The organism is Flexivirga sp. G2, assembly GCF_055397625.1.
The window spans coordinates 2,545,385-2,599,516 of the sequence record NZ_AP039675.1; the positions used below are offsets into that span (position 1 = coordinate 2,545,385).

The 54,132-nt window shown below is 67.2% G+C and carries 59 protein-coding genes (2 of these 59 only partly in view); 30 read left to right on the top strand and 29 right to left on the bottom strand.

Annotation, left to right across the window (positions count from 1 at the left end):
• From ACZ50J_RS12370 to ACZ50J_RS12380, 3 genes are all read left to right on the top strand, one after another.
• Positions 1-511, top strand: partial view of a TOTE conflict system archaeo-eukaryotic primase domain-containing protein gene (locus ACZ50J_RS12370; protein ID WP_464297450.1) — the 3' end only. 1,877 nt of this gene lie to the left of the window's left edge; the window shows 511 of its 2,388 coding nt (coding positions 1,878-2,388); its start codon lies beyond the left edge, outside the window; the stop codon is at positions 509-511.
• Positions 512-664: 153 nt separating this feature from the next.
• Positions 665-973, top strand: coding sequence for a hypothetical protein (locus ACZ50J_RS12375; protein WP_464297451.1), 309 nt, complete (start codon positions 665-667; stop codon positions 971-973).
• A 23-nt stretch (positions 974-996) separates the two neighbouring features.
• A complete protein-coding gene (locus tag ACZ50J_RS12380; protein ID WP_464297452.1) occupies positions 997-1,290 on the top strand; it encodes a type II toxin-antitoxin system PemK/MazF family toxin in 294 nt (97 codons plus the stop codon).
• A gap of 277 nt (positions 1,291-1,567) precedes the next feature.
• Here ACZ50J_RS12380 and ACZ50J_RS12385 read toward each other — a convergent pair whose 3' ends face one another.
• On the bottom strand, positions 1,568-2,530 hold the full coding sequence (locus ACZ50J_RS12385; RefSeq protein WP_464297453.1) for an ArsR/SmtB family transcription factor: 963 nt from the start codon (positions 2,528-2,530) through the stop codon (positions 1,568-1,570).
• A 48-nt stretch (positions 2,531-2,578) separates the two neighbouring features.
• On the opposite strand from ACZ50J_RS12385, the gene ACZ50J_RS12390 reads away from it, so the two are divergent.
• On the top strand, positions 2,579-3,832 hold the full coding sequence (locus tag ACZ50J_RS12390; RefSeq protein WP_464297454.1) for an MDR family MFS transporter: 1,254 nt from the start codon (positions 2,579-2,581) through the stop codon (positions 3,830-3,832).
• Here the strand turns inward: ACZ50J_RS12390 and ACZ50J_RS12395 are convergent.
• Together ACZ50J_RS12395 and ACZ50J_RS12400 are read right to left on the bottom strand one after the other, a co-directional pair.
• Positions 3,813-4,361, bottom strand: coding sequence for an RNA 2'-phosphotransferase (locus ACZ50J_RS12395; RefSeq protein WP_464297455.1), 549 nt, complete (start codon positions 4,359-4,361; stop codon positions 3,813-3,815). The two genes, ACZ50J_RS12390 and ACZ50J_RS12395, sit on opposite strands and share 20 nt — an antisense overlap.
• An 85-nt stretch (positions 4,362-4,446) precedes the next feature.
• Positions 4,447-4,809, bottom strand: coding sequence for a YciI family protein (locus ACZ50J_RS12400; protein ID WP_464297456.1), 363 nt, complete (start codon positions 4,807-4,809; stop codon positions 4,447-4,449).
• A gap of 118 nt (positions 4,810-4,927) precedes the next feature.
• On the opposite strand from ACZ50J_RS12400, the gene ACZ50J_RS12405 reads away from it, so the two are divergent.
• The 3 genes from ACZ50J_RS12405 to ACZ50J_RS12415 all read left to right on the top strand — a co-directional run bounded on the left by ACZ50J_RS12405 (position 4,928) and on the right by ACZ50J_RS12415 (position 8,867).
• The gene (locus ACZ50J_RS12405) at positions 4,928-5,869 is read left to right on the top strand and encodes a Dyp-type peroxidase (RefSeq protein ID WP_464297457.1); all 942 of its coding nucleotides are present in this window, start codon (positions 4,928-4,930) and stop codon (positions 5,867-5,869) included.
• A gap of 119 nt (positions 5,870-5,988) precedes the next feature.
• Positions 5,989-7,305, top strand: coding sequence for a lipase family protein (locus tag ACZ50J_RS12410; protein WP_464297458.1), 1,317 nt, complete (start codon positions 5,989-5,991; stop codon positions 7,303-7,305).
• Between the two features lie 881 nt (positions 7,306-8,186).
• On the top strand, positions 8,187-8,867 hold the full coding sequence (locus ACZ50J_RS12415; protein ID WP_464297459.1) for a GAF and ANTAR domain-containing protein: 681 nt from the start codon (positions 8,187-8,189) through the stop codon (positions 8,865-8,867).
• Positions 8,868-8,948: 81 nt separating this feature from the next.
• Here ACZ50J_RS12415 and ACZ50J_RS12420 read toward each other — a convergent pair whose 3' ends face one another.
• The 4 genes from ACZ50J_RS12420 to ACZ50J_RS12435 form a co-directional block, all read right to left on the bottom strand.
• Complete coding sequence (locus ACZ50J_RS12420) at positions 8,949-9,662, bottom strand: hypothetical protein (RefSeq protein WP_464297460.1); 714 nt, start codon at positions 9,660-9,662, stop codon at positions 8,949-8,951.
• Positions 9,663-9,695: 33 nt separating this feature from the next.
• Positions 9,696-10,445, bottom strand: coding sequence for a class I SAM-dependent methyltransferase (locus ACZ50J_RS12425; RefSeq protein WP_464297461.1), 750 nt, complete (start codon positions 10,443-10,445; stop codon positions 9,696-9,698).
• A 151-nt stretch (positions 10,446-10,596) separates the two neighbouring features.
• Positions 10,597-10,776 (bottom strand): hypothetical protein, encoded by a 180-nt coding sequence (locus ACZ50J_RS12430; RefSeq protein ID WP_464297462.1) that lies wholly within the window; start codon positions 10,774-10,776, stop codon positions 10,597-10,599.
• 66 nt (positions 10,777-10,842) lie between these two features.
• Positions 10,843-11,667, bottom strand: a complete 825-nt coding sequence (locus tag ACZ50J_RS12435) for a sigma-70 family RNA polymerase sigma factor (protein ID WP_464297463.1) — start codon at positions 11,665-11,667, stop codon at positions 10,843-10,845.
• A 257-nt stretch (positions 11,668-11,924) separates the two neighbouring features.
• Here ACZ50J_RS12435 and ACZ50J_RS12440 point away from each other — a divergent pair, with 257 nt between their 5' ends.
• Positions 11,925-12,194: a DUF7218 family protein gene (locus ACZ50J_RS12440; RefSeq protein WP_464297464.1), complete on the top strand. Its 270-nt coding sequence runs from the start codon at positions 11,925-11,927 to the stop codon at positions 12,192-12,194.
• Positions 12,195-12,206: 12 nt separating this feature from the next.
• On the opposite strand, the gene ACZ50J_RS12445 is transcribed toward ACZ50J_RS12440, so the two are convergent.
• From ACZ50J_RS12445 to ACZ50J_RS12455, 3 genes are all read right to left on the bottom strand, one after another.
• A complete protein-coding gene (locus tag ACZ50J_RS12445; RefSeq protein WP_464297465.1) occupies positions 12,207-12,923 on the bottom strand; it encodes an aromatic acid exporter family protein in 717 nt (238 codons plus the stop codon).
• A 153-nt stretch (positions 12,924-13,076) separates the two neighbouring features.
• Positions 13,077-13,256, bottom strand: a complete 180-nt coding sequence (locus tag ACZ50J_RS12450; protein ID WP_464297466.1) for a hypothetical protein — start codon at positions 13,254-13,256, stop codon at positions 13,077-13,079.
• A gap of 95 nt (positions 13,257-13,351) precedes the next feature.
• Positions 13,352-13,909 (bottom strand): type 1 glutamine amidotransferase domain-containing protein, encoded by a 558-nt coding sequence (locus tag ACZ50J_RS12455; protein ID WP_464297467.1) that lies wholly within the window; start codon positions 13,907-13,909, stop codon positions 13,352-13,354.
• Positions 13,910-14,037: 128 nt separating this feature from the next.
• Here ACZ50J_RS12455 and ACZ50J_RS12460 point away from each other — a divergent pair, with 128 nt between their 5' ends.
• The 6 genes from ACZ50J_RS12460 to ACZ50J_RS12485 all read left to right on the top strand — a co-directional run bounded on the left by ACZ50J_RS12460 (position 14,038) and on the right by ACZ50J_RS12485 (position 19,406).
• Positions 14,038-14,388 carry a hypothetical protein gene (locus tag ACZ50J_RS12460; protein ID WP_464297468.1) on the top strand — a complete coding sequence of 117 codons (351 nt, stop codon included), beginning with the start codon at positions 14,038-14,040 and terminating at the stop codon, positions 14,386-14,388.
• Positions 14,389-14,570: 182 nt separating this feature from the next.
• Positions 14,571-16,385, top strand: coding sequence for a thiamine pyrophosphate-requiring protein (locus tag ACZ50J_RS12465; protein ID WP_464297469.1), 1,815 nt, complete (start codon positions 14,571-14,573; stop codon positions 16,383-16,385).
• Between the two features lie 70 nt (positions 16,386-16,455).
• Positions 16,456-16,605: a GPGG-motif small membrane protein gene (locus ACZ50J_RS12470; protein WP_464297470.1), complete on the top strand. Its 150-nt coding sequence runs from the start codon at positions 16,456-16,458 to the stop codon at positions 16,603-16,605.
• A gap of 54 nt (positions 16,606-16,659) precedes the next feature.
• Positions 16,660-16,860: a hypothetical protein gene (locus ACZ50J_RS12475; RefSeq protein ID WP_464297471.1), complete on the top strand. Its 201-nt coding sequence runs from the start codon at positions 16,660-16,662 to the stop codon at positions 16,858-16,860.
• Positions 16,861-16,991: 131 nt separating this feature from the next.
• Positions 16,992-17,894, top strand: a complete 903-nt coding sequence (locus ACZ50J_RS12480; protein WP_464297472.1) for an SDR family oxidoreductase — start codon at positions 16,992-16,994, stop codon at positions 17,892-17,894.
• Positions 17,895-17,939: 45 nt separating this feature from the next.
• Positions 17,940-19,406 (top strand): catalase, encoded by a 1,467-nt coding sequence (locus ACZ50J_RS12485; RefSeq protein WP_464297473.1) that lies wholly within the window; start codon positions 17,940-17,942, stop codon positions 19,404-19,406.
• 2 nt (positions 19,407-19,408) lie between these two features.
• Here ACZ50J_RS12485 and ACZ50J_RS12490 read toward each other — a convergent pair whose 3' ends face one another.
• Complete coding sequence (locus ACZ50J_RS12490; protein WP_464297474.1) at positions 19,409-20,470, bottom strand: lipase family protein; 1,062 nt, start codon at positions 20,468-20,470, stop codon at positions 19,409-19,411.
• A gap of 762 nt (positions 20,471-21,232) precedes the next feature.
• Here ACZ50J_RS12490 and ACZ50J_RS12495 point away from each other — a divergent pair.
• Entirely contained in the window at positions 21,233-22,114 is an 882-nt protein-coding gene (locus tag ACZ50J_RS12495; RefSeq protein ID WP_464297475.1) for a crotonase/enoyl-CoA hydratase family protein, read from the top strand.
• A gap of 17 nt (positions 22,115-22,131) precedes the next feature.
• Complete coding sequence (locus ACZ50J_RS12500) at positions 22,132-22,731, top strand: peroxidase-related enzyme (protein WP_464297476.1); 600 nt, start codon at positions 22,132-22,134, stop codon at positions 22,729-22,731.
• 8 nt (positions 22,732-22,739) lie between these two features.
• On the opposite strand, the gene ACZ50J_RS12505 is transcribed toward ACZ50J_RS12500, so the two are convergent.
• Complete coding sequence (locus ACZ50J_RS12505; protein ID WP_464297477.1) at positions 22,740-23,513, bottom strand: helix-turn-helix domain-containing protein; 774 nt, start codon at positions 23,511-23,513, stop codon at positions 22,740-22,742.
• A gap of 119 nt (positions 23,514-23,632) precedes the next feature.
• On the opposite strand from ACZ50J_RS12505, the gene ACZ50J_RS12510 reads away from it, so the two are divergent.
• The 3 genes from ACZ50J_RS12510 to ACZ50J_RS12520 all read left to right on the top strand — a co-directional run bounded on the left by ACZ50J_RS12510 (position 23,633) and on the right by ACZ50J_RS12520 (position 25,064).
• A complete protein-coding gene (locus ACZ50J_RS12510; RefSeq protein WP_464297478.1) occupies positions 23,633-23,983 on the top strand; it encodes a nuclear transport factor 2 family protein in 351 nt (116 codons plus the stop codon).
• Complete coding sequence (locus ACZ50J_RS12515; protein ID WP_464297479.1) at positions 23,980-24,339, top strand: DUF1330 domain-containing protein; 360 nt, start codon at positions 23,980-23,982, stop codon at positions 24,337-24,339. Before ACZ50J_RS12510 ends, ACZ50J_RS12515 begins: the two co-directional genes overlap by 4 nt.
• Before the next feature lie 98 nt (positions 24,340-24,437).
• On the top strand, positions 24,438-25,064 hold the full coding sequence (locus ACZ50J_RS12520; protein ID WP_464297480.1) for a superoxide dismutase: 627 nt from the start codon (positions 24,438-24,440) through the stop codon (positions 25,062-25,064).
• On the opposite strand, the gene ACZ50J_RS12525 is transcribed toward ACZ50J_RS12520, so the two are convergent.
• A complete protein-coding gene (locus ACZ50J_RS12525; RefSeq protein WP_464297481.1) occupies positions 25,061-26,188 on the bottom strand; it encodes a pyridoxal-phosphate-dependent aminotransferase family protein in 1,128 nt (375 codons plus the stop codon). The genes ACZ50J_RS12520 and ACZ50J_RS12525 overlap by 4 nt on opposite strands.
• 102 nt (positions 26,189-26,290) lie before the next feature.
• Between ACZ50J_RS12525 and ACZ50J_RS12530 the strand changes: the two genes are divergently transcribed.
• Entirely contained in the window at positions 26,291-26,962 is a 672-nt protein-coding gene (locus ACZ50J_RS12530) for a Dph6-related ATP pyrophosphatase (RefSeq protein ID WP_464297482.1), read from the top strand.
• Positions 26,963-26,967: 5 nt separating this feature from the next.
• Here ACZ50J_RS12530 and ACZ50J_RS12535 read toward each other — a convergent pair whose 3' ends face one another.
• On the bottom strand, positions 26,968-27,798 hold the full coding sequence (locus ACZ50J_RS12535) for a uracil-DNA glycosylase (protein WP_464297483.1): 831 nt from the start codon (positions 27,796-27,798) through the stop codon (positions 26,968-26,970).
• A 46-nt stretch (positions 27,799-27,844) separates the two neighbouring features.
• Between ACZ50J_RS12535 and ACZ50J_RS12540 the strand changes: the two genes are divergently transcribed.
• Positions 27,845-28,645, top strand: coding sequence for a PIG-L deacetylase family protein (locus tag ACZ50J_RS12540; RefSeq protein WP_464297484.1), 801 nt, complete (start codon positions 27,845-27,847; stop codon positions 28,643-28,645).
• Positions 28,646-28,651: 6 nt separating this feature from the next.
• Here the strand turns inward: ACZ50J_RS12540 and ACZ50J_RS12545 are convergent, their stop codons facing one another.
• The 5 genes from ACZ50J_RS12545 to ACZ50J_RS12565 form a co-directional block, all read right to left on the bottom strand.
• The gene (locus tag ACZ50J_RS12545) at positions 28,652-29,410 is read right to left on the bottom strand and encodes a methyltransferase domain-containing protein (protein ID WP_464297485.1); all 759 of its coding nucleotides are present in this window, start codon (positions 29,408-29,410) and stop codon (positions 28,652-28,654) included.
• A 40-nt stretch (positions 29,411-29,450) separates the two neighbouring features.
• Positions 29,451-30,854 (bottom strand): DNA polymerase IV, encoded by a 1,404-nt coding sequence (locus ACZ50J_RS12550; protein WP_464297486.1) that lies wholly within the window; start codon positions 30,852-30,854, stop codon positions 29,451-29,453.
• Between the two features lie 105 nt (positions 30,855-30,959).
• Positions 30,960-32,006, bottom strand: a complete 1,047-nt coding sequence (locus ACZ50J_RS12555) for a glucose 1-dehydrogenase (protein ID WP_464297487.1) — start codon at positions 32,004-32,006, stop codon at positions 30,960-30,962.
• Positions 32,007-32,068: 62 nt separating this feature from the next.
• Positions 32,069-34,156, bottom strand: a complete 2,088-nt coding sequence (locus ACZ50J_RS12560; RefSeq protein ID WP_464297488.1) for a RecQ family ATP-dependent DNA helicase — start codon at positions 34,154-34,156, stop codon at positions 32,069-32,071.
• A gap of 40 nt (positions 34,157-34,196) precedes the next feature.
• Positions 34,197-34,955, bottom strand: coding sequence for a lysophospholipid acyltransferase family protein (locus tag ACZ50J_RS12565; protein ID WP_464297489.1), 759 nt, complete (start codon positions 34,953-34,955; stop codon positions 34,197-34,199).
• Between the two features lie 77 nt (positions 34,956-35,032).
• Here ACZ50J_RS12565 and ACZ50J_RS12570 point away from each other — a divergent pair, with 77 nt between their 5' ends.
• The gene (locus ACZ50J_RS12570) at positions 35,033-36,058 is read left to right on the top strand and encodes an LLM class flavin-dependent oxidoreductase (protein ID WP_464297490.1); all 1,026 of its coding nucleotides are present in this window, start codon (positions 35,033-35,035) and stop codon (positions 36,056-36,058) included.
• Between the two features lie 6 nt (positions 36,059-36,064).
• On the opposite strand, the gene ACZ50J_RS12575 is transcribed toward ACZ50J_RS12570, so the two are convergent.
• Genes ACZ50J_RS12575 through ACZ50J_RS12590 form a run of 4 tightly spaced genes read right to left on the bottom strand, consistent with a single transcriptional unit; the run spans position 36,065 to position 39,257 of the window.
• On the bottom strand, positions 36,065-36,715 hold the full coding sequence (locus tag ACZ50J_RS12575; RefSeq protein ID WP_464297491.1) for a hypothetical protein: 651 nt from the start codon (positions 36,713-36,715) through the stop codon (positions 36,065-36,067).
• 51 nt (positions 36,716-36,766) lie between these two features.
• Positions 36,767-37,606: a TrmH family RNA methyltransferase gene (locus ACZ50J_RS12580; protein ID WP_464297492.1), complete on the bottom strand. Its 840-nt coding sequence runs from the start codon at positions 37,604-37,606 to the stop codon at positions 36,767-36,769.
• Between the two features lie 31 nt (positions 37,607-37,637).
• Positions 37,638-38,405 (bottom strand): sulfite exporter TauE/SafE family protein, encoded by a 768-nt coding sequence (locus tag ACZ50J_RS12585; protein ID WP_464297493.1) that lies wholly within the window; start codon positions 38,403-38,405, stop codon positions 37,638-37,640.
• Positions 38,406-38,444: 39 nt separating this feature from the next.
• The gene (locus ACZ50J_RS12590) at positions 38,445-39,257 is read right to left on the bottom strand and encodes an ABC transporter ATP-binding protein (protein ID WP_464297494.1); all 813 of its coding nucleotides are present in this window, start codon (positions 39,255-39,257) and stop codon (positions 38,445-38,447) included.
• 84 nt (positions 39,258-39,341) lie between these two features.
• On the opposite strand from ACZ50J_RS12590, the gene ACZ50J_RS12595 reads away from it, so the two are divergent.
• On the top strand, positions 39,342-40,094 hold the full coding sequence (locus tag ACZ50J_RS12595) for a hypothetical protein (RefSeq protein WP_464297495.1): 753 nt from the start codon (positions 39,342-39,344) through the stop codon (positions 40,092-40,094).
• Between the two features lie 45 nt (positions 40,095-40,139).
• On the opposite strand, the gene glgA is transcribed toward ACZ50J_RS12595, so the two are convergent.
• The gene (gene glgA / locus ACZ50J_RS12600; protein WP_464297496.1) at positions 40,140-41,381 is read right to left on the bottom strand and encodes a glycogen synthase; all 1,242 of its coding nucleotides are present in this window, start codon (positions 41,379-41,381) and stop codon (positions 40,140-40,142) included.
• A gap of 42 nt (positions 41,382-41,423) precedes the next feature.
• Between glgA and glgC the strand changes: the two genes are divergently transcribed.
• From glgC to ACZ50J_RS12625, 5 genes are read left to right on the top strand one after another with little or no spacing between them, the layout of a single operon-like run.
• The gene (gene glgC, locus ACZ50J_RS12605; protein ID WP_464297497.1) at positions 41,424-42,674 is read left to right on the top strand and encodes a glucose-1-phosphate adenylyltransferase; all 1,251 of its coding nucleotides are present in this window, start codon (positions 41,424-41,426) and stop codon (positions 42,672-42,674) included.
• Positions 42,675-42,703: 29 nt separating this feature from the next.
• A complete protein-coding gene (serB, locus tag ACZ50J_RS12610) occupies positions 42,704-43,933 on the top strand; it encodes a phosphoserine phosphatase SerB (protein WP_464297498.1) in 1,230 nt (409 codons plus the stop codon).
• Complete coding sequence (locus tag ACZ50J_RS12615) at positions 43,926-44,810, top strand: cyanophycinase (RefSeq protein ID WP_464297499.1); 885 nt, start codon at positions 43,926-43,928, stop codon at positions 44,808-44,810. The genes serB and ACZ50J_RS12615 overlap by 8 nt, the downstream gene beginning before the upstream one ends.
• A gap of 59 nt (positions 44,811-44,869) precedes the next feature.
• Positions 44,870-47,701, top strand: coding sequence for a cyanophycin synthetase (gene cphA, locus ACZ50J_RS12620; RefSeq protein ID WP_464297500.1), 2,832 nt, complete (start codon positions 44,870-44,872; stop codon positions 47,699-47,701).
• Positions 47,674-48,600 (top strand): DAPG hydrolase family protein, encoded by a 927-nt coding sequence (locus ACZ50J_RS12625; RefSeq protein ID WP_464297501.1) that lies wholly within the window; start codon positions 47,674-47,676, stop codon positions 48,598-48,600. The genes cphA and ACZ50J_RS12625 overlap by 28 nt, the downstream gene beginning before the upstream one ends.
• 113 nt (positions 48,601-48,713) lie before the next feature.
• Here the strand turns inward: ACZ50J_RS12625 and ACZ50J_RS12630 are convergent, their stop codons facing one another.
• A complete protein-coding gene (locus ACZ50J_RS12630; RefSeq protein ID WP_464297502.1) occupies positions 48,714-48,839 on the bottom strand; it encodes a hypothetical protein in 126 nt (41 codons plus the stop codon).
• 154 nt (positions 48,840-48,993) lie between these two features.
• Here ACZ50J_RS12630 and ACZ50J_RS12635 point away from each other — a divergent pair, with 154 nt between their 5' ends.
• Positions 48,994-49,470 (top strand): GNAT family N-acetyltransferase, encoded by a 477-nt coding sequence (locus tag ACZ50J_RS12635; RefSeq protein WP_464297503.1) that lies wholly within the window; start codon positions 48,994-48,996, stop codon positions 49,468-49,470.
• Between the two features lie 35 nt (positions 49,471-49,505).
• On the opposite strand, the gene ACZ50J_RS12640 is transcribed toward ACZ50J_RS12635, so the two are convergent.
• Both ACZ50J_RS12640 and ACZ50J_RS12645 read right to left on the bottom strand, forming a co-directional pair.
• Positions 49,506-51,242 carry an HNH endonuclease signature motif containing protein gene (locus ACZ50J_RS12640; protein ID WP_464297504.1) on the bottom strand — a complete coding sequence of 579 codons (1,737 nt, stop codon included), beginning with the start codon at positions 51,240-51,242 and terminating at the stop codon, positions 49,506-49,508.
• 157 nt (positions 51,243-51,399) lie between these two features.
• Complete coding sequence (locus ACZ50J_RS12645) at positions 51,400-51,603, bottom strand: hypothetical protein (protein WP_464297505.1); 204 nt, start codon at positions 51,601-51,603, stop codon at positions 51,400-51,402.
• Between the two features lie 87 nt (positions 51,604-51,690).
• On the opposite strand from ACZ50J_RS12645, the gene ACZ50J_RS12650 reads away from it, so the two are divergent.
• A complete protein-coding gene (locus ACZ50J_RS12650; protein ID WP_464297506.1) occupies positions 51,691-51,882 on the top strand; it encodes a hypothetical protein in 192 nt (63 codons plus the stop codon).
• On the opposite strand, the gene ACZ50J_RS12655 is transcribed toward ACZ50J_RS12650, so the two are convergent.
• The gene (locus ACZ50J_RS12655; protein ID WP_464297507.1) at positions 51,876-54,068 is read right to left on the bottom strand and encodes a tetratricopeptide repeat protein; all 2,193 of its coding nucleotides are present in this window, start codon (positions 54,066-54,068) and stop codon (positions 51,876-51,878) included. The genes ACZ50J_RS12650 and ACZ50J_RS12655 overlap by 7 nt on opposite strands.
• A 21-nt stretch (positions 54,069-54,089) precedes the next feature.
• Positions 54,090-54,132 carry the final stretch of an enoyl-ACP reductase FabI gene (gene fabI, locus ACZ50J_RS12660; RefSeq protein WP_464297508.1) on the bottom strand. The gene runs 725 nt beyond the window's last position, so the window shows 43 of its 768 coding nt (coding positions 726-768); its start codon lies beyond the right edge, outside the window — the gene reads right to left on this strand; the stop codon is at positions 54,090-54,092.

The window sequence follows — 54,132 nt, forward strand, 5'->3', positions numbered from 1 at the left end:
ACACCGTTCATTGGCGGCCGACCCAGCCCGTAACGCCCAGATCGTCGACGACGTTGTTACCGCCGCATCTCAAGGACGCAACTGCCTCGTGCTCACCCGCCGCGTGGCGCACGTCGAAAACATCGTCGACCTCCTTGCGAAGCGCGGGCGTGACGCAATCGTTCTCCAAGGCGGCATGAACATCGCACAGCGCCGCGAGGCAGTTCGCCGATTGTCGGAAGCGAGTTCGGACGACGGCATAGTGGTCGTCGGGACAACACCATTCATCGGTGAAGGCTTCGACGCCCCCGCCCTGGACACACTCTTCCTGGCTGCGCCCGTGTCATTCGACGGGCTACTTGTCCAATGCGCAGGACGAGTTGTGCGAGCCGCACCCGGCAAGCAGCTCGTCGAAGCGCACGACTATCACGACCACCAGGTGCCCGTCCTCGCTGCCTCTCTCAAGCGCCGGATGCCCGGGTACCGCGCACTCGGCTTCACCGAGCCATCCGGCAATCAGTGCCACGGCTGATCGCACACCCGGACGCCATGTTCGCGACGAACTCACCAGCTACCTCCGTCCCCACTCTCGCGGACTCGCCAGGCGGGTCTCGAGGTCCGTCGCCAGCACCGCAGCATTCGAAGGATGTTGGTATGCAGCACCCGATGCTGCATAATATAATGCATGAATGAAGTGCGTGACACGGTGCGCAAGTCGCTGCCTCTGACAGCCGCCGACGTGAGAGACTTGGCGTTCATGCGCCGGTCACGTGAGTACCGGCTGGCACTGCAGGAAATGACCGGGACCGATATCGATCCGGACGCCAGCGAGGCGTCCTACCTGCACGCCGTACTGGAGGCAGGATTGAAGGCACTGCGGGAACGGGCCGAGGAAGCCGGTTACGCCGCGATGGCGGCGGCACAGCAGGAGGACACCACTGCAAGACGGCAGCGCGTGGCCCGTCGCCGTGTCCCCGACTGGGCGAACGAGTGACCTGGCCACTGTCCAGGGGTCAGGTGGTTCGCGCGGACATCGGGCTGGCCGAGCCGAAGCTGTTCGTGGTCGTCTCCAACAACCGCCGCAACAAAACCCTGGGCCAGGTCCTGGCCGCGCGCCTAACCACCACCGCCAAGCCACCGATCCCCAGCATCGTGACGCTCTCCCACGACGATCACCTGGTTGGCAGCGTCGTCTGCGACGACATCGTGGAGATCTACGAGGACGAGGTCCAGGGCATCGTCGGCGCCCTTAGTCCTGCTTCCATGCGAGCCATGAACGACGGATTGAAAGCCGCGCTCGACCTGCCCTGACAGGGCACCTGCCACACAACCCATCGGGTGCCGCCGAAAGCTACCTGCGACGATCCTCACCACTTGTGGGCACCGGCAATCGATCATCACAACGACACCAGGATCAGGAATACTCACCCAGCAAGCCTGAAACTGCTGGTAATCCGCGGGATCGCAGCCTTCGGAGTGGTCGGGATAACGGATAAGTCCCCCTCCGGACACCGATGAAAACAGACGCCCTGCGGGCGCGAGCGACTCGATCGTTCGGCCCGTGGGGCGTTCTGCATGCGCTGCGGAATCACGCCGACAGGGCATCGCCGATCGCCGTGCGGTCGTAGTACACCTCGCGGCCGACCCGGCGCCGGACGAGCAGACCGTTGGCGGTGAGCACCTTCAGGTGCTGGCTGACAGCACCCGGCCGGAGATCGAGCCGGCGAGCCAGCACCGTCGTGGTCGTCGGCTCGTCCAGCGTCACCAGGATCCGGGCTCGCGTCCGGCCGATCAGGTCGTCCAGTGCGTCCGGTGTCGGGATGACGTCGTGTGACCAGACGGTGCCCACACCCGGTGCCGGGTAGCCGATCTTCGGCTCATACGGTTCGGCCATGACCGTTGTGCTCGGCCAGCGAAACACACTGGGCACCAACAGGATCCCATCACCGACGAGCGGACCGCGCCGCTCCCATGCATCGGTCCGGACACGCAGCGTGCCGTCCTGCCAGGTGATCCGCTCATGCAGGTCGTTGAACATCACCGCCGCGCCGTCACGGGCGAGCTGACGCGATCGGCGCAGCACTTCGGCGTCCAGCAGACCGCGAATCTGCGGCCAGTACGGCGCCACGGCGACCTCCCAGTACGCGCTGAGGTCGTCGGCCGCACGCCGCGCCCCTGCGATCGGGTCATGCAGAACCGGTTGCAGGACAGGCGTGTTCGGCAGCTTCGCCACCTCCGCGACCACCTTCTCCGGGTTGGTTGATGCGATCTGTTCGAACTCGGCCTCGACGGACGGCAGGGGCCCGCTCGGCGGCGGCGTCAGGAAGTCGGCGTAATAGGGGCCGAGTGGGACCAGCGCGAGCAGCAGACTGAGGTCCAGGCCGGCGAGCCGTGGCCGCACCGCGCGCAGCCACGGCAGGTGCACGGCATACCGACTCGGTTCCTGCAGCACCCGCAGACTCGCGACCGCCTCGGACGCGGGCGAGAAGGCGAACCGCACGCGGGCGAGATCCGATGGCGTCAGTTCGAACTCTGCACAGGTTTCAGCCACCACTGAATCATTACCGCACGGCGGCGGGGTCCGCCGAATCTGGGTCGCATGAGTTCGCTGACACCTACGCAGGACCGACCAGTCACCACTGATGCAACGACCCGCAGCACGCCGCTGCCCAGTGCGTTCTGGGGCCTGTGGGCGGGCACCGTGATCAATCGCACGGGTGCCATGGTCCAACCCTTCCTCGCCGTGTATCTCGTGTCGGCACAGGGGTTCTCGGTCTCCCAGGTGGGAGTGGTGATGAGTGCATTCGGCCTCGGCTCGCTGGGTTCCCAGGCGATCGCGGGCTGGCTCGCCGATCGGATCGGGCGGCGTACGACGCTCGTCGGCGGCATGCTCGCGACGTCGGTCACCATGCTTGCGCTGGGTGCCGTGTCATCGCCTCCAGCTGTCGCGGGTTGCGCGGCCCTGCTCGGTCTTACGATCGACTCGTACCGACCCGCATCACAGGCGATCGTCGCCGACCTGGTTCCGCGACGGGACCGACCTCGCGCGTACGGCGTGCTGTCCTGGGGAATGAATCTCGGCTATTCGTTCGCCATGGTCGGTGGTGGGTGGTTCGCCCAGCACGGCCCGCGGATGATGTTCGGCGTGAACGCGGCCGTGGCCGTGGGGTTCGCCGTCCTGGTATGGCGTTGCGTGCCGGAGACGAGGACGACGCGCCATACTTCCGAGGGTGCCATCGGCGTCGCGTTGCGCGACCGGCTGCTGCTGGCGATGTGTGCGGTGACGTTCACCTATGGGCTGGTCTATGCGCAGGTCTTCACGACGCTGCCGCTCGCCATGTCACGTGAGGGCATCAGCCGCGCACCCTTCGGACTGGCGATGGCCCTGAACGGCGCTCTCATCGTGGCGCTGCAACCGTTCGCCGCCAGGTGGACCCGACGGCAATCCCCCGGCCGTGCGCTCGCCGTCGGAACTGCCGTGCTGTCAGCGGGATTCGCCGCCACCGCGCTGGTACACGACGCTCGCGGCCTCGCCGCGACGGTGGCCGTGTGGACGAGCGGCGAGATCCTGGCCGCGGGCGCCGGGCAAACCATCGTGTCGAACCTTGCGACCGCCGACACTCAAGGAACGTATGCCGGGCTCAGCGGGATGAGCTGGGGTGCCGGGGCAGCGCTCGCGCCGTTGTTCGGAACACTGCTCATGCCGATGGGGAGCATTGCTCTGTGGGGCGGCGTCGCGGTGATCGGGATGCTGTCAGCCGCAGGCGGTCTGGCAACCGGCGCCGCAGCCGAACGTCACTGCGTGCGTCGTCGGACGCGCGCAGACCGGCTGGCTATTCCACGCGTGCGATGAATTGTGGCGGCACGGAGTCAGCCAGCCACACCAACTCATTGCCCCGATAGAACTCCGTCCCGGCCGCCGCTGCCGCAGAAGCGTCGATCGTGAGCATGATCGGGCGAGTGCTCTTGCGCCTGCCGACCGATGTAGCGGTCTCGCGGTCAGCCGACAGGTGCACGAACTGGCGGCCCATCGGCAGCAGCCCTTGCGCCCGGATCACCGCCCAGGTGGCGGGCGCCGTCCCATGGAAGAGCGTCGCCGGTGGAGTCGCCGACCGGCGTTCGATGCGGCCGGGCACTGAGTGCCCGTAAAGGGCCCGAATCCGTTCACCGTCGAGCTCGTGCCGCCGCTTCGTACCGGACGCGATCATCCGCTCCAGTGTCGCGCGGTCGACCGAATCCGGTTCACCAACCTTCTGGTTCAACGCGCCGAGCAACTGGTCGACCGGCACCCACCCCTCCTCGTCCAGCTCGAGTTCGTACAGCCACGGCTCGTGACGAAGGGCGTGCGACACCGTCCGGCTCAACTCGGCATCAGTCGTCATACTCCATTAGACCCTCCGCGGCCCGCCGACGGTGAGCTGCGCGGCTGGTCCCTGTCACGAGATTCCGGCACGACGGGACCGACGCCTACCCGCCCGACGGCCCGGACGGCGCCTGGAAGCGCCGCACCTCCTGCGGCCAGCCACAGGCGACGGCCGCTTTGCCGGCCCACACTCGCGCCGCGGCCTCATCCGGCACATCGACGATGACGAATCCCCCGAGATGTTCCTTGGTCTCGGCATACGGCCCATCGGTGAAGAGCGGAGTGCCGTCCTCGGCGTCGACGCTGAACACCGGTGCCGAGTCGTCCACGCCGCCGAGGAAGACGTAGACACCCGCCGCCTGCATCTCCGCCCGCAGCGCCTTGACGGCAGCCGACTTCTGCGCCATCTCCTCATCGGTGAACTCGGGCACCCACCCGCCGTTGAACGAAATCAGGTACTCCGCCATGGCAACTCCTTCGTGTGACGAGGCAGCCGAACAACCACCTTCACCCATCCAACGAACGAAGATGGTCGAATCCGACAGAACCTTCGCATCGGGTGGGTAGCCGCCTACGCTCGTGCGCATGGACCAGGATCAACCGCAGCCGCAGGACGTCACCACACCACTGACCAGAGCCGCCGCGTTCCTGGTCCTGACGATCCACGACGACGACACGGCGATGGGGATCGCACGGTCCGTTGTCGCCGGCATCGACGATCTGGTCAAGAACGTGCGGGTCCGGTCCGCCGCGGATCTGTTCAGCTGCAATGTCGGCATCGGGCATCGTGTCTGGGCCCGCCTCACCGGCAAGCCCGCACCCAAGGAACTACGACCGTTCGCCGAGATCAAAGGAGCCGAGCACACCGCTGTTGCGACGCCCGGGGATCTGCTGTTCCACCTGCGGGCGGACAGCATGGACCTCATCGTCGAGTTCGAGAAGTTGCTGCTGGAGGCGTTCGCGGGCGCTGTCACCGCCGTCGACGACGTCGCAGGGTTCCGATACTTCGACGGCCGCGATCTGCTCGAATTCGTCGACGGCACAGCAAATCCCAGCGGACCGGACGCGGTGGGCGCGACACTCGTCGGCGACGAGGATCCGGCATACGCCGGCGGCAGTTACGTGGTCACCCAGAAGTATCTGCACGACCTCGAGGTATGGCGCAGCCAGTCGACCGAGACCCAGCAGACCGTCATCGGCCGGACGAAGTTCGACAACGTCGAGCTCCCCGATGCCGCCGACGACGCGCAGAAGGCACACAAGACGCTGTGCACGATCACCGACGAGGACGGCGAGCACGACATCCTGCGCGACAACATGCCGTTCGCGAGTCCGGGCAGCGGCGTCTACGGCACGTACTTCATCGGCTACTCGCGCCACCTGTGGGTCATCGAGAAGATGCTGGAGCGCATGTTCGTCGGCGCCCCGCCTCCCCTGCACGATCGGATCCTGGACTTCTCCACCGCTGTCACCGGTACGACGTTCTTCGTGCCGTCCCGGCAGTTCCTCGCGAGCCTTGACGACTGAGCCCGTGATGACGGCCGAGACGTTCGCACTGAACCGCCTCCGCCTGGTTACGTTCAAGTAACCTACAGCTGTAGGAGCCGTGAGCCAGATCACATCCACTCGCCTTGGAGGCACACCACATGGTTCGTTCAGCTGCTCGTATCGCCGCCGCAACCCTCGTCACGGCGGCCGCCGTGTCCGGCTCGATCGTCACCGCAACCCATGCGAACGCGGGCACGACCGATCCCTTCTACACCTACACCGGCAGCAAGCCGTTGGCGTCATACGCTCCCGGAGCCGTGCTCAAGACACGCACCCTCAACTACCACGTCCTCGGGATACCGACTCCGGTCAAGGCAGTGCAGTTGCTCTACCGCAGCACCGATGCGCAGGGCCGCCCCGCGGCCAACGTGACGTCGGTGCTCACGCCGCTCGGCAGCGGCAACGGGAAGGCCGTGTCCTACCAGTCGTTCTACGACTCGCTGAATCCCGCTGACAGTCCCTCCCGCACGATCGCCGGCGACCTGACCTTCGGCGGCATCGAGATGAACGTCGAGGGGATCTTCGTCGCACCGTTGCTCGCCCAGGGTTACACGGTCGTGGTCCCCGACACCGAGGGTCAGCAGGCAGACTTCGTTGCGGGGCCCGAATACGCCACCAACACACTGGATTCGATCCGCGCCGCATCGGCGTCGTCGGACACCGGGATGAGCACGTCGACAAAAGTGGGGCTCCTCGGCTACTCCGGCGGCGCGATCGCGACGAACTGGGCGGCCTCGCTCGCACCGAAGTACGCACCGGACGTCAACAAGCGCCTGGTCGGGTATGCCGAGGGCGGCCTGCTCGTCGATCCGCTCCACAACCTGTCGTATGTCGCCGGCAGCATCGGCTGGGCCGGCATCGCCCCGATGGCGGTCGTGGGTGCGGCTCGCGCCTACGGTCTCGACATGAGCCCCTACCTGAGCGACTACGGCAAGCAGGTCGCGGCGAAGATGCAGAACGCCTCGATCAACAACGTGCTCTTCCAGTACCCCGGCCTGAACTGGCAGAAGCTGGTGAAGCCGCAGTATGCCGACCCGACCTCGATCCCGGTGTTCGTCGACACCGTGAACAAGCTGAACCTCGGCTCGCAGCCGACGCCGACGATTCCGGGATTCATCGGACAGGGGGCCAACGGAATTCTCGAGGGCACCACTGGCAACAAGCCCGGGATCGGCGCGGGCGACGGCGTGATGATCGCCGGCGACGTGCGCACTCTCGCGCGGCAGTACTGCTCGACCGGCGCGCCCGCGGTGAAGTACACGCAGTACAACCTGACCAGCCATGTGCCGACGGTTCCGCTCTGGGCACCCACCGCGCTCGGGTACCTCAACGACCGCTTCGCGGGGAAGACTGCACCGTCCGATTGCGGGCACATTCCGGCCGGCAATCCGCTCACCCCGGCGACGGTCAGCTGAGCGTTCGTTTCATCAGTGTGGCATCGAGTCACTCGGTGTGATCCGGGCATGCACCCGCGTCCGTGGTGCATGCCCGTTTCCACGTGTCTCGGGCGATATCGGCAGCATGCCTCGCCGTGAGGGGCTGACCGGACCGAGGAGACAGTCTTGATCCTCAGGTCACGTACAGGTTAACCACAACCGTAGTGCGATGGGAAGCGTGGATATTTTCCGCAGCTGCGGATGGTTCGCGTTGTGGTCCGAAACGCGTCAGGCGATGCGCATCACGGTGTACCGGGTTCCGTCATGATCCACGGTTCCGGCTGACGTTCGGTTGCTAAGTGCCTCGGCGAATCTCGGGTCACTCCTCGCCGCGATTCGCGCCACTTCCTGCCAGGCAGCTGCGGCTTCTGACATCGGCACCTCGAGCCCACCGGTTTGCCACCCGTGCGGAGCTGCCGGTCCGACCACTTCGTACGCGAACTTCGCCATCTGACGACCTCTCGCTCGGCAGCGCGCCTCGTCCGACAGGAACCACCGATTGGTTTCTAGGGGCGGCGCCCGGCCAGGACCCCGGGCGCCTCAACGCGCCGTGTCTGTCCGGATGCGTTACTCGGTCTATACCCGCACGCGGACGGCCCAAACAACTGTCCCCTGCAGCCTGACGGCCTATCCGCGGGTTGACGGCCTCGCGCTCCTGTGCGCCGAGCGAGCCGGCCAGCACGTGGCTCGACTGGCCGGCTCTCGGCGACGGTGTCGTCCCGGGCCATCACGTCGCCTACGCCGGGGCTACCCTGCACTGCACCGGTTCACACGTGGCTCGTGCTTGTCGACTTCGGTCACATCACTTGCGAGAAGACTTCGGTCACATCACTTGCGAGAAGAGGGTCATGATGGGACGTATGGATCCTGGGGAGTTCGCCGACCTTGCTCAACGGTTGGACCGCGCTGATACCACTCAGCACACAGCTGAACAGGTTGTCGAGCACGCTCGTGCCGCCCTCGGTGCCGACCACGGCGGCATCACGTTGATCCGAGGTGGAGGACGCCTCGAAACCATCGCTCCCTCCGACGGGCTCGTCGTCAAGGCTGACCTGCTTCAGTACGACCTCGACGAAGGACCGTGTCGTGACGCTTCCTGGAACGGCGACAACGCATTGGCCAGTCAAGATCTCGCCGCCGATCCACGCTGGCCGCAGTGGGCACCACAGGCACATCACTTGGGCATCGCCAGCGTCCTGGCCGCTGAGTTGAGCGCTGCAGACACGAGCAAGCGCCTCGGCGCACTCAACCTCTATTGGACCGAACCGGCCCGCTTCACCAGCGATGACCTCGCCTACATCAGTATCTTTGCCGTGCACGCCGCGGTGGCATTGGCAGCATCGATGCAGAATGCCCAGCTCAACACCGCACTCGACGCCCGAAAGGTCATCGGACAGGCGCAAGGCATCCTGATGGAGCGCCACAACCTGTCGGCCGAACAAGCCTTCGAGGTGCTCCGCAGGTACTCCCAGGACCACAACCTCAAGCTGCGCAAGGTCGCCGAGCAACTGGTCGCCACCCGGCAGTTGCCCCGGCACTGACGCCGTCGACAGACCGCGCCGCCTCGATACCAGCGGTCCTGGTCGGAATGCTCGGCACCGCGTCCTGCCAAGGCCCCGATCTCACCCGCTGCCCAGCGCTCCCACAGCGCGCGCGATGACGAGGAGTGAGGTCAGCAGCGCGGCGGTGGCCTCCACGCCCATCAGCATCTTGGCCCTGCTGGACAGCGGCATCGTGTCCGTCGGGCTGAACGCGCTCGAGTTGGTGAGCGACAGGTACAAATAGTCGACGAAGACCGGCACCCACCCGGATGCGCGGCTCGCCGTGACCGATACCTCGCTCACTGCGTCGTCATTCTCGTCCTGGGAGAATCGCCAATCTGCCGGAGGAAAGTCCTGCCGGGGAAGCTTCCGCCGGGCGACCGGTCCGCCGCGGTCCAGTTCCCAGAACAGCAGCGCGAACCCGATCACATTCGTCAGCCACACCTGCATTGCCGCTACCAGAAGCGGTCCGCCCTGGGGCGAGGCCGACGCGAGTTGGTGAACCAGTACACACAACGCGGCAAGATTCGTCACGATGACGACAGTCGCCAACGCGACCGAGACCTTCCGGGACCATCGGGTCTCCCGAGTCATACGCAGCGGATTGGTCGCGACGAGAGCTGCCAACAGCAGGGTTTCGATCCCCGGGACAACGAAGCGCGAGCCGACCTGCAGCGACCCGGGCAACAGCGCATACACCGCCGCCGCACCCAGGACAGCAATGGCAGGGGGGAGCCGATGCTCGCCTTCGGCGATGCGCCGGCGCTGTGACTCTTCATCCAAGGAGTCGGGCATCCGCCTGCTCCTGCCTCGTCTGCGGCGTCAGCATCAGGTACCGCGCGGATCGACCTGGATGGGTTGTCGTGCGAGGAACGTCACGAGCTTCGAATGGAGCGTGTAACGCTCGCCATCTCGCCGCTCCTCGACCTGGGACCGGTCGGTTCGCAGATAGTCGATTTCCAAGCCTCTGAAGACTTCGGCGAGCAGTTCATGCGTTTCGACAACCGACAGACCGCTCTCGAGCAGTGCAGGACGCCGTCTGCCGTCGCTGCCGACCTCGAATCGGTCCGCAACGATCCCAACGGCCACAACTGCTCCGGGCTTGATCGCCTCCCGAATCCGTTTGAGCAGAACTCGAATCGGTTCCTTGCCGGGCAGATGCTCGATTGCGGAGAAGACGATGACGAGATCAGCCGGGGCGGGAAAAGCGAACTCGGCGAGGTCGGCCTGCACCGTGTGCAGGACACAGCCGTTCCCGGACGTGGAAGCCTTACTGATCCGATCGAGTGCCGACTGCAGAAGATCAACGGCATACACATCGGACCCGGTCGGAAGTCGGCGCAGCATCGGGAGCGTATGGCGACCGATCCCGGCCCCGAGGTCGTACGCGGTGATGGCACTGCCTTGCGGCAGTCGTCGCAGGGCATCGAACAGCATCGGGTGGGGCTGAGCCAACCAGGTCCCGGCCTGTCCCACCGAGGAAGTCGCGTAGAACTCCTCGTGGTAGCGGATTGTCTCCTGGCGCGCGCGGTCGAAGTCGTCTGAGCGCATCGGCGTGGTCGCGTCGATTGGTCCCATCGCGGTCCTCCTCTCAACGCCGACCCGTACCGCAAGCGGCAGGACAAAGCTCGAAACGTCTTCTCGGACCTTGTGATACCCGGCTGCGATTCGTTCACACGTCGCGGTGTGGCAAAGGCCGGACGTCAGCGTCGTCCCAGATCGCCGGCGGTCACAGCGGCGCGCGCAACTGCCGGATCTGCTCCACGATCAGGCGCTCCTCGTCGATGACGCGTTGTAGATCAGGATTGACCGCGGCGGTCGGATCGCCAGGTGCCACGGCGGGCACGGTTCGCGCCGCCTCCTCGAGGGCCGCGAGCCGTGCGATCAGCGAACGAAGACTCTCAGGCATCGGACACCTCCGAGTGGTGCCCGGCTCGTTGAACGACGGCGGCCGGACGAAGGCCTCTGGTCGTCGTCATGACGCCGCACTGAATTCGTCCACCGGCATCGCTTGTCGCAAGCGGCGCAGGATGTCGGAGAGCAGCCGCGAGACCTGCATCTGGCTGACGCCGATCCGCTCCCCGATCTGTCGCTGGGTCAGGTTCTCCACGAACCGCAGTCGCACGATGAGTCGCTCACGTGCCTCGAGCCTGCTGAGCAGTGGCCGGAGTGTTGCAAAAGCTTCCACGCGGTCCAGGTCGACGGCCGGCGCACCCAAGGTCTCCCCCAATGACATGCCGCTGTCGCGATCCACCGGCGCATCCACGGATCGGGCGACGTACTGTCCGTCGACGGCTTGGGCACGTTTGACTTCATGCGCAGTGACGCCCAAGGAGTCGGCGACCTCCTCACAGGTAGGTTCGCGGCCGAAGTCCTGCGCCAGTCTCTCGAAGCGAGATCGGACCGCAAGGCTCTGCTCCTGCAGCTGCCGCGGTGGACGCACGGCCCAGCCGTGATCACGGAAGTGTCGCTTCAGTTCGCCGGTGATGGTAGGCACGGCGAACGCCACAAAGCCCGAGCCGTGGTCGGGAAGGTAACGATGCGCTGCCTGGACGAGGCCCAGCAGCGCGACCTGTTCCAGGTCCTGCCGCTCCAGACCACGGTGGTCATAACGACGCGCGATGGACGTCGCCAGGGCGAGGTGGTCGAACACCACTTCTTGTCGAAGGCGTGCCGCCGCTCCACGGCTCGCGTGACGCGCCCGGCGGAGCAGATCATCGGCCCGCTGAGCCTGATCCCGAGATGATTCAGTGGCACTTGCTGAGTGCGGCATGGTTCTTCTCTTCCAACGAGAGACCACGCCGACCACACTTCTTGAGCCGGCACGTTCCTCCCACCTTGGCACCCTCGGCCGCGGACGGCAAGCGGCGCGAGCAGCTCGAATATCCGGCGCTGTTGAAGCTGCGTCGAAGTGCTGTGCTGAGTTGCTCTGTCTCATCTCGATGTCCACTCGCGGGCTCTCGGATGACATGTCCGGCTGACGACGGGCGTGTGAGTTCCGAATGACCGGGTATGGGCGAAGCGCAGAGCCCGAACAAACAGGAGGAGGCGACGCCCATGCCTGGCAAGAAGCCCGGACCGTCCGTCAAGGACGATGAGCTCTATGAAGAGCTGCGCGACGAAGGCAACAGCAAGGAGAAGTCGGCACGAATAGCCAACGCGGCTGCCAATTCATCGCGGACCAAGGTGGGACGGACGGGAGGCAAGCATCCGTCGTACGAGGAATGGACCAAGAAGGATCTCCAGAAGCGCGCCGCGGAGCTGGGCATCGACGGCCGTTCGTCCATGAGCAAGGACGAGCTCGTCAAGGCACTCCGGAACCACTAGCAGTCCGTGTCCTCACTCGGTCCAGCCCGTCGCAATCCGCATGCATCGCCGCAGGCCCGCCACTGCTCGCTGCACAACGAACGGCGCACCCTCGATCGCGGCATCGTCGAGCAGGTCTTCGGTCCTCCGCACCAGGTCCTGGTCCGGGACACCCTCCCGCGACTGCGCAAGCACGTCCCGCAACGATCGGGCTGCGGACGCGACCGCTGAAGTCTCCGGACGCCGTAAGGGGGCGCGATCCTCGAGCATCTCCCGAGCGAGATCTTCCACCACGCTCACCGCGCTCTCGCTGGCAGCGGCGAGCGCCAGAACATCCGCGTGTGATCCCTGCCACCGCTTCCTCCGTGCATTCCCGTGCTGTGCCCGCTGCGCCTGGGCTGTCGCCCGTCCAAGCCTCTGTCGGGTATCCGGCAGGGTGCCGAGGGCTGTTCTCACCTCGGCGGCGCGTTCGTCGGTCGAGCCCTCGTCTGCCTGTAACAGCTCCACCACGGTGTCGAGCACTCCGATGATGTCGCGTCGGACGGCTCGCGTCGATCGTTCGACCTCGTGCAGCGCCAGCGGGGGGAAGACGACACTGTTCACGATGAGGCCGACCATGGCACCCAACGCGAGCTGCGACAGATAGCCGACGACGTACTGAAGCGTGTTCGCTCGGCCGGCGGTGAAGACGAAGAGTGCTGCAATTGGGGCCCAAGTGCCCTGATCGCCGAGCCGGCGCAGGTTGCCCACCCACGACACCTACACCGAGAGCTATCGCGACCGTGAACGCGTTCGGGCCTTCGATCATGTGCAATAGCACGGAAACCGCAACACCGGTGGTCACCGCGGTGAAGGCCCGCAGGCCCTCCACCGCCGAGTCCCAGAGCGATGAGTACATCACCGTCAGCGCGCCCAGGGCGCGTAGAAGGAGTAGGCGGGCAGGTATGACGGCAGTATCACTCCGAGTTGCCACGCGACACCGGCCGCCAGCGCGGTCTTCAGGGTGAGTCCCACCAGCCGGTGGTGGGCGCGTCGTCCTGCACGCGCCACGCCGGAGGCGCGTTCGTTGATCCGGTCCGACATACCCGTCAGCTACCCGCCCTCTGGCGTGGGCCGTCGAGCAGTTCGTGCGCCACGCACTTCGAGAAGTTGCGGGATCTCCACCGCGTAATGCCGACTCAGACCACCGCGAATGCCGCGGTCAACTCACGGATGAACGCCGGGAGATCGCCCGGGTTGCGGCTGGTGACCAGCGTCCAGCCATCCCGCCGGCAGACGACGACCTCGCTGTCCTGCCACTCCCCGCCTGCGTTTCGAATGTCTGTCTGCAGGCTCGGCCAGCTGGTGAGTTGCTTCCCGCGCACCACATCGGCCTCCACCAAGGTCCACGGTCCGTGACAGATCGCAGCCACTGGCTTTTCATGCCTGCGGAACGACGCGGCGAAATCGACGGCGTCGCGGATAGTGCGCAGCTTGTCCGGGTTCGTCGTACCTCCGGGAAGCACCAGTCCGGCATAGTCCGCCGATTCGGCGGCACGGAGCTCGACCCCGACAGGGAACGTGTCTCCCTTCTCCACGTCGCCGTTGAAGGCTTGGACGTGGCCGTCCTCCGGACTCACCAGCACCGGCGTCCCGCCCGCGTTCCGGACCGCGTCCCACGGCCCGGTCAATTCGATCTGTTCGACACCAGAGGCGACGAGGAACGCGATCTTCCGACCTTGCAGTTCATCAGTCATTGCCGGTCCTTACCCGTAGTCGGCTCGCTCACACCCGCTCGCACCGGAGATACGGTCACCGACCAGCCGGCTCGGGTTCACCCAGGTGCCGACGGTTCACCCGAGCGCGATCTGGGTAGGGCAATGGCATGCCTGAAGATCCCATGGGAAAGATCCGACTTCCCGCGGCACAGATATCCCTCGCCAGTGATCTCGTCGACAAGCTGGGGGCTCACGCCACGGCCTACGCGAAGGCACTGTGGTCCGTTGCGCAGCGGCGCGATGCAGATGCGGACGAGATGGCGGTGCTGATCAGATGCGTCAATCAACACTTCGGGGTCAGCCTGCCGGAGGTAGTGGTGGACAGGTGGCGAGAAATCTTTCGCAACTGTGGCGGCCTGGTCACGATCATCAGTGAAGAGCACCTGCTGGCGGGAGCTCCGTCGGATGCCGATGCACTCGAACCACCACCTGGGTTCGGTGACCCGAACGGAAATTGATCGACCGCCACGGCGGACGTCAGCAGTGCCCGCGAACCAGCGGGCCTGTGCAAAGCCCGAGCTCTTACTCGCCGACGGATCCGTTTGTCCCACACAGGGTTCGGTCACTCCGGCCCGCCGCTGATCGTCGGACCGACGCGCCACCGAGACCCCGTATCGCACTGATAGACAGGGAGATTCATATGAGCGATACAGTCAGCGACTTCGTGATCGACCGACTCATCGAGTGGGACCTGCACCAGTTCTACGGTTTCCCGGGTGACGGGATCGGCGGTTTCGACGGCGCACTGGGGCGAGGTGAACGGGACGGCAAGTCGTTCAGCTACATCCGCCCGACCCACGAGGAGATCGCTGCATTCATGGCGGTCGCCCATGCGAAATTCACCGGTGGCGTGGGTGTCTGCATCGCAACCTCCGGGCCAGGTGCAGTGCACCTGCTGAACGGGCTTTACGACGCCAAGATGGACAACCAGCCGGTGGTGGCGATCGTAGGTCAGCAGGGCCGGGCAGCCTTCGGCAGCGACACGCAGCAACAAGTGGATTTGGAGCGCGTCTTCCAGGACGTCGCCGGATACGCGCAGACAGTGGTGACTCCGATGCAGGCGCAGCTCGTGGTCGACAGGGCGGTGCGCATCGCCGCCGCACAGCGGTGCCCCACTGTGGTGATCCTGCCGGCCGACGTGCAGAACCTGCCGATGGAGGAGCCGGCCCTGGAGCACTGGGTCGCCCGTACCGGCGTCGGCTACGCGTCCACCGTGCTCTCTCCGCCGCAGGACGAGCTGCAACGAGCCGCGGACGTGCTCAATGCCGGAGGCAAGGTGGCCATGATCGTCGGTCAGGGCGCGCGAGGCGCGACCGACGAAGTGATCGCGGTCGCGGAGTGCTTGGGTGCCGGTGTCATCACGGCATTGCTCGGAAAGGACGTCGTGCCAGGCGATCTGCCGTACCACACACAGCAACTCGGCTTGCTCGGCTCGAAGCCGAGTTACGACATGATGCAGGACTGCGACACCCTGCTGATGATCGGTAGCAACTATCCGTATGCCGAGTTCCTGCCCGCGACCGGCCAGGCGCGCGGAGTGCAGATCGACCTGACGGCCGGGCACCTGAGCCTGCGCTATCCGATGGAGGTCAACCTGGCCGGCGACGCGAAGGCGACGCTGACTGCCCTGCTCCCGCTGCTGCAGCGCCAGCAAGACCGGTCCTGGCAGGAGAACGTCGTCGAAGGTATGCAGGAATGGGACCACGTCCTGTCCGAGGAGGCTGCGACCAGGGCCGACCCGGTCAATCCGCGCCTCGTCTATCACGAGCTCAACAAACGGCTGCCGGGCAATGTGATCGTCACCGCGGATGCCGGTTCGACAGCGGATTGGTACGGCCACCACATCAGGCTCGGTCGCGACGCCGGCGGCAACCTTTCCGGGATGCTCGCTTCGATGATCGCGGCAATGCCGTATGCCGTTGCCGCCAAGTTCGCACACCCGGACCGGCCGGTCGTCTGCACGATCGGCGATGGCGCGTTCCAGATGCTCGGCATGAACGAGCTGATCACCGTCAAACGACACTGGAAGGCGTGGGACAACCCGACGTTCATCGTGCTGGTGCTGAACAACGGTGATCTCAACCAGGTTTCGTGGGAGATGCGAGAAGCAGGTGATCCGCGCTATGACACCTCCCAGCTGGTCGAGCGCATGGATTACGCGGGGTATGCCGAACTGCTCGGAATGAAGGGAATCAGGGTCGAGCGACCGGAGGACGTTGCCGATGCGTGGGACGCGGCGTTCGCGGCGGATCGCCCGGTCCTGCTGGACGTGCACACCGACCCCAACGTTCCGCCCCTGCCGGCACACGTATCCCTCACGGAGGCGAAGGGCTTCCTGGCCGCCATGCGTAAGGGCGATCCGGCGGAGGCGTCGGTCATCCGTGACTCGGTGAAGGCTGTCGGTGCCGAACTCAAGGCGGGTGTCAAGAGCGCGCTCGGCCGCGAGAGCCATTGACCCTGCTGGAAATACGCCGATCACCACCGTCAGACGTTTCCGCTGCAGGACGGTGGGTAGTCATGCCGTCATGACATTCCTTTTGTGGATCGCGGCAGTCATCCTGGTGATTGCCGGAATTGTGACCCTGATCAACGGCAGCGTGCTTCTCGGCATCGTGCTGATCGTTGTCGGCCTGGCGGTAGGACCCGGCGGTTGGAGCGTGATCAAGCGCCGCTGAGAGTCCGGCGAGTGTGCCGAGGACGTGAACGAAACGCAACGAAGGAGTGATTCGATGGGCGTCTCGAATGGGACCCACCGCGCGAAGGTGGACCAGAAGGACGGCGGACCGGCGTCGCACACCGAGGGTGAAAGCGGCGGAACAGAGGACGATGTCGCAAGCGGTGGCATCAGCGGACCCCCGCACGGCGACGACTCGTCCTCGGATGACGGCACTGAACGCGATGTGCATGGCGACCCGGACACCACGACATGAGCGGCACATCATAGGTACCGGTCCGATCGACGACCGACAACTCGGACACGTCCTGATCCACCTCTTCGGCGACAGCCCGGTTGGCGGACCCGGCGCAGGTTCGAAGTGGCGTTTCCGGGTACGGCACCTCCATGAGTAGCCGAACACCGGACGCGGTTGCGTCCCAGAAACCGAGTCGTCCGAACGGTGGTTTCCCGGCCCAGCAGCAAGAGCTACCGGGCAGCACCGAGCCGATGGACCCCCGGCCCGACCATGGTGAGGAGACGTACGTCGGTCACGGCCGGCTCAGCGGACTGCGTTGCGTGATCACCGGTGGCGACTCGGGCATCGGCCGCGCCACGGCGATCGCCTTCGCACGCGAAGGCGCGGACGTGGCGCTGTCCTACCTGCCCGATGAGGAAGTCGACGCGCAGGAGAGCGCGCGGTGGGTCACACAGGCCGGCCGCCGCGCGGTGCTGTGCCCGGGCGATCTGACCGAGCGGGCAACCTGCGAGGCCGTGGTGGCCCGGGCCGTCGACGAGCTGGGCGGCTTGGATGTGCTGGTGAACGTGGCCGGTGTGCAGATGGCCCGCGACGACGGCATCGCCGACATGAGCCCCGAGCGTATCGATCGCGTGCTGAAGACCAACCTCTATGCACTGTTCTGGTTGATCCAAGCTGCATTGCCGCACCTGCAGTCCGGAAGCAGCATCATCAACACGACCTCGATTCAGGCATACCAACCATCGACCTCGTTGTTGGACTACGCCGCGACCAAGGCCGCGATCAACAACCTCACGGTCAACCTCGCCGCTGAACTCGGCACGCGCGGCATTCGAGTAAATGCGGTCGCACCCGGACCGATCTGGACACCGCTGCAACCGGCGACACAACTGCCGGAGAAGATCGAGAACTTCGGCACCGACACCCCGCTCGGACGTGCCGGCCAACCGGCCGAATGTGCGGGAGCCTATGTCTTCCTCGCGTCACCCCGCGAGGCGGGCTATGTGTCCGGCACCGTCGTCGGCGTGACCGGCGGCAAACCAGTCTTCTGACCAGCCAGCAACCAAAGGTGCGGTAGACACCACGAGGAGTAGACGATGACCGAACAGCACCGCCCGCACACCACGACCGATGCAGGCATTCCGGTCGCCAGTGACGAGAAGGCACTGTCCATCGGACCGGACGGTCCCCTGGTGCTCAACGACCACTATCTGATCGAGCAGATGGCTATGTTCAACCGGGAGCGCATCCCGGAGCGGCAACCACACGCCAAGGGCGGCGGAGCGTTCGGCACCTTCGAGGTCACCCACGACGTCAGTGCCTACACGCGCGCGGCCGTCTTCCAACCGGGGGCCAAGACCGAGATGGTCGCTCGATTCTCGACGGTCGCCGGTGAACGCGGCAGTCCCGATACCTGGCGTGACCCGCGAGGCTTCGCGCTGCGGTTCTATACCTCCGAGGGCAACTTCGACATGGTCGGGAACAACACTCCCGTCTTCTTCATGCGTGACCCGATGAAATTCCAGCACTTCATCCGCTCGCAGAAGCGGCGCTCGGCGAACAACCTGCGCGACCACGACATGCAGTGGGACTTCTGGACCCTCTCCCCCGAGTCGGCACATCAGGTCACCTGGCTGATGGGCGACCGCGGCATACCGAAGACGTGGCGGCACATGAACGGCTACTCCAGCCACACCTACATGTGGATCAATGCCGAGGGCGAGCGATTCTGGGTGAAATACCACTTCAAGACCGACCAGGGCGTCGAGTTCCTGACCCAGGCGGACGCGGACCGGTTGGCCGGCGAGAACGGTGACTACCACCAGCAGGACCTGTTCGAGCACATCGAGGACGGCGACTTCCCGAGCTGGACGTTGAAGATGCAGATCATGCCGTTCGAGGAGGCGAAGACCTACCGATTCAACCCATTCGACCTGACCAAGGTCTGGCCGCACGCCGATTACCCGCTGCAGGAGGTCGGTCGAATGACGTTGAACCGCAACGTCACCGACTATCACACCGAGATCGAACAGGCCGCCTTCGAACCCAACAACCTGGTACCCGGCACCGGTCTGTCCCCGGACAAGATGCTGCTGGCGCGCGGGTTCAGCTACTCCGACGCGCACCGCGCTCGACTGGGACCGAACTATCGGCAGATCCCCGTCAACCAGCCGCGTGTGGAGGTGCACAGCTACTCCAAGGACGGTGTCGGACGACACCAGAACGTCACCGACCCGGTCTACGCGCCCAACTCGTATGGCGGGCCGACAGCGGATCCGTCGCTGACGGACGACGGCGGCCGGTGGCACGCCGACGGCGAGATGGTGCGCTCGGCGTACACCCTCCGTGCGGACGACGACGATTTCGGCCAGGCCGGCACGATGGTCCGCGAAGTGCTGGACGACGCCGCACGGGACCGGCTGGTCGACAACATCGTCGGGCATCTCTCGGCGGGTGTCAGTGACCAGGTGCTGGCCCGCGCGTTCGAGTACTGGCGCAACGTCGACAACGATCTCGGCGATCGTGTCGAGTCGGGTGTCCGCGAGAAGCCCTCAGCACACTGAGGTCAGCTGCGGGTCGCGCCCATGAGCGGCGCGCCCCGCAGCACCCGGCCACATACCCGCAACATCCGAACTCCGTTGCGCAACCTGCGCATCGGCGTCAGCACGGTGCGCACCGTAGTGGTCGAGGAGCCCGACTCCGGCACGCCGGCGAGACGGTCCGTGAGCCACTGCAGCACCAACGGAGCCGACACGATGTGCAGCAGGAAGTGCTCGCTCAGCCGATCTCGGACATAGGTCACCCGGGTGCCGCGCGCAGCGAGGTGCTCGACCATGCGATCGGTTCCCGAGATCGGCACGATCTGGTCATGCACCGCCTGGGTGATCAACAACGGCATCGCGGGTGCGCCGCGGCCGGGCCGGATGTCCTCGAACACCTCGCGCATGACGGGCGACGCCAAGAACGTCTCGATCGAGACGTCCAGATGCTTGCCGAAGTCCCTGAACGCCAGCCGTGTGATCGCCTGCCGGGTCGGCCAGTCGACAGCCCTCTCGAGCAACGCTCGTCCGGCCACGTCGGTGTGTTGGTCCACCAACTCCCGCATCGCGGGATAGCTGCGAATGAGGCCGGCGATGGCCAAGCCCGCGAGCCCGGAGAAGAAGTGCCCGTTGGCACGGCGGAAGACGAGCTCAGGATCGGAGACCGGCGAACCCAGCACGGCTCCCACGGCATGCAATTCGGGCGCGTAGTCGGCGGCCAACTCTGCCGCCCAGGACGTCGCCCAGCCGCCACCCGAATAGCCCCAGAACGACACCCTCGATCGTTCGCTGACGTCGAAACCACCGTGCCGGATCGTTGCCCGAACACCTTCCAACGCGCAGTGGCCGGCCTCTCGCGGTGCGCCCCAATTGCCTTCTGCTCCCTCGTGATCGGGCACCGACACGACCCATCCTTGCGCGAGGGCATTCGCGATCAGCAGGAGCTCGAGCTGCACCACCTCGCCTGTCATCGGGGCACGATGCCGAAAGGTGTATGACGGGAACGCTTCCGGCGCCAGCGAGTCGATGGCGCACTGGAACGACAGGATCGGCCGTTCCCGGCCGGGCTTCGCATCAGACGCAACCAAAACCGTGGTGCACGTGGTGGCGGGCGCTCAGTGCATGTCAGCGGTTCGGTAGAGCAGTTGAACGGCTCTGGCTTGCAACGGAATCCGCCCCAAGAACGCGACTGTCACATCCCGACTGCGCAACGGTGTGCCTGGTGCTGCAGCCTCCCATCCGGGCGGCGGCACGCAGAACGGGTCCACCGCGGGGCGCAACGGACCGACGTGCAGCTCATCGGTGTGCGGCACCGGTTCTGGCCACCCGGACCATTCGGCAACGTTCGCCACGCTGCACTCTCCTCTCAAGATGCGTTCGCCTTCGGCCGGGCTCCCGCCTGCGCGACCCGACCCCGGAAGCTTAGTTACTCGCAGGTAGGTAGGTCTTGCGGTCTCGACAGCCGGTGTCAGGTTGCGCCCGCGAGGAACGCCGCGGTGGTCGGCGGACGTCGCACCAGGACAAGAACGCCGATATCAGCACGAAGTCGAACTCGTATCGCATTGCGCGACATTCGGCCGTGCGGCGACGTTCGCCGGAGAGGGAGAGTCATGGACGACATCACACACAACTGCCAACGCTGCCATGAGATAGCGCGGGACCCGGAGCACCACACGTGCGGCCTCAATGCCGCCGGTGGGCTGCCGGCCAACCAGCCACACTCGCCTCAGGTCGATGCTCCCGTGGGTGACCGCACGGTGGACGACACTTCGTTGGATCGGGCCCGCCGCGCCGCGTGACCGTCGGGTTAGGGTCGGAACGACGAGATCTTCACCCGCGGAAGGAACCCGATGAGTTTCGAGACCCTGGAGCGGCAGATCGAGGACGGCATACTCACGATCACTCTCCGGCGGCCGGAGCAGCTGAACGCTTTCACGGTGACCATGGCCGACGAGCTCGAGTCGATGTTCCGTGCGGTGAACGCCGACGACACGGTCCGTGCGGTCATCGTGACCGGCGCCGGCCGCGCCTTCTGCGCCGGTATGGCGCTCTCCCCGGAAGGCAATGTCTTCGGGTTGGACGAGAGCCGCGAGCCCACACTCGCCGATATGCAGGACCTGTCGGATCCGGCGCTGGCACGGATCCGCGACACCGGTGGCCGGGTCGCACTGGCGATCCACGACTGCACGAAGCCGGTCATCGCGGCCATCAACGGTCCCGCTGTCGGGATCGGCGCGACGATGACGCTGGCGATGGACGCCCGACTGGTCTCCACGAAAGCCCGGTTCGGCCTCGTCTTCGGTCGACTCGGCATCGTGCCGGAAGCAGCGTCGTCGTGGTTCCTCCCCCGCATCGTCGGAATGCCACGCGCACTGGACCTCGTGCTGTCCGCCGAGATCCTCGACGCGGCCGCGACGGTCGAATCTGGTTTGGCGACAGCGTCATACGAGCCGGACGAGCTTCTGCCCGCAGCGCGTGAGCTCGCCGACCGGTGGACGAAGGGCCGTTCTCCCGTTGCCGTCGCGCTCGCCCGCCACATGCTGCGTCGGAACCCGGCATACGACCACCCGGCCGACGCACATCGGATCGACTCGCTGGCGATGTTCTGGACCAGCGTCGGCGACGGCAAGGAAGGCGTTGCGGCGTTCCTGGAGAAGCGCCCGCCGGAGTTCACCGGCCGAGCCTCTGCTATGCCCGACTTCTATGCCGAGTGGATCGACGAAACGCAATGAACGACAAGGAGACTCACATGGCCGGCCGCATCGATCCCTCGATCATGAAGCGTTTCCCCGTCGTCGACATCGAGGAGTTGCCGGACGACCTGCGGGAGCGCATCATCGCGGTCGGCGAGAAGTCCGGTTTCATCCCGAACGTCTTCGTCGGCATCGCCCGGCGGCCCGACGAGATGCGCGCCTTCTTCGACTTCCACGACTCGCTGATGGACCGGGAGACGCCCGGGTTGTCCAAGGCGGATCGAGAGATGATCGTCGTCGCGACCAGCGCCGAGAACGACTGTCTCTACTGCGTCGTCGCGCACGGCGCGATCGCCCGGATCCGGTCCAAGAACCCCTACATCTCCGACCAGCTGGCGACCGACTGGCGCAAGGCGGATCTCGACGAACGACAGCACACGATCATCTCTGTCGCGGTGAAACTTGCATCCCGGCCATCCGAGATCGTCGATGCGGATCTCGATCTGCTGCGTTCCCAAGGACTTTCAGACGACGACGTTTACGACGTCGGCGCGATCACCGCGTTCTTCTCGATGAGCAATCGGCTGGTGCACTGGAGCGGCCTGATGCCGAACAAGGAGTTCCATCTGATGGGGCGTGTCCCCCGCGACGCGTGACGGACCCGTCAGTCCCGGTAGAGAGACCGTGTGTGGTCGTCTGCTGGCAGGAAGGTCTCCAGGTGCAGACCCTCGAGCGCTGCGTCGGTCGCCGTCGTCAGCCGGGCTGCGGTGCTGAAGAAACGCAACGGCTCGGCATCAGTCTCCAGCTCCAGCACGACGACCGGTCCGCCCGCGGCGGGCAGACCCTCGACATCGACGAATTGCGCCACTTCACGCGCCAATTCAGCATGTCGCGGGTCGCGGGTCTGCGTGGCACGGTGGCGCAGTTGCTGATGCAGATGCGCGGCCCACACCGGTAGGTTCCGGATCCGCGGAGCCAGGCCCTCCGGATGCACACACAACCGAATGACATTGATCGGCGGTTCGAGCAGTTCGGCCGCACAGCCGGCCATCAGCGCGTCGACAGCCGAGTTCGCATCGACGACGTCCCAGTAGTCGTCGAGCAACAGCGCCGGGTACGGCAGGTGCGCGTCGAGCAGGTCACGCAAGCCGTTCATGACACTCGACAGCGACGCGTCGTCGAGTGAGCTGTCGGCGTACCGCGGCGCGTATCCGCCGGCCAAGAGGATCTGATTCCGCTCGCGCAGTGGGATGTCCAGATGTTCGGACAAGTGCAGGATCATCTGCGCAGTGGGATGCGCCCGGCCCGTCTCGACCCTGCTGAGGTGACGCGTCGAGACGGTCGACAGGTCGGACAGGGCCTGTTGGCTGAGCGATCGGCTCTCCCGCCACTCGCGCAGCAACTCTCCGGCGCCGGCCTCTTCAACGGTTGCAGTCATGTGCGCCAGCGTAGAGGCGCTCGGACGACCGGTCATGACCTCACAGGTCATGGCCCACTGGCACTCCGAGGTCGCATTCTCGTGTCGTTCACAAAACGCCGAAGCGAGGAGAGATCGCAATGAACACCATCGTCACCGACTACCTGGCCACCTGGAACGCAACGGGTGACGAGCGGAAAGCGTTGCTGGGCAAGCACTTCGCCGATGATGTCACGTACACCGACCCGCTCGCCGCAACATCGAACGCCGCCGAACTGGACGCGGTGATCGGAGCCGTGCAGGGTCAGTTCGCCGGTATGACGTTCACCCAGGTCGGCGATGTCGACGCCCACCACCAGCAGGTCCGCTTCCAGTGGGGTCTGGGGCCGGCCGGCGAGGAGCCGATCGTCATCGGCTTCGACGTCGTGGTCCTCGACGAGGCCGACCGCATCGTCGATGTGCGCGGCTTCCTCGACAAGGTGCCGGCATGAGCGCCACTCCTCCCGGCTACGCGATGGCCTACCTGGAGAACGTCGACACCGGACCCGAGATCATCGAGTACATCGATCGCATCGAGGCGACCTTCGAACCGTATGGCGGCCAGTGGCTCGTCCACAGCACACCGCACGTGACGCACGAGGGCTCCCTGCCGGGGCACGTCGTCATCATCGCCTTCCCGTCGGTGGCAGCCGCGCGCGATTGGTTCGCGTCCGAGCCGTACCAGGAGATCGCACCACTGCGAGCCGATCACTCCGATTCCATCCTCATCACCATCGAGGGCGTGCCGGACGGGTACCGCGGTGCACACACCACGGCCAAGCTTCGGGACCAGCTCAAGGCCGGCTGAACCACCCGTCTCGTGGACCGGAGCACCGCGGGATACCGTAGCCATATGCGACAGAGTCGCATATGGCTACGTTCGTTCTCGCGAAAGGTGCAACACCCGTGTCCGACTACGACCTTCCCGACCTGCCCTACGACTACTCCGCGCTCGAACCGCACATCTCCGGCGCGATCATGGAGCTGCACCACGACAAACACCACGCCGCCTATGTGAAGGGCGCGAACACCGCGATCGACCAACTGGCCGAAGCGCGCGACACCGAGAAGCTGGGTCCGGTGAACCTGCTGGAGAAGAACCTCGCCTTCAACCTGGCGGGACATGTGAACCACTCGGTCTTCTGGCCGAACATGAGCCCCGACGGTGGTGACAAGCCGGACGGCGAGCTGGGACAGGCGATCGACGAGTTCTTCGGGTCGTTCGACGCCTTCCGCGCACACTTCACCGCGAACGCGCTCGGCATACAGGGCTCCGGCTGGTCGATCCTGGCCTGGGACAGCCTGGGCGCGCGCCTGATCATCTGCCAGCTCTACGACCACCAGGGCAACCTGCCCGTCGGGCTCACTCCCCTGCTGATGCTCGACATGTGGGAGCACGCGTTCTACCTGCAGTACCGCAACGTCAAGAACGAGTACGTCGACGCATGGTGGAACATCGCCAACTGGGCGGATGTCGCGGACCGCTTCGCGCGTGCGCGCACGCAGACCGCGGGTTTGATCGTGGCCGGTTAGCCCAACTTGTCCAGAGCGGTCCTGAAGCGCTCGACCGTGCCGTCGACGTCGGTGAGCTTGTCGAGACCGAAGAGGCCGATCCGGAACGTCCCGAAGTCATCCGGCTCACCGCACTGCAGTGGCACGCCTGCCGCAACCTGGAGACCGGCCGGCTTGAACTTCGCGCCGCTCTTCAGTTCGGGATCGTCGGTGTGGACGACAACCACACTGGGAGAAGCGAATTCGTCGGCCGCAACGGATGTGAAACCGGCATCCGCAAGCACCGCACGGATCTTGGCACCGAGGTCGGTCTGGGCGGCACGCAGTGCGTCCAGGCCGATCTCGCGAGCCTCGAGCATCAGCGCCGCGTTGTGCGCCAAACCGTCCGTCGGCATCGTCGCGTGGTACGGCGTCTGCCCCTCGACATACGACTCCGTGATGAAGAGCCACTTCTTCAGGTCCATCGCGAAGCTGGTCGAGGTGCTCGCCTCGACGGCCGCACGACCGGCTTCGTTCAGCATCACGTAACCCGCGCACGGCGTGCCGCTCCAGCCCTTCTGCGGAGCAGTGACGAGCACGTCGACACCCAGGTCGCCCATGTCCGCCCAGAGCGCGCCGGAGGCGACGCAGTCGAGCACGAAGAGCCCGCCCACCTCGTGGACGGCCGCGGAGACTGCACGCACGTAGTCGTCCGGCAGGACGATGCCGGATGCGGTCTCGACGTGCGGCGCGAAGACGAGCTCGGGCCGCTTGTCCCGGATCGTGGCGACGACCTCGTCGATCGGTGCGGGCTGCCACGCCGCCTGGTGCGCGTCCGTCACCGGCCGAGCCGGACAGACGGTGACGTCGTCGGTGATGTGGCCCGCGTCGAAGATCTGCGACCAGCGGTATGAGAACGCCCCGTTGCGTATGACGAGTGCGCGCTTGCCGGTCGCCAGCTGTCGGGCGACCGCCTCCATGCCGTAGGAGCCACCGCCCGGGACGATCGCGACGGAATGCGCGCTGTAGGTCGTGCGCAGGACGTCGATGATGTTCTGCATGACGCCCACGAAGCGCTGCGACATGTGGTTCAGCGAGCGGTCGGTGAAGACGACCGAGTACTCCAGCAGGCCGTCCGGGTCGATGTCATCATGTGGCAAGTTCACGATCGAACCGTGCCACACCACCCCGTGCCCTCGGTAGGTAGGTCCACGTCACGGGCAACCGCCAGCGGCCCGATGGCGCTCACGGCCCTAGGCTCTCCTCTCGTGACGAAGCGTGCGTGGATGAGCTGGAGCAGCGGCAAGGACAGCGCAACAGCGCTCCAGGCCGTACGACGCGAACGCGACGTCGAGATCGTGGGCCTGCTCGTCACGGTGAACGCGGCGGTCGATCGGATCGCGATGCACGCGGTACGACGATCCCTGCTCGATGCCCAGGCGGATCGGCTCGGACTGCCGGTCCACGTCGTGGAGATCCCGCCGGACTGCCCCAACGACCTCTACCAGGCGAAGATGTCGGCAGCGATGGAGAACGCCCGGACGGACGGGATCGAGGCGGTCGCCTTCGGCGACCTCTTCCTGGCGGACGTCCGTGCCTACCGCGAGCAGGCCATGGCCGACACGGGGATCGAGCCGCTCTTCCCGCTCTGGGGCCGACCGACCGGACCGCTGGCGCTCGACATGATCGCAGGCGGCCTGCGGGCGGTCCTGACCTGTGTGGACCCCGCTCAACTCGACCCCGCGTTCGTCGGACGCTCCTTCGACGAGGAGCTCCTGCGGGACCTGCCTGCCGGTGTGGATCCGTGCGGCGAGCACGGCGAGTTCCACACGTTCGTCTGGGACGCGCCCGACTTCAGCCGCCCGATAGATGTCGAGGTCGGCACCGTGGTCACGCGCGACGGCTTCGTGTTCGCCGATGTCTTCGAACCCGAACGCTAGTCGCCTCAGCCCAATTCGCGCACCGTCACGATCACCTCGTCCAGCATCGCTTCGGTGAGTCGACCGGTGAAAGTGTTCTGCTGGCTAACGTGGTAGCAACCGACCAGCTCGATCCGACCGTCCGGTCCCTGCAGGGTTGCCCTGGCGCCGTGCCCGAATCTCGGTTTCGGCCTCGGCACGTCCCAACCGATCGCACGGGCCGTTGAAAGTGTTGCGTCCCAGCCGATTCCGCCGAGCACGAGGATGACGCGCAGCCGCGCTGCCGACAGCTGCAGCTCTCGTTCGAGCCACGGCCGGCAGGTCGCCTTCTCGGACGTGGTCGGCTTGTTCGCAGGAGGGGCGCAGTGCACGGGTGCGGTCATCCGGATCCCGTGCAGCTCCAGCCCGTCGCCGGCTGCGACGGAAGAGGGCTGCGTTACGAATCCACCCCGGTGCAGCGCGGCGAAGATCCAGTCACCCGATCTGTCGCCGGTGAACATCCGCCCGGTCCGGTTCGCACCGTTGGCCGCCGGAGCGAGACCGACGATCAGCCGCGTGGCCTGCGGGTCGCCGAAGGAGGCGGCGGGTCTGCCCCAGTAGGGCTGGTCCGCGAAGGACCGGCGACGACCGGTGGTCGCGACCTCTTCGCGCCAGTCGACCAGGCGCGGGCAGGCCCGGCATACCGACACGAGCGCGTCCAGCTCGGCGATCGATCCGGCCGACCGCGCGAGCCTTCGGACCTGCGCCGGCGTGCCGGCGACGGGTGTCCGGGCCGTGGCCGGGTCTCCCGGCCAGCCGGTTCCGGGATCGACCGGCGACGCGAAGAGCCGGCCGGTGACCGGATGTGGGTCTGGCATACCTCTCTTGTATCGGCTGTCGGTGGCTCGTGCCAAGATTCTGCGAGTGTCGACGATCGTGTTCTTCCACGCCCATCCCGATGACGAGAGCTCGCAGACCGCCGGTTCGATGTCCCGCGCCTCCGACGAGGGCCATCGCGTGGTCGTCGTCTACGGCACCGGCGGCGAACACGGTGAGGTGCCGGACGATCTCGAGTCCGGCGAGACCCTCGCGGAGCGGCGCCGCAAGGAGGCCGAGGCATCGGCCGCCATCACCGGCACCGCCCGGGTCGCCTGGCTCGGCTACCACGATTCGGGTATGACGGGCTGGGATCAGAACGCCGACCCGAAGTCGTTCCATCAGGCAGCGCTCGACGAGGCGGCCGCTCGATTGGCCGCGATCCTCGACGAGGAGGACGCCGACGTGCTGATCGGCTACGACTGGCACGGCAGCTACGGCCATCCGGACCACGTCAAGGTCCATGCCGTCACCTATGCCGCCGCCGCACGCGCCGCGCGGGCACCGCGGGTGCTCGAGGAAACCATGAACCGCGACGTGATGCGCACCCAGATGCAGGTTGCTCAGGAGGCCGGCATCGAGGGATTCGACCCGGACGGGCCGATGGACGACGGCAACCCGATGGGCATGCCGGAAGCCGAACTCCATTGGGCGGTCGACGTTTCCGACTATCTGGACCGCATTCGGGCCGCCATGCAGGCGCACCGCAGCCAGGTGTCCGACATCGGCATGTTCATGTCGATGCCACCGGCGGTCTTCGCCGCCGCGTTCGGGACCGAGTACTTCATCGAGCGCGGTCGTCCCGACGGCATGGTCCACGCCTGGTTCCTGGACTCCGCCTCCGGCTGACGCCGGTCAGTCCGGCTGGTGCGCCCTGACCAGCAGCCGGCTGGAGTGTGCGACGAACGCGCCGTCGCGGCGGATGCGGACGTCCAGGTCGTGCAGTTGCTCGGCATACCGCTCGACGGTGAAGTCCGGCACCCACCAGACGCACTTGCGCAGGATGTAGACGACGGTTCCGATGTCGAAGAACTCCATCCGGCACCGGGCGGTGCGGATCTCGTCGACCACCAGTCCGGCGGATGTCGCACCGGTGCGGTCGTGCCGGGGATGTCTACCGTCGCGGATCTCCGCCGGCAAAGGGCCGAGGAACCACTCGATGAGTTCGAACGCCGACGCCGGACCGACGTGTTGCGCCAGGTAGCGACCGCCCGGACGCAGCACACGGGCGATCTCGGCCCAGGGCGTCGTCACCGGATGCCTTGCCGACACCAGCTCGAACGATGCGTCCGCCCATGGCAGCGGGTCGTCCACTTCGGCCTCGACCACCTGGACTCCCCTGTGTCCCAGTCGATTTCGCGCCAAGTCGGCATTCGGTGCCCACCCCTCGGTTGCCGCCATGATCGCCGGCAGCGCGGGCGCCGAGTCCAACACCTCTCCCCCGCCGGTCTGCAGATCCAGCGCGCTGTCCACACCGGCCAACGCGGTGGCGAGCAGCCCGGCATACCCCCAGCCCGGACGTTCTTCGGTCGCTCGCCCGTCCAGCCAGGAGAAATCCCATCCGGACACGTCGACGGTGGCGGCCTCGTCGATCAGTTCGTCATACGAACGCATCCGTCCATGCTGCCGCGGCGGTCAAGCGGATATCGAGGGGTTACCACTGGGGTGGGTCGCCGTGGCTCAGCTCCGGGTCGTCCGCCCGGAAGGTGTGCACCCGGCCGGGTTCCGTGGTCGGTCCCTCGAAACGCACCGTCACACGGCCCAAACCACTGCCCCAGACCCAGCCGGCGCCGAGGTCCGTGTGCGCGATGTCCTGCCCCGGCCACCACGTCGGCGGACCGTCACCGGTGTATGCCGCCGGCCCGGGCGTGCGGCGCACGTCGCCCGCCGGGGTGGCCGGAACGTCGACGCCGGCGTCATCCGCGGCCGCGGTCTCGTCGGACGCACCGAACAACGACAGTGCCTCGTGCTCGGCATCCGCGGCGTCGAAATGGAACTGCTCCTGCGCGTGAGTGCTCAGCCCCGACACGCCGACTCCCAACAACCGCAGTCCGTTCGAGACGTCCACGCCGGCGAGCAGGCGTCGCGCGACGTCCAGGATCACGCCGGCATCACCGGTCGGATGCAACAGGGTCTCGGACCGGGTCGAGGTCGCGAAGTCGTGCTGGCGGACCTTGATCGTGACGGTCCGGGCGAACGCGGCCGACTTGCCGAGCCGGGCCGCGGTACGGCGGGCGAGACTGACCAGCTCGGCATCCAGCACGTCACGGTCCACCACGTCGTGCTCGAACGTCTCCTCCGCCGACACGCTCTTGGCCTCCCGCTCGACGACGACCTCCCGGTCGTCACGGGCACGCGCCAATTCGTACAGGCTGCCGCCGTGTGCGGTCCCGAAGATGCTCACCAGGTCGGGGCGCTCCATCCGCTGCAGATCCGCCACCGTCTCGACCCCGAAGGACCGCAGCCGTGCCTCGGTGGCCGGTCCGATGCCGCTCACCACGCGCACCGACAACGGGCCGAGCAGCTCCAGCTCCTTGCCGGGCGGCACGACGACGAGTCCGGCCGGCTTCTCCAGCTCCGAGCCGATCTTGGCCAGCATCTTCGAGCTCGCAATGCCGGCCGAAGCGGTCAAACCCCCTGTGGCCTCTCGGATCTCGCCGATCAGCCCTGCGGCAACCGCTCGCACGCCGTCCGGGCTGAGGTCGATGTCCGTGCCGGCTGCCAGGTCGACATACGCCTCATCGACACTGACCTGCTCCACGACGGGCGACACCGCACGCAGGATGTCCATGACGATCCGACTCGACGCCCGGTAGGCGTCCCCACGCGGGTAGAGGAACGCCGTGCCCGAAGGACACCGGCGGCGGGCCTCCGCGGTCGGCATCGCCGAGCGGGCGCCATACCGACGTGCCTCGTATGACGCCGTCGCCACCACGCCGCGTGCGCCGATCCCGCCGACGCACACCGGTTTGCCGCGCAGCGAAGGCTTGTCACGCTGCTCGACCGCGGCGAAGAATGCGTCGAGGTCCAGATGCATGATGCTGGCCGTCGATCGCACGGCGGCCTACTCCCCGTCAGCGTTGGGGGTCGCGAGCTCCCTCCAACGCCAACGCTTCACAGGCCCCCTGTGCCTGTGCTGATCGAACTTCACCGGCACAGTCTTTCAGAGCGTCAGGACAACCTTCACGTCGTCGTCCTGCAGGGCGAACGCGTCGGCGTACTTCTCCAGCGGCACCCGGCGGGTGATCAACCGCTCGAGCCACGTCAGGTCTGCCGCGGCGAGAGCCTGCGCCGCCGCCTCGTAGTGCCGCAGGTTGGCGTTCACCGAGCCGGCCACTGCGGCATTTCCCAGCACGGCCGTCCGGTTGATAGTGCCGAGATCGACCGTCTCCTCCTCGCCGGGATCGGAGATGCCGGTCAGGATGGTGATGGCGTAGGGCTTCGGGTTGGCCAAGGCCGCCTTGATGACCGGTGTGGCCCCGGTCCCCTCGATGATCACGTCGGGCTCGATCGCCGCGATCACGGTGTCCACCGGATCGGTGTGGTAGGTCCCACCCAGATCCTTCACCAGCTGCGGTTTCGGGCCGTCCTTCGTGCGATCGAGGACGTGCACGTCGAGACCACGAGCGGCGCCGAGCAGAGCAGCCAGCAGGCCGATCGGGCCGGCACCGGTGATCAGCACCGACCGTGGCTCGAACCACGCGCGGCCACCGATCCGGTCGATCTGTTCCCATGCCTTGGCGACGATCGTGGTCGGCTCCATCAGCATGCCGACCGACTCCAGCGCCGGGTCGAGCTTGACCGCGTGCTCGGCGTGCACACGCCACTGCTCCGCCGCGAACCCGTGCAGCGACTTGATGCCGTGCTCGGTGTATTCGCCGTTGCGGCACATGTCCCACTCGCCGTGTGCGCACGCTCCGCACGGCTCGGGGTCGGGCATCCGCACGACGCCGACGATCAGGTCGCCCGCTGCGAACCCGCTGCCCGCCGGAGCCTCACGCACCCGACCCAGCGACTCGTGCCCCAGGATCAGTCGTTCGGATCCCTCCGGAGCCCACCCGTAGTCACCGTCGGCGAGCTCGTGGTCGGTGCCGCAGACGCCGACCGCGAGGCCGTCGACCAGTACATCGCCGAGGGTCTTGTCCGGTTCGGGCATGTCCTCCACCGAGAGGCTGCCTGCTTTTCCCGGGATGACGGTAAGTGCGCGCATGTGCCCGAAGCTACCGGACTCCTCCGGCGAGATCGTGAACGACGGAACAACGCCCGGTGGTCTCAGCCGACAGTGCGATGCAGCAACAGCGGGAGTATGGCGCCGGCCCCCGCCATACGGAGTCGGGCAGCCGCGACCGTGACGACCCACCCCGAGGACGATGCGTCCACCACGAGGAGTACCGACTGACCGGCGAGGTCCGGAACCGCGCTGCGCTCCAACGCATCTCGCCAGAAGACGGCCTCGTCGACCGACGTCGCGTCTGCGGGTGCCACGCCGTCCACCTCCCACCGCTGGACCGGCAGCCGACCGGCTGCACCGAGGGCATCGGCCACGCCGCCGACAAGCTGTGGGTGCCCGGCCGCACTCAGAGCGACGATCAGGTCGGGTCGGCTGCTCCAGTCCCACTGCGCGAGGGTGCGCACGCACGCGTCGACCAGCTCGGCGGGTGGGGGCCCGTCGCTGCGCAGGGCGCCGGCCAGCAGCTCACCCCACTCGGCGGCGTCGGCATGCACGATGACGCGGCCCTCCTCGGCGGCCTCCTCGGCTGCGATCCGGCCGCGTCGGCCGAAGGCGCCGCCGGGCCACATCTTGCGCGGCTCGAGCACCTGCTGCTGCGACCGCAGCAGCTGCCGCACCTGAGCAACTGTGTCGCCGGACGCCTCGGGGTGCAGCGGCTCCGGCAGGTGATCCAGGCAGACCGAGCACCGGCCGCACGGCTCCGCCTCCGGATCGTCGAGTGACTGCTGCAGCAGCTGCATCAGGCACTGCTCGCCGCGGATGTAGCTGCGCATGATGTCGGCCTCGCGGCGGCGCACCGCCAGCACCCCGTCGTAGTGCGCCTGGTCATAGCTCCACTGCGTTCCGGTCGCCGACCAACCGTCGGCGGTGCGCTCGGTGATGCCGTCGACCGCGAGCTGTTTCAGCAGCAGATCGACCTTGGTGCGCCGCAAGCCGCTCTCGGCCTCCAACTGGGGCACGGACATCGGCTGGCCGGCTTCCCCGAGGGCGTCGAGCAACCGGCGCACCTGCGGTTCCTTGGGAATGGTCGCTGTCGCGAAGTAGTCCCAGACGCCGTCGTCGCCCGCGGACGGCAGCAGCGCGACCAGCGCATGATCGATCGCGCGACCGGCACGGCCGACCTGTTGGTAATAGGACACCGGCGACGGCGGAGCGCCGACGTGTATGACGAAACCCAGATCCGGCTTGTCGTAACCCATCCCGAGCGCGGACGTCGCGACGAGCGCCTTGACCCGGTTAGCGCGCAGGTCCTCCTCCAGCGCCTCCCGGGAGTTGGAGTCCAACTGTCCGGTGTAGGCGGCGACGGGCACGTCCGCGCCATACCGGTTCCGGATGGCCTCGGTCAGCCGCTCCGCGTCCGCGACGGTGAGCGTGTAGACGATGCCCGACCCCGGCAGCTGCGACAGATGGTCGACGACCCAGGCGAATCGCTGCAGCGGATCGAGCTGTGGCAGGACGGCCAGCTGCAGACTCGCTCGCGCCAGCGGACCACGCAGCACCACCGTGTCGTCACCGAACTGTGCGGCGATGTCGTCGACGACCCGGGCGTTCGCGGTTGCCGTGGTCGCCAACACCGGGGTCTGCGGGTTGAGCGTCCGCAGCACATCCGTGACCCGGCGGTAATCGGGCCGGAAGTCATGTCCCCAGTCCGACACCGAATGTGCTTCGTCCACCACCACCAGCCCGAGCGTGCCGCTGAGCGATTTCATCACCCGCGCGCCGAACGTCGGGTTGGCAAGCCGCTCCGGCGACACCAGCAGCACGTCGATCTCGCCGGCCGCCAGGTCGTCCTCGATCTGTTGCCAGGCACCGACATTCGAGCTGTTGAGCGTCGCGGCACGTAGACCGGCACGCTCCGCGGCGGCAACCTGATCGCGCATCAGGGACAGCAGCGGCGAGATCACCAGGGTCGGTCCGCGGCCCTGCGCCCGCAGCCAGGACGTGGCGATCCAGTAGACCGCCGACTTGCCCCAACCGGTCGCCTGCACCACCAGCACCCGGGATCCGGGCTGCGTCAGCGCCTGGAGGGCCTCCAACTGCCCGTCCCGCAGGTGGGCGCCGGGTCCGGCGAGCACCGCCAAGGTGCGCTCGGCAACGGTCTCGATCGTCGGGGAAGTCACGCTCGTCATCGTGTCAGTCTGGATCCGGGGTCCGACAGCCCGGCCGGGCTCACCCCTGCGCGGCCCGCTTCGCGGCCTTCGCGCGAGCCTCTTCCTCGTCCAGCGCGTTGGCCTCGTCGAGCGTGGGCGCGGTGCCGCCGAGTCGGGCCGGCAGGTACTTCAGGTCGTCGCCGGACAACGGCTCGTAGTCGTCCTGCACCGCGTGCAGCATCGTCGCCATCCGAGCGCGCAATGCCTCGGTCTCTGCGTCGACGTCCGCATCCGGGGCAATGGCGATCGGCGCGCCCACGTCGAGCCGGATCGGCACCTTGGGCCGGCGCATCTGCCGCGGCAGACCCTTGGTCCAGACCCGCTGCGAACCCCAGATGATCATCGGTATGACGGGCACGCCCGCCTCCTGCGCCATCCGGACCGCGCCGGACTTGAACTCGCGCAGTTCGAAGGATCGCGAGATCGTGGTCTCGGGAAAGACACCGATCAGTTCACCGGCCTGCAGGGCCTCGACCGCCGCCCGGTAGGCGCCCGCGCCCGCCGCACGATCGACCGGGATGTGCTTCATGCCGCGCATCAGGGGGCCGGAGACCTTGTGGTCGAAGACGTCCTTCTTGGCCATGAAACGGATCAGCCTGCCGACGTCCCGCGCCGAATACCCGGCGTAGGAGAAGTCGAAGTAGCCGATGTGGTTCATCGCGATCACCGCGCCACCGGTCCGTGGGATGTTGTCGGACCCGGTGCGTTCGAACTTCAAACCTTGCAGGGCGAACACGCCGCGGGCGAAGTTGATGACGCCGGAGTAGATCGGTTCCATGCCGGAACCCTACCCAGCGGTAGACGAGGTGTCCGAGTCGTGGAATGCCGGCGCGCCCGGGCGACGTTGCACGAAGCGTGACTGATGCCGCCATACCCCTGTCCGTGCTGGACCTCTCCCCCATTTCCGCCGGCCGCACCGCCTCCGCCGCACTGCAGGAGACGATCGGACTCGCGCAACACACCGAATCCCTTGGTTACGAACGGTATTGGGTCGCTGAACATCACAATTTGCCGAGTGTGGCCAGCTCGTCGCCGGTCGTCATGATCGCCACCGTCGCTGCCGCCACGGAGCGGATCCGGGTCGGCGCCGGAGGCATCATGCTGCCGAACCACGCGCCGTTGCAGGTCGCCGAGACCTTCCGGGTGCTGGAGGCGCTGCACCCGGGTCGCATCGATCTCGGACTCGGACGGGCGCCCGGCACCGACCAGCTGACCGCGTTCGCGCTGCGCCGCAGCAAGGAGGCGCTGGCCGCCGACGACTTCCCGCAGCAGTACGCCGAACTGCGGGCGTATGTCGACGGGTTCCCCGACGACCACCCGTTCGCACCGATCAGTGCGCAGCCCACCGACGTGCCGCTGCCGCCGATCTGGATCCTCGGCTCCAGTCTGTACGGCGCACAGGCCGCCGGCCTGCTCGGCACCAACTTCGCCTTCGCCGGCCACTTCGGCAGTGTCGACCCGCGGGAGGCGTTCGACGCCTACCGAAACTCGTTCCAGCCGAACGGGCGCTCGGACGGCCTGACCGAGCCGCACAGCATGCTCGCCGTCTCGGCCATCGCCGCCGAAACCGCCGAGCGCGCAACGGAACTCGAGCGAGCGGCTGCACTGTCGACGGTCCGTCTGCGACAGAACCGGCCCGGCCCACTGCCCACGCCGGAGGAAGCCGCAGCGCATGAATGGACCGAACTGGAACAGCGACTCGTCGACAGTCTCGGTCGCTTCGTCACCGCCGGCACCGGCGACGCGGTCCTCGCGGGCATCACGGCGCGCGCCCGCGGCTGTGGGGCGGACGAGCTGATGATCACGACCAACGTGCACGACCCTGCGGAACGCCGGGCGTCATACACGTTGATCATGGAGGCGGCTCGCGCCGGATCCTGACGGTCACTACTTCGGCTGCTCGACGCCGTCCTCGGGGCCATCTTCGGAGGCGTCGTCGCGCGCGTGCCGGCCGAACAACCGGTTGACCGTGTCCGAGGGCTTGCTGCCGTCCGATCCATCGGCGTCGCCCTCGGGGGGCTCGTCCCCGACCGAGCCGTCCGGCCGGACGACGTGCTGGCGTTCGCGCGGGTCGGGTTGCTCGCGCGCCGCTTCCTCCACGGGTCGCCCGGTGTCCGGGTCGATCCGGCTCTCACCGTCACCGTCACCACGCGATCCGGTGCCCTCGATCCGATTGCCGTGCCGGTCGGTCGGTGTGTCGGGGTCGAGTCGATCGGCCTTGCGCAAGGTCTCCTCGTGATCGCGCTCGACCGCCTCCGCGGTCTTCTGCTCATGCCGCGCCTCGGCGGCCAGTTGGTCCGCCTCACGCTGTTTGGCTTCCGCCTCGGCACGGGCGCGCTCCGCCTGCTCGGTGGCCGACTCGGCACGCTGGCGGGATTCCGTGACGGTCGCTTCGTTCTCCCTCGCCCTGCCGCGCAGCTGCTGGGCCTCGTCACGGCGCGCCGCGGTACGGCGCTTTCCCTGCCAGGCTGCGATGAGGATCAGGATCAGCACCACGACGATGATCGCGATGATGATCCACCAGGTCTTGGAATCCATGACGTGCCTTCCGGACGATCTGCAATGCCACTGACAGTCCGAAACTACTGGTCATGCGGGGCCGGCGGGGCCCCTGGGACCGGTGGGGCGTGTCGCCCAGAGGACGACCGCGCTGGCGGCCGCGACGTTCAGCGAGTCGACACCGCCCGACATCGGGATCCGCACCACCAGATCGCTCGCCTCCACGGTGCGCCTGCTCAACCCGTCGCCCTCGGTGCCGAGCACCATCGCCAACCGTTCCGGCGGGTCCGCGACCAGTTCGTCCAGGGTGATCGCGTCGTCGTGCAGGGCCAGCGACGCGACCGAGAAGCCTTGCGCCTGCAGCGTTTCCACCGCACCGGGCCAAGGGTCGATCCGCGTCCAGGGAACCTGGAAGACCGTGCCCATCGACACCCGCACGCTGCGTCGGTAGAGCGGGTCCGCGCAACGTGGAGTGATCAGGACGGCATCGACGCCGAGCGCCGCCGCGGATCGGAAGATCGCCCCCACGTTGGTGTGGTCCACGATGTCCTCCAGCACCAGCGCGCGCCGGGCACCCCGCAGCAGCTCGGTGTATGCCGGGAGGACCGGCCGGTGCATGGAGGCCAGTGCGCCACGATGCAGGTGGAAACCGGTCATCTCCTCGATCACGTCGTCCGCCCCGACATACACGGGCACATCGTCGGTCTCGGCCTGCTCGACCAGGTCTGCCAGGTCGGTCAGCCAACGGCGCCCCATCAGGTAGGACCGCGGCCGATGCCCGGCGCCGAGGGCCCGCCGGATGACCTTCTCGCTCTCGGCGAGGTAGAGCCCGTTCTCCGGCTCGAGGCGTCTGCGCAGGGCGACGTCGGTCAGCCGGAAGTAGTCGCGCACCCGCTCGTCGGCGGGGTCGGTGATCTCGATGACTGGCACGATGCCCCACTGTAGGTCGTGCCAGCCGGCCTCAGCTCAGCTGGACGATGGCGACGACGCCCACGACCACGATGAACGCCCGGAGCAGCCAGGGCGGCAGCCGGCGGCCGATCTTCGCGCCGATCAGCCCGCCGAGGAATGCACCGACCGCGATGCACAGCGCAACGCCCCAGCGTACGTTGTGGAAGGACACGACGACGAAGGTGAGCGCAGCGACGGCGTTCACGATCAGGCTCAGGATGTTCTTGATGCCGTTGAGCCGCTGCAGCCCGTCGGGCAGCATCGCGCTCATCAGTCCCATCAGCAGGACGCCCTGGGCCGCGCCGAAGTATCCGCCATACGCACCGGCCGCGAAAAGCCCTGCCAGCAAACCGATCCGGCGCCCACGCGACATCTCGTCGGTCACCTCGGAATGCCGGTCCGCGGCTCGGTGCTGGAGCCACGGCCCGATGACGACCAGCACGATCCCCACCAGGATGAGCGTCGGCACGATCGCCTTGAAGGCCGACGGCGGGAGCCAGATCAGCAGGAGGGCGCCGGTGATGCCGCCCAGGAACGACATCGGCATGAACTGCTTCAGCCGGTCCTTCGCCTCGGACACCTCGGCCCGGTATCCCCACGATCCGGAGACTCCCCCGGCGACCAGACCGACCGAGTTGGAGATGTTCGCCGGCACCGCCGGGTAGCCGAGTGCCAGCAAGGTCGGGAACGTCACCAGCGTGCCGGACCCGACGATCGTGTTGATCCCGCCCGCGGCCATCCCGGCAAGCGTGATCAACAGGATCTCGGTCAACGACATGGCGTCAGCAGCTCTTCAAAGATGTCGGCTGCGGTGCGCTCAGCCGGCGGCATGCCGGCCGCGGGGACGCTGGATCGCGCGTGCGGCCCATCGGTCGCCGACGTGCTCCAGGGTCAGCTCCACACCGAAGGTGGCGGTCAGGTTCTCGGCGGTCAGGGTGGCCTCGAGGGGTCCTGCCGCGACGACCTTGCCGTCGCGCAGCAGCAGCACGTCGGTGAACCCGGGCGGGATCTCCTCGACGTGATGGGTGACCAGCACCAGGGCCGGGGCCTCGATGTCCTGCGCGATCTCGCCGAGGCGGCTGACCAGGTCCTCCCGGCCGCCCAGATCCAGTCCGGCCGCGGGCTCGTCGAGCAGCATCAGCTCGGGGTCGGTCATCAGGGCGCGGGCGATCTGCACCCGCTTGCGCTCGCCCTCACTCAGCGTCCCGAAGCGACGGTCCGCCAGGTGCCCGGCGCCGAGGGCGTCCAGCAGCTCGCGGGCACGTCCGTGATCGAGGTCGTCGTACTTCTCACGCCACCGGCCGACCATCCCGTATGCCGCCGTGACGACGACGTCACTCACGCGCTCGCCGTTCGGAATGCGTTCGGCAATCGTGGCCGATGCCAGGCCGATTCGTGGGCGCAGCTCGAAGACGTCCACGGTGCCGAGGACCTCGGACAGGACGCCGGCGACACCGGAGGACGGATGCATGCGCGCAGCAGCGACCTGCAGCAGGGTCGTCTTCCCGGCACCGTTGGGGCCGAGAACCACCCAGCGTTCGCCCTCCTCGACCTCCCAGTCGACGCCGTCCAAGAGGCGCTTCTGACCGCGGACAACGCTCACTCCGGCAAGTGCCAGCACATCCGACATGTGACGCACCTTACGGCGTGGCCGCAGCATGGCGGCGACCGGCCAGCAGGTCGTCCCACGTCCGCGTCATACCCTGGTGCGGCCATGTCCGATCTGCCAGCCGCCGTCCGCCTCAGCCTGTGGGTCACCGCTGCCTGGGCCGGACATCTGGACCTCGAGGAAGCAGTGCGCCGGGCGCTGCCCGATGCCGACCACGTCGCCGGCGATGTCGGACACCTGGCGACCTGGCAGGACTTCGGTGAGCGAGTCCTGGCCTGTGCGCTCCCGCGTGCCGGCGACCTGTCCGGTATGCCGCGCGGCAACCCCGAACTCAACGCCGCGGCAACGGATTCCGGTGAATGCGTCTACGTGCCCGCGATCGGCGGCGCGCTCGTGCCATCGATCGAGATCTTCGGTCCCGAGGGCGACGAGGGTATGACGGTGCGATTGACATCCTTCGACTGTGCCCCGACCCCGGCCCACCGATTGGAGGAACTGCACGAGTCCCAGATCGAGCGCGAGCTGCGCACCCGGCTCGCGCACGCGACCGCCGCGCTGGAGACGCTCGACATCCAGCCGTTCGCCGGATCGAACCTGCGGGCGCAGGCCGACGAGGTCGCCACGCTGCGCGAATGGGGCCTGCCGTCCGGTCTGCCCGGCCGGGCAATCCGGATCCTGCAGACGGCCGGAACCGTCGGTGCGGCAGTCGACTTCGCACTCCGTCATCCGACGGCCATCGATGTCAGCGCCGATGTGGAACGGCAGCGGGCGCTGCGCGAGCTGCAGGCGCTCACCGACCGTGCCATGGCCCAGGCCACCACTGCCGCCGCACTGCACCTCGCCGGAATGCGCGCGTAAAGCCGGTCGAGTAGCGGTGAGGTACGAGCCGCGTATCGAGACCCCTCAGCTTGGTCTCGATACACCTCCTCCGCTCCGCTCCCCCGGCACTCGACCGGCAACTGACTCGTAAACCTGCTGCGTCCGCCGGGCGATGGTCTCCCAGCCGAACTCACGCACCGCCCGCTCCCGACCGGCCGCACCACGTCGCCGTGCCTCGGCGACGTCACTCACCGCCTCGGTCAGGGTCCGGGCGAGATCCGCGACGAACCGGTCCGGGTCCTTCGGTGTGCCGGTGCCGTCGGTCACCTGCTCGATCGGGACGAGCCAGCCGGTGTCGCCGTCGGCGACGACTTCCGGAATCCCTCCGGTCGCCGTACCCACCACCGGACAGCCACACGCCATCGCCTCCAGATTGACGATTCCGAGCGGTTCGTAGACCGAAGGACAGACGAAAACCGTTGCACCGGAGAGCAATGCGATCACCTCCGCGCGCGGCAGCATGTCCGGGATCCAGACCACGCCGTCCCGGGACTCGCGCAGACCGGCCACCAGGTCCTCGACCTCGCGCAGGATCTCCGGCGTGTCCGGCGCACCGGCACACAGCACCAATTGCACCTCCGGCGGCAGCTCGGCGGCAGCGCGCAGCAGGTAGGGCAGACCCTTCTGACGGGTGATGCGCCCGACGAAGATCACCGTCGGGCGGTCCGGATCCACGCCGTGTGTCCGGCACGTGGCTGTTGCTGCCTCACTGGTGTCACGGTGCCACAGCTCGGAGTCGATGCCGTTGTGCACCACGTGCACCTTGGCAGGGGCCAGGTCCGGGTAGCTGGCCAGCACGTCCTTGCGCATCCCGTGGCTCACCGCGATGACGGCAGCTGCCGCGTCATACGCCGAGCGTTCGATGTATGACGAGACCCGGTAGCCCCCGCCGAGTTGCTCCGCCTTCCACGGTCGCATCGGCTCCAGGCTGTGCGCCGTCACCACGTGCGGGACGCCGTGCAGCAGGGACGCGACGTGGCCGGCGAAGTTCGCGTACCAGGTGTGCGAGTGAACGACGTCGGCACCGGCACAGTCGTCGGCCATCCGCAGGTCGACACCCATCGTCTGCAACGCCGCGTTGGCGTTCGTGAGCTCCGGCAGCTCGGCATACCCGGTGGTGTCCGTCTCATCCACCGGACTTCCGAAGGCACGCACGTGCACGGTGTCCCCGAGTCCGCGCAAAGCGCGCACCAACTCGGCAACATGCACCCCGGCGCCGCCGTAGATGTTGGGCGGATATTCCTTGGTCAGCAGATCCACTCTCACAACCCCTGACGCTAGTCCCTGCGCGCCCCGTAGGTTATGTCCATGGTGCGACGAGGTGGACCATCCGTGCTGGCGATCGTCCTGGCCGGCGGTGAGGGCAAGAGACTCATGCCGCTGACCGCGGACCGGGCCAAACCTGCGGTGCCGTTCGGTGGCATCTACCGGCTGATCGATTTCGCACTCTCCAACATCGCGAACAGCGGCTTCCTGAAGATGGTCGTCCTCACGCAGTACAAGTCGCACAGCCTGGACCGGCACATCGCCAAGGCGTGGCGTATGTCGACGATGCTCGGCAACTACGTCGCCCCGGTCCCCGCGCAGCAGCGGCGCGGCAAGCAGTGGTTCGCCGGCTCCGCCGACGCGATCTACCAGAGCCTCAACCTGATTCACGACGAGAAGCCGGACATCGTCGTGGTCGTCGGCGCCGACCACGTCTACCGGATGGACTTCGCCCAGATGGTCGACCGGCACATCGAGTCGGGCGCGCGCGCCAGCGTCGCCGCCATCCGGCAACCGATCGAGCTCGCCGACCAGTTCGGTGTCATCGAACTCGCCGAGGGCCAAGGACAGAAGATCGGCGCATTCCGCGAAAAGCCCTCGGACCCGGTCGGACTCGCCGATGCGCCGCACGAGATCCTTGCCTCGATGGGAAACTACGTCTTTGACACCGACGCCCTGGTCGAGGCGGTCACGACCGACGCCGAGGACGCCGACAGCAAGCACGACATGGGCGGCAACATCATTCCGGCGTTCGTCGACAAGGGCGAGGCCTACGCCTACGACTTCCGGGACAACGAGATCCCCGGTGTCACCGACCGCGACTTCGGCTACTGGCGTGACGTGGGGACGATCGACTCGTTCTACGACTCGCACATGGACCTCGTGTCGATCCACCCGATCTTCAACCTCTACAACTACGACTGGCCGATCCGCACCAGCGATTCGGGTTATCCGCCGGCGAAATTCGTGCACGGTGCATCCGACCGCAGCGGTATGGCGACCGGCTCGATGATCTCTCCCGGCTGCATCGTGAGCGGTTCGGTGATCGGCAACTCGGTGCTTTCGACGAACGTCAAGGTGCACTCGTTCGCCCAGGTCGACGACGCGATCATCATGGACAACGTCGACATCGGGCGACACTGCCGGATCCGCCGCGCGATCATCGACAAGGACGTCCACGTGCCCGACAACGCCAGCATCGGTCTCGACCACGACGAGGATCGTGCCCGCGGGTTCACCGTGACCGACTCGGGCATCACCGTCGTCGGCAAGGGCACGGTCATTCCGGCGTGAATCCACCTGTGTCACAGTCAATTCCACAGATGAACACCCTCCTCGTCACGTTCACCGGCCAGGACCGACCGGCGGTTTCGGCTCGCCTGTTGCAGGCCGCGGCCGAGGCCGACGCGCTCGTGCTCGACCTGGAGCAGGCGGTGGTCCGGGGTCGGCTGCTGCTCACCGCTCTGCTGCAACCGACGTCCGACGAGACGGCACTCACCACGGCCCTGGAAGCCGTCGGCAGTGAGTTCGGGCTGACCGTCACCGTCGAGCCAGGTCACGGCGACAACCCGGCGCGCCGAACGGGCCGGGCGTCGGTCGTCGTGCTCGGCGCCCCGTTGCCGGCGCGCAGCCTGGCCCCGATCACCTCGGCGATCGGCGACCAGGGCGCGAACATCGATCGCATCCGCCGGCTGTCCCGCGACCCGGTGACCACCCTCGAACTCGACCTGTCCGGCGCCGACGTGCCGCAGCTGCGTCGGGCGCTCGCGCTGCTCGCGGCGCAACACGGCGTCGACATCGCGGTGTCCCCCGGCGGCCTGGCACGGCGCGGACGGCGACTGCTGGTGATGGACGTCGACAGCACCCTGATCCAGGACGAGGTCATCGAATTGCTGGCGGCACACGCCGGTCGCGAGGCGGAAGTCGCCGCCGTCACCGAGCGGGCGATGCGTGGCGAGTTGGACTTCGAGCAGAGCCTGCACGAACGTGTTCGCTGCCTGGCCGGACTCGACGAGTCCGTGTTCGACGAGGTGCGCCGCGCCATACGCCTGACGCCCGGTGCACGCACCCTGTTGCGCACGGTACGGCGACTCGGCTTCTCGGTCGCGGTCGTGTCCGGCGGCTTCATCGAGATCGTCCAGCCGCTGGCCACCGAGCTCGGCATCGACCGGGCGCACGCCAACAAGCTCGAGGTCCGCGACGGCAAGCTGACCGGACGCGTCGACGGACCAGTGGTCGATCGTGCTGAGAAGGCCCGCGCACTGCGCCGATTCGCCGAGGCCGAGGGCCTGCCGCTCTCTCGGACGGTCGCCGTCGGTGACGGCGCCAACGACCTCGACATGCTGGCCACCGCCGGGCTCGGGATCGCCTTCAATGCCAAGCCGGTCGTCCGCGAGCAGGCCGACGCCAGCGTCAACGTCCCCTATCTCGACACCGTGCTCTTCATGCTCGGCATCTCCCGCGACGACGTCGAGGAAGCGGACCGACTCACCGGGAAGTCCGGCAGCGCGGGTCCCGACGCGGGTGTTTCCCTAGAATCACCCCATGTCTGATCCAGCTGCGCGTTCTCTGCTGATCATCGGCGGTGCCGAGGACAAAGTCGGACGGGTGACGATCCTGCGACGCTTCGTACGACTGGCAGGTGGTCGCAAGTCCCGCATCGTGATCATTCCGACGGCATCGTCGGTCCCCGACGAGGTCGTTGACGTCTACTCGACGGTCTTCTCGCGGCTCGGGGCACCGCAGATCGACTCCGTCGACCCGGTCGATCGCGCGCACAGCAGTGACGCCGAGTTGCAGGCGCTCGTCGACGGTGCCACCGGAATCTTCCTGTCCGGTGGCAATCAGCTCAAGCTGAGTCAGTTGATCGTCGGAACACCACTGGGTGCAGCGATTCTGCGCGCCTACGAACGCGGTGCGGTGATCGCCGGCACCTCGGCCGGTGCATCGATCATGAGTCAGTTCATGATCTCGATGGGCGACGAGGGCGTGACTCCTCGGCAGCGGTCGAGTCAGCTCACCGCCGGACTTGGTCTGCTCCCGGGTGTCATCGTCGACCAGCACTTCGATCAACGCGCGCGTTACGGCCGGTTGCTGTCCCTGGTCGCCTCGTCGCCGAACCTGCTCGGCATGGGCATCGACGAGGACACCGCCGCAGAGGTCACCGGCGGCACCGAACTGACAGTGGTCGGTTCCGGCGCGGTGTTCGTCGTCGACGCGAGGACCGCGGTCACCGATGCTCATCAGGCCGAGCGGGACGCACCGCTGCTGGTCACCGGCGCGGTCGTGCACACGCTGCCGTTCGGTGCGACATTTGATCTTGAATCAGCTACTCTCACAGACTTTTCCGAGAAGTATGCCGATCTGGCGGTCTCCACCAGCAGGGACCGCCACGACACGGCCACCGCAGCCGCCGCCTTGCGCAGATAGCTCCACCCGGTCGTCGTAGCCGGTCTCCGCCATCCCCGCCCACGAGAGGAGCAGCAACCATGCAAGGGTCGCCGACCGATGGACAGCTGAAGGTCCTGCGCACCCGGGTCTACCGGGGCCCGAACGTCTGGGCGTACGACCAGGCGGTCCATCTGCTCGTCGACCTCGGTGAGCTGGAGGACTTCCCGACCGACAGGCTGCCCGGATTCACCGATCGCCTGCTGGAGTGGCTGCCGGGGCTGAGCGAACACACCTGTTCGCGCGGACATCGCGGCGGCTTCGTCGAGCGGTTGCGCGAGGGCACCTGGCTGGGGCACGTCACCGAGCACGTCGCGCTGCAGTTGCAGCAGGAGGCCGGCCACGACATGCGGCGCGGCAAGACTCGCGGCGAGAAGGGCCGCCCGGGCGTCTACAACGTGATCTTCGGCTACTTCGACGAGCGGGTCGGGGTCTCCGCCGGTGAGCTGGCGGTGCGGATCGTCAACGAACTGCTCGCTCCCACAAGCGAGTTCGATTATCAGTCGGAGCTCGACCGTTTCTTGCGCGCCGCCGGGAAGAAGGCATTCGGCCCGTCCACGGCCGCGATCATCGAGGAGGCGGTCAGTCGCGACATACCGTGGCACCGGCTCAATCAGTACTCTCTCGTGCAGCTCGGCCAGGGTGTCCATGCCCAGCGCATTCGCGCCACCATGACCTCCCGCACCTCGGCGCTGGCAGTCGACATCGCGGGTGACAAGAACCTCACCGCCACGTTGCTCGGCTCCGCGGGACTCCCGGTGCCGAAGGCGATCACGGTGCGCTCGGCGGACGGCGCAGCGGAGGCAGCCGCCACGATCGGCTTCCCGGTCGTCGTCAAGCCGCTGGACGGCAATCACGGGCGGGGCGTGATCCTCAACCTCACCTCCGAGAACGAGGTCCGAGACGCCTTCCCACTTGCCGCGGGACAGAGCCGCCGCGGCATCGTGCAGGTCGAATCCTTCATCACCGGCAAGGACTACCGTTGTCTGATCATCGGCGGACGGATGGCGGCAATCGCCGAACGCGTTCCGGCGCACGTGATCGGCGACGGCGAGCACACGGTTCAGGAGCTCGTCGACACCACCAATGCCGACCCGCGGCGCGGCGTCGGCCACGAGAAGGTACTCACCCGGATCGTCGTCGACGATGCAGCGGTGGAGCTCGTCCGGGAGCAGGGCTACGCCATGAGCGATGTCCCGCCGCAGGACGAGATAGTGAAGCTCGCTCTCACCGGCAACATGTCGACCGGTGGGATCTCGATCGACCGGACCTTCGACGCACACCCAGACAACGTCGAAATCGCCGAGGAGGCAGCACAACTCATCGGTCTCGACGTCGCCGGCATCGACTTCATCTGCCCCGACATCACGGCGCCGGTGCGTGAGACCGGCGGTGCGATCTGCGAGGTGAACGCTGCGCCGGGCTTCCGGATGCACACGCACCCGACGATCGGTGAGCCGCAGTTCATCGCCAAGCCGGTGGTCGACCTGCTCTTCCCGCCCGGCTCCCCGTCGCGCGTCCCGGTGGTCGCTGTCACGGGCACCAACGGCAAGACGACGACCTCGCGCATGCTGTCCCACATCATGAAGAGCCTCGGCCGCAAGGTCGGTATGACGTCCACCGACGGCATCGTGATCGACGAGCGACTGGTCATCAAGGCGGACGCCTCGGGACCGCGGTCGGCGCGCATGGTGCTGCAGAACCCCCGGGTCGACTTCGCGGTGCTGGAGGTGGCGCGAGGCGGGATCCTGCGCGAGGGTCTCGGCTACGACCGCAACGACATCGCGATCGTCACCAACATCCAGCCCGATCACCTCGGGATGCACGGCATCGACACCCTCGAGCAACTTGCCCGGGTGAAATCCGTTGTCGTCGAAGCTGTTCCGCGCGACGGGTATGCCGTGCTGAACGCCGACGACCCGCTCGTCCGCGCGATGCGCCGACGCTGCTCGGGCACCATCGTGTGGTTCTCGATGGAACCGCCGGGCAGCCGGGTGCGCGAGTTCATCGACGAGAAATGCCGCCGTGGTGCCCGCGCCGTGGTGCTCGAGCCGTCCGACCGCGGCGAGATGATCGTGCTCAAGCAGGGCCGTCGTTCGATGCCACTGGCCTGGACGCATCTGCTGCCGTCGACGTTCGGTGGCACCGCGCGGATGAACGTCGCGAACGCGCTCGCCGCAGCGGGCGCCGCCTTCGCGGCCGGCGCACCGTTGCACGACATACGACAGGGACTGCGGACGTTCACCACGTCGTACTACCTGTCGCCGGGCCGGTTGAACCGCGTGGAGGTCAACCACGCAGAGGTTTTCGTCGACTACTGCCACAACCCGCCCGGGATGCACCGGCTCGGCGAGTTCGTGCAGGGGTATGTCGACCAGCGGCAGGGCGCGGCGGATCATCGCATCTCCCGGATCGGCATGGTCGGGGCAGCCGGCGACCGGCGCGATGACGACATTCGCGAGCTCGGCCGTGCGGCGGCGCAGTACTTCGACGTGCTCGTGCTGCGTGAGGACGACAACCTGCGCCGCCGTGCGCCCGGTGAGGCCGCGGCCCTGGTCGAGGAGGGTGTGCGCGAGGCGATGGCCGACGGGGCTCGTTGCCGGCAGGTCCTCACCGTCCTGGACGAACTCGAAGCGACGCGGCAGTCGGTCCATCTCGCCAACCCGGGCGATCTCGTGATGCTGTGCGTGGACCAGCACGGCGCGGTCCTCACCGAGCTGGAAAGCTTCACACACCAGGCGAATGCGGGTGCTCGGACCGACGACGACCAGCCGGGTGATCCGGACCTGGATCCGCAGCAACTGGCCACCGATGCCACCGAGGCGTCCGCGGCCGAGGACAGCGAGTGGCGCGAGCAACTTCCCGACCAGTGAGGTATGTCGAGACGGAGGTGGACCGGGCGCCACTCCCCTCGGCATACAACCGGACTCCTCGGCACCTCGGGCTCGCCGACGAGGACACGACGTTGCCGTACGCCGAGTACTTCCGGCCGTCGCCGCGTCCGAAGCAGGAACACGTCGCGGCTGTGCTCGCCGGCGGTCAGGTGCCGGCCGAGCTCGGCTACGGCGTCGACGAAGTCGCGGACCGACTGGCACGGCCCGGGCACGAGGCCGTGGAGACCGGTTGGACCAGGTTGCGGAGCGGGCAGATCTTCGTCGCGGTGCACACCGCGATGCCCGGCGTGTCCGCGGCGATGTGGGACTGGTGGTTCGGCTGGCACAGCCGTGAGACGAGCCGGTACAAGCTCTGGCATCCGACGGCGCACCAGTTCGCCGCTCTCGGGGAGGACCGTGGTTTGCTGCCGGGCCTCACCGACCGGCAGAAGTATGTCGGCAACGTGTCGTATGTCGACGAGTACATCGGAAAGCGGTTGCACCGCTTGGCGATCCGGTTCGTGGATCCGGAACGGATGGGCATCTCTCGTGTCTCCGGAACCTTGCACGTTTGCGCGAGGGTGACGCTCAGTGCTTATCCGATCGGCATCGGCTGGCTGGTGCATCAGGTCCGCCCGACCGCTGACGGATCGGAGATGCGCAGCCGATTCTTCCTGAACGACGTCAGCGTGCTCGAGCTCCCGTCCCGCTCGTTCTGGGCGGCCCTCGTCGCCACTTCGCTTGTCCGGCGCGGTCTTTCCGCAATACCTGCTCGGATCACGGGAGCCGCCATGCCGTCGACTCTCGGCCGCGACATGGTGCAGCACTGCGCCACGGAGATGAATCATCTCGCCGGTTTCCTGCCCGAGTTGCACGACCGCTTCCGTGAGCTGCCCTGAATCCGCGTGCTACGAATCCGATGGTCCGGCCGCGCGCACAGATAGGTTCCGCCCGCTGAGAGCACGCCGGAGAAGTTGTCGATCTGTTCCGGTTCGACTCAGGTGCTGGCGGATCAGGTTCGCGCGGCCATCCAGCCCGCGCTGCCGACGAGCATCCAGCGCAGCGAGTCCGGCCCACGCGTTGCGAGTGTCGTCAGGGCACCGACCCATCGATCAGGCTGCCGTCTCTTGTCCGCCACCTGGGAACGGTACGTGTGACGTGTGACAGAAGATTGTGAGCGCTCGGTAAGTGATGGCTCCGTACTCGAGCCGCAACGAGGTGACCGGCGCGGCGGGGGTGACGGACACGAAAACCGTTCGAAACGGGGCGATCTGAGTCAGTATGGTCGGCACATGCCGAACGCCGTCATGCTGTCAGGTCCGTGGACGGCTGCGGAGATCCGGATTCCGAATGGGGTCGGGCTCCGGCCCATCACGGAGGCCGATCTTGAATCAGTTGGGCACGCTTATTGGCGAACATACTTCGGCACGACAAACCAGATGACGTCCCCTGAGGCGGCCGAGGACATCATGTCCTCGTGGCGAGGCGTCTACGGACGGTGGCTGACGAACGCATCCTTAGGCGCCTGGTGCGGCGACGAATTGGTTGGTGCGATCTTGACGGTCTCCGATGCGCCGTGGCCGGACATCCCGAAGGGCGCGTTCATCATCGATCTGTTCGTCATCCCGCAGGCGCGCCGTCGTGGCGTGGGCAGGGTGTTGGTCCAAGCGGCATGGGCTGAGTGCCCGTCGGGGCTCAGCCTGAGAGTGGATGCCACCGCGGTGGAGGCATCGGCGCTCTACACCCATCTCGGTTTCACCCTCGACTGACGACAGCCGAGTAGATCCAGCGGCAACCACAGCCCTCAGAACGGTGGCGGAGGGTGTGGCATCTCGACCGTGATCTTGCGTACTGGTCGGAAGTACTGGACCCGTCCCGGGATCTGACGACGCGGCTCGCTGTCACACGACGAGCCGCCGTGGACGTGGTCCGTCGACGCACGCTCGTCATCGCGCCCGGTGAGTAGGTGCAGGTCGTCCACGTCGGTGAAGACGTTGGGTATCAGGTCGTGTTCGCGGCACAGCGCCAACCGGATCCCGAATTGTTGCTCCATCCGGCTCACGAACGGTGGACACCGATCACCCGGCCGGTCGTGGTCATACACCATCGTTCGTAACCGTCTGGTCAGTGTCTGCCAGGTGATCGACGCATCCTGGTGTTGCCGACTCGACCAGAACCGGCCCGTCTTGGCGTTGTGGTGCCCGCGATGCAGCGCATGCAGATTGCCCGGATGCGTCGCACCCTGACCCGATCCTGTTGCACCGGGCACGTATTCGGTGTCGTGGTCCACGTCCGCATCCGCCGCGGACACCCCGCAGTCACCTGGTGCCCGGCACGTGTGATCCCGACCCTGCACCAACCGGTTCATGCCGGCCGGCACCCGGTACGTGCGCGCGGCATCGATGACAGCGCCCGTCACCGGGTCGGTCACCAACCGTGCCCACGTCGACCCCGCCTGCACCGCGACCTCCCGCACCTGCGCCGGAGACAGGAACCCGAGGCCGGGGACCTCCCCGAGCCCGCACCCCGCAGCGCTGGAAATGCCCGCAGCACCGGTCCCGTCGGCCAATCGCTGCGCGGCCACCAGATCCTCGGGTAACAACGCCGCCAGCGGGACAATGACGTGCAACCGGCCTGCGGGTGCAGTGCCCAGGCGGTCGTCCCCGGCGACCGTGCCACGCAACAACAAGTCGATGCCGATGTCCGCACGCAGTTGCGCCAGGGTGCGCCCGTCACCGCCGGCACGAGCAGCCTTGGCCAGACTGGTGATCCGCTGCTGCGCCGCAAACAATTTCGCCGCATCCCCGGACACCTGCAACACCGCCGTTCCATCCCGGCCAGGGAAGGTGCACGCATCGCGCCGTTCGACGGCTTCCGCATGCCGGCGTTCCCGGTCCGCTGCCGCCGACTCCACCAACGCCAACTGCCGACGGATCCTGGCCCGGAAACCACTGTGCGACAACGGCACCGGACAACCGCCGCCATCGCCGGCCGCAGCCGTCGTCCGCTCCGGCGGCGCCAACAACCGGCCGATCACCGCACCCGCCACCACCGGATCCAGATGAGCCGTCTCCGCGTAGGCGACCCTGGCCCGCTCCCACGAACACCCACCCGCCCGCAACAACCCGTGCGCGGCACCGACCCGCTCCGGCATCGCGGTCGCGAACCGCACCCGATCCCGCGCCGCCGGCAACGTCCCACCCGTCAACAACTGCACCTCATGCACCACCGCCCGACACGCATGCTTACGATGCGCCGCAACCTTCGCCGGGAACCGCGGATCATCAACCCCCACACCATGATCAGCGCACACGTCCGCCACCAACGCCGCCGTCGCATCCAACGACACAGCATCCGCGAACCCCTTCACCACCTCCGCAGCCTGCACCACATCCCCCAAGTGCTCCCGCGACACCCGACCCTCCCGCACCGCCGCCCCCGCGTCGCCGCCGAGCTCGCCCACCAGACAGATCAGCGCATCCGCCACCGGACCAGGCACACCGGACAGATCCACCACCCGACTGTCGTTCTCCGACGTCATACGCCCACCACCTCCACCCGTCCACTCGTGGTTGCTATCTGTGTTCGAGTCTAAACCCAACCACCGACAACCCTCGGAGGCGAAACCACAACAACCGGAATATCATTCGAGCGTCGCTACCTGCCCAGGAACAGCCGATCAACTCCCGCGCACGCCATCACTGCGCAGCCGTCTCCCACGTCAGTCGCAGCGTGTCCGCGACGACTTTCGCCACCAAACTCAACCGGCCGAAGGTCAGTCCGACACCAACCAGGGTGTGCCCGAACTGCCACAGCGGTTCGACGTCTTCAAGGACTTCACCGACGACTTGCCAGAGTTCGTCGCGCTCGTCGATCTCGAACGCAGTCCACTTTCCTGACACCCGGACAAACTCACGGTTCTCGTCGGAGAGCGGCTCCGCAAATGGGTCGACCCATCGGCCGTCACGCACGGTGAGCCTTTCCCCGTCATGACCGGCATCGAGACAGCGCACCTGCCCGTCGTCGAAGGTGAACTCGACGATGCCGTGCTCCTCGAGCACAGCGCCCCGGTGCACATAGCGCACGCGCCGGACAGCCGTCACGTGCCGACCGACGCACTTCTCAATCAGCGCAAGGGCTTCCGCCGTGCCGTCACTGTGCATCGGGAGAGGCACTACTGACCGATCTCGTCGGTGAACCTCGTCAGCGAGCCCAAATACCGCTGCACGTCAGGCTCAGCACTGGTCGCCACCAATTGCGTTGCCACTGCTCGCAATGCCTCGGTGTCGCGGTCCAGATCGTGCAACGTCAGCGCACGGAACAACACCACAGCGCTCTCGTCCGGATAATCTGCCGCCAATCGGTCGAGTATGGCGAGGGACTCCTCCAGCCGCCCGAGGTGCCGCAACGTCGACGCCTGCTGCAGCTGCGCCCGATGCCGATACGGCTCGTCGAGCCGCAACGCCAGCGCCTTGCCGTACCACTCCAACGCGTCCGCCTCACGACCTGCGGAATCATGGGCTCCGGCGAGTTCGTAGAGCACCCGGCCGTCCTTCGGAAACCGTTGCCGCAGTTCGAAAGCCGCGTCGATCCGCGCATCGTCGTCCTCCATCGCCCACAGCGCGGCGATCTCCGACTCGGCCTCGTGCTCACCGCGCGCACCCACCGCCTTACGTCGTATGACGGAGGCGCTGTCCGACGTCGCGCCATGTCCCATCAGCCACTGGTGCAACTGCGCCCAGTGCGAGTGCGTCATCAACGCGAGGACATCGCCGTCATGAGCGGCAGCAATGAGCCCGGTCAGCGCACTGAACTCATCGGGCCACGAAGCCGTCGGCAGCACACCGACATGCGAAAGTCCCTCTCGGAGCAGGCCTTCCAGCTCCTCCATGGAACGGCCACGCAGATAATGCTCCTTGTGCTGGATCTGGACACGATCAGCACCCAGCCCGGCCATCTCCCCCATCCGGACGAGAATCTCGTCGGTGCGGTCGCCACCGGTTCCGAGCCCCAGCTGCAGCTGCGAGCCCGGCCGCACCAGCCCACGTCCGACCCGCAGCAGGGCGTCGAGACCGGCCTCGTTGTGCGCCATGTCGAGGACGACGGTCGCCATACCGCCCTGGGGCAGCGACACCGAGTAGATGTTCATCCGCCCCGGGTTGAGCCGGTGATCCGGTGTGAAGGTACGCAGTCCCTCGACGACGGCCTCCCTCGGCAGTCCGGCACCCAGGCCGGCCGCCGCACCCGCCAACGCGTTGGCGATGTTGTGCTCCGACAGCCCGGACAACGTCATCGGCACGTCCACCAGCCGGATCAGCCGGTCCGGCGACGCCCCCGGATGCAGCACCGCGATGTAGCCGTCCAGGACGGTGATGCCTCGACCGTGTCCATCGAGGGCCTCCCGCAGCGACGGCGACTCCGGGTCGAGACTGAAGCACCAGGGCCGGCCACCCGCAGTGCCGCGCATTGCCCACACCCGCGGGTCGTCCCCGTTCAGCACCACCCAGCCCTTGGGCTTGGTCACCTTGGTGATGATCGCCTTCACCTCTGCGAGCTGGTCGAGTGTGTCGATCCCGTCCATTCCCAGGTGATCCGCGCTGACATTGGTCACGACGCTAACGTCGTTGTGCGCCGTGCCCAACCCGCGCCACAGCATCCCGCCACGCGCCGTCTCCAGCACGCCGAACTGCACTCCAGGGGCATCCAGCACCGCACGAGCGCCGCCGGGCCCCGAGTAGTCACCCGTCTCGACCACCTCGCCCTGCACGAGGACTCCGTCCGTGGAGCTCCAGCCCGTGCGTCGACCAGCCGTCATACCCAGATGCGCGATCAGCCGGGTCGTCGTGGTCTTGCCGTTGGTGCCCGTCACGGCCACCACAGGCACCCTCGGCCGCAGCGCGCGGACGCGCTCCCCCGGCGGCTGCGCGCGCACCTCGGCGCCGGCCCGCCGGAACACCTCGGCCACCGGTTCGTTGCCGAGCAGGTCGGTCAGCAGTGGTCCGATGACGTCGGCGACCACCCGGGCCCGGCCGGCGTTGTTGAGCGCGATGACGACGATGACCTCATCAGGCGACTCGCCCGGGCGGACCCGCACACCGATCCGGACGACGCCGGCCTCGCGCATCAGCAGACGCACCGCCCGCTCGACGATGCGCAACACCACGCCGCGGCGGGCCTCACTGCCCGGCCGACCGGTGTCCTTCGCGCGCACCGCAATCTCCGCGGCGAGTGCTTTGAGCCCGTCCTGGTCCGCCGTGAGGTACCCGGGAAGCCGCAGCGTCAGCTTGACCGCCGGCCGAGTGAAGTAGAGGTTCGGGCCACGCAGAATCCGGGCCCCGACGACTGTCGCCCCGTCCGAGGTGTCCATGGCGACGATGCTAGTGGTGACCTACTGACCCATCGCGTGCACGCCGCCGTCGACGTGCACGATC

What these genes read in the sequence shown, in the direction of transcription:
- ACZ50J_RS12395 (WP_464297455.1), bottom strand. Translation starts at nt 4,361, where the DNA reads ATGACGACTGATGCCGAGTTGAGCCGGACGGTGTCGCACGCCCTTCGT.
- ACZ50J_RS12560 (WP_464297488.1), bottom strand. Translation starts at nt 34,156, where the DNA reads ATGACGAGCGTGACTTCCCCGACGATCGAGACCGTTGCCGAGCGCACC.
- ACZ50J_RS12650 (WP_464297506.1), top strand. Translation starts at nt 51,691, where the DNA reads ATGACCGGCATCGAGACAGCGCACCTGCCCGTCGTCGAAGGTGAACTC.
- ACZ50J_RS12450 (WP_464297466.1), bottom strand. Translation starts at nt 13,256, where the DNA reads ATGTCGGACCGGATCAACGAACGCGCCTCCGGCGTGGCGCGTGCAGGA.
- ACZ50J_RS12635 (WP_464297503.1), top strand. Translation starts at nt 48,994, where the DNA reads ATGCCGAACGCCGTCATGCTGTCAGGTCCGTGGACGGCTGCGGAGATC.
- ACZ50J_RS12510 (WP_464297478.1), top strand. Translation starts at nt 23,633, where the DNA reads ATGAACACCATCGTCACCGACTACCTGGCCACCTGGAACGCAACGGGT.
- ACZ50J_RS12410 (WP_464297458.1), top strand. Translation starts at nt 5,989, where the DNA reads ATGGTTCGTTCAGCTGCTCGTATCGCCGCCGCAACCCTCGTCACGGCG.
- ACZ50J_RS12590 (WP_464297494.1), bottom strand. Translation starts at nt 39,257, where the DNA reads ATGTCGGATGTGCTGGCACTTGCCGGAGTGAGCGTTGTCCGCGGTCAG.
- ACZ50J_RS12465 (WP_464297469.1), top strand. Translation starts at nt 14,571, where the DNA reads ATGAGCGATACAGTCAGCGACTTCGTGATCGACCGACTCATCGAGTGG.
- ACZ50J_RS12405 (WP_464297457.1), top strand. Translation starts at nt 4,928, where the DNA reads ATGGACCAGGATCAACCGCAGCCGCAGGACGTCACCACACCACTGACC.
- ACZ50J_RS12640 (WP_464297504.1), bottom strand. Translation starts at nt 51,242, where the DNA reads ATGACGTCGGAGAACGACAGTCGGGTGGTGGATCTGTCCGGTGTGCCT.
- ACZ50J_RS12455 (WP_464297467.1), bottom strand. Translation starts at nt 13,909, where the DNA reads ATGACTGATGAACTGCAAGGTCGGAAGATCGCGTTCCTCGTCGCCTCT.
- ACZ50J_RS12495 (WP_464297475.1), top strand. Translation starts at nt 21,233, where the DNA reads ATGAGTTTCGAGACCCTGGAGCGGCAGATCGAGGACGGCATACTCACG.
- ACZ50J_RS12480 (WP_464297472.1), top strand. Translation starts at nt 16,992, where the DNA reads ATGAGTAGCCGAACACCGGACGCGGTTGCGTCCCAGAAACCGAGTCGT.
- ACZ50J_RS12440 (WP_464297464.1), top strand. Translation starts at nt 11,925, where the DNA reads ATGCCTGGCAAGAAGCCCGGACCGTCCGTCAAGGACGATGAGCTCTAT.
- ACZ50J_RS12500 (WP_464297476.1), top strand. Translation starts at nt 22,132, where the DNA reads ATGGCCGGCCGCATCGATCCCTCGATCATGAAGCGTTTCCCCGTCGTC.
- ACZ50J_RS12390 (WP_464297454.1), top strand. Translation starts at nt 2,579, where the DNA reads ATGAGTTCGCTGACACCTACGCAGGACCGACCAGTCACCACTGATGCA.
- ACZ50J_RS12505 (WP_464297477.1), bottom strand. Translation starts at nt 23,513, where the DNA reads ATGACTGCAACCGTTGAAGAGGCCGGCGCCGGAGAGTTGCTGCGCGAG.
- ACZ50J_RS12555 (WP_464297487.1), bottom strand. Translation starts at nt 32,006, where the DNA reads ATGCGCGCACTTACCGTCATCCCGGGAAAAGCAGGCAGCCTCTCGGTG.
- serB (WP_464297498.1), top strand. Translation starts at nt 42,704, where the DNA reads ATGAACACCCTCCTCGTCACGTTCACCGGCCAGGACCGACCGGCGGTT.
- ACZ50J_RS12585 (WP_464297493.1), bottom strand. Translation starts at nt 38,405, where the DNA reads ATGTCGTTGACCGAGATCCTGTTGATCACGCTTGCCGGGATGGCCGCG.
- ACZ50J_RS12595 (WP_464297495.1), top strand. Translation starts at nt 39,342, where the DNA reads ATGTCCGATCTGCCAGCCGCCGTCCGCCTCAGCCTGTGGGTCACCGCT.
- ACZ50J_RS12565 (WP_464297489.1), bottom strand. Translation starts at nt 34,955, where the DNA reads ATGGAACCGATCTACTCCGGCGTCATCAACTTCGCCCGCGGCGTGTTC.
- ACZ50J_RS12475 (WP_464297471.1), top strand. Translation starts at nt 16,660, where the DNA reads ATGGGCGTCTCGAATGGGACCCACCGCGCGAAGGTGGACCAGAAGGAC.
- ACZ50J_RS12515 (WP_464297479.1), top strand. Translation starts at nt 23,980, where the DNA reads ATGAGCGCCACTCCTCCCGGCTACGCGATGGCCTACCTGGAGAACGTC.
- ACZ50J_RS12615 (WP_464297499.1), top strand. Translation starts at nt 43,926, where the DNA reads ATGTCTGATCCAGCTGCGCGTTCTCTGCTGATCATCGGCGGTGCCGAG.
- glgC (WP_464297497.1), top strand. Translation starts at nt 41,424, where the DNA reads ATGGTGCGACGAGGTGGACCATCCGTGCTGGCGATCGTCCTGGCCGGC.
- ACZ50J_RS12460 (WP_464297468.1), top strand. Translation starts at nt 14,038, where the DNA reads ATGCCTGAAGATCCCATGGGAAAGATCCGACTTCCCGCGGCACAGATA.
- cphA (WP_464297500.1), top strand. Translation starts at nt 44,870, where the DNA reads ATGCAAGGGTCGCCGACCGATGGACAGCTGAAGGTCCTGCGCACCCGG.
- ACZ50J_RS12425 (WP_464297461.1), bottom strand. Translation starts at nt 10,445, where the DNA reads ATGGGACCAATCGACGCGACCACGCCGATGCGCTCAGACGACTTCGAC.
- ACZ50J_RS12655 (WP_464297507.1), bottom strand. Translation starts at nt 54,068, where the DNA reads ATGGACACCTCGGACGGGGCGACAGTCGTCGGGGCCCGGATTCTGCGT.
- ACZ50J_RS12375 (WP_464297451.1), top strand. Translation starts at nt 665, where the DNA reads ATGAATGAAGTGCGTGACACGGTGCGCAAGTCGCTGCCTCTGACAGCC.
- ACZ50J_RS12485 (WP_464297473.1), top strand. Translation starts at nt 17,940, where the DNA reads ATGACCGAACAGCACCGCCCGCACACCACGACCGATGCAGGCATTCCG.
- ACZ50J_RS12545 (WP_464297485.1), bottom strand. Translation starts at nt 29,410, where the DNA reads ATGCGTTCGTATGACGAACTGATCGACGAGGCCGCCACCGTCGACGTG.
- ACZ50J_RS12470 (WP_464297470.1), top strand. Translation starts at nt 16,456, where the DNA reads ATGACATTCCTTTTGTGGATCGCGGCAGTCATCCTGGTGATTGCCGGA.
- ACZ50J_RS12430 (WP_464297462.1), bottom strand. Translation starts at nt 10,776, where the DNA reads ATGCCTGAGAGTCTTCGTTCGCTGATCGCACGGCTCGCGGCCCTCGAG.
- ACZ50J_RS12420 (WP_464297460.1), bottom strand. Translation starts at nt 9,662, where the DNA reads ATGCCCGACTCCTTGGATGAAGAGTCACAGCGCCGGCGCATCGCCGAA.
- ACZ50J_RS12535 (WP_464297483.1), bottom strand. Translation starts at nt 27,798, where the DNA reads ATGCCAGACCCACATCCGGTCACCGGCCGGCTCTTCGCGTCGCCGGTC.
- ACZ50J_RS12400 (WP_464297456.1), bottom strand. Translation starts at nt 4,809, where the DNA reads ATGGCGGAGTACCTGATTTCGTTCAACGGCGGGTGGGTGCCCGAGTTC.
- ACZ50J_RS12575 (WP_464297491.1), bottom strand. Translation starts at nt 36,715, where the DNA reads ATGGATTCCAAGACCTGGTGGATCATCATCGCGATCATCGTCGTGGTG.
- ACZ50J_RS12415 (WP_464297459.1), top strand. Translation starts at nt 8,187, where the DNA reads ATGGATCCTGGGGAGTTCGCCGACCTTGCTCAACGGTTGGACCGCGCT.